The sequence below is a fragment of the Leucobacter chromiiresistens genome (assembly GCF_001477055.1).
GTDB lineage: Bacteria > Actinomycetota > Actinomycetes > Actinomycetales > Microbacteriaceae > Leucobacter > Leucobacter chromiiresistens_A.
Genome location: NZ_LDRK01000013.1, coordinates 1 through 57,671, shown reverse-complemented (window position 1 = coordinate 57,671; position 57,671 = coordinate 1). Strand labels below are relative to the sequence as shown.

General features: G+C 71.1%; 47 protein-coding genes (1 of these 47 running past the window's edge). 38 read left to right on the top strand and 9 right to left on the bottom strand.

The window, feature by feature from the left end; genetic code table 11:
- Positions 1-810: the end of a thiol reductant ABC exporter subunit CydC gene (cydC, locus tag NS354_RS02715; protein ID WP_058593080.1), read on the top strand. 912 nt of this gene lie to the left of the window's left edge; 810 of the gene's 1,722 nt are visible here — the last part of the coding sequence; its start codon lies beyond the left edge, outside the window; its stop codon occupies positions 808-810.
- On the opposite strand, the gene NS354_RS02710 is transcribed toward cydC, so the two are convergent.
- Complete coding sequence (locus NS354_RS02710) at positions 785-1,654, bottom strand: aminotransferase class IV (protein WP_058593079.1); 870 nt, start codon at positions 1,652-1,654, stop codon at positions 785-787. The two genes, cydC and NS354_RS02710, sit on opposite strands and share 26 nt — an antisense overlap.
- Positions 1,655-1,688: 34 nt before the next feature.
- On the opposite strand from NS354_RS02710, the gene NS354_RS02705 reads away from it, so the two are divergent.
- From NS354_RS02705 to holA, 5 genes are all read left to right on the top strand, one after another.
- Positions 1,689-3,164: an anthranilate synthase component I family protein gene (locus NS354_RS02705; protein WP_241490310.1), complete on the top strand. Its 1,476-nt coding sequence runs from the start codon at positions 1,689-1,691 to the stop codon at positions 3,162-3,164.
- A gap of 58 nt (positions 3,165-3,222) precedes the next feature.
- Complete coding sequence (gene leuS / locus NS354_RS02700) at positions 3,223-5,796, top strand: leucine--tRNA ligase (protein ID WP_058593077.1); 2,574 nt, start codon at positions 3,223-3,225, stop codon at positions 5,794-5,796.
- 300 nt (positions 5,797-6,096) lie between these two features.
- Positions 6,097-7,101 (top strand): ComEA family DNA-binding protein, encoded by a 1,005-nt coding sequence (locus tag NS354_RS02695; protein WP_058593076.1) that lies wholly within the window; start codon positions 6,097-6,099, stop codon positions 7,099-7,101.
- Positions 7,098-9,713, top strand: coding sequence for a ComEC/Rec2 family competence protein (locus NS354_RS02690; protein WP_241490309.1), 2,616 nt, complete (start codon positions 7,098-7,100; stop codon positions 9,711-9,713). Before NS354_RS02695 ends, NS354_RS02690 begins: the two co-directional genes overlap by 4 nt.
- A gap of 16 nt (positions 9,714-9,729) precedes the next feature.
- The gene (gene holA / locus NS354_RS02685) at positions 9,730-10,764 is read left to right on the top strand and encodes a DNA polymerase III subunit delta (protein ID WP_058593075.1); all 1,035 of its coding nucleotides are present in this window, start codon (positions 9,730-9,732) and stop codon (positions 10,762-10,764) included.
- Positions 10,765-10,895: 131 nt separating this feature from the next.
- Here holA and rpsT read toward each other — a convergent pair whose 3' ends face one another.
- The gene (rpsT, locus tag NS354_RS02680; RefSeq protein WP_010156921.1) at positions 10,896-11,156 is read right to left on the bottom strand and encodes a 30S ribosomal protein S20; all 261 of its coding nucleotides are present in this window, start codon (positions 11,154-11,156) and stop codon (positions 10,896-10,898) included.
- A gap of 175 nt (positions 11,157-11,331) precedes the next feature.
- Positions 11,332-12,255, bottom strand: coding sequence for an MOSC domain-containing protein (locus tag NS354_RS02675; protein ID WP_058593074.1), 924 nt, complete (start codon positions 12,253-12,255; stop codon positions 11,332-11,334).
- 93 nt (positions 12,256-12,348) lie between these two features.
- Between NS354_RS02675 and lepA the strand changes: the two genes are divergently transcribed.
- The 6 genes from lepA (at position 12,349) to NS354_RS02645 (ending at position 19,522) form a co-directional block, all read left to right on the top strand.
- Positions 12,349-14,202, top strand: a complete 1,854-nt coding sequence (gene lepA, locus NS354_RS02670; RefSeq protein WP_058593073.1) for a translation elongation factor 4 — start codon at positions 12,349-12,351, stop codon at positions 14,200-14,202.
- On the top strand, positions 14,199-15,140 hold the full coding sequence (locus NS354_RS02665) for a DUF1990 family protein (protein WP_082677864.1): 942 nt from the start codon (positions 14,199-14,201) through the stop codon (positions 15,138-15,140). Before lepA ends, NS354_RS02665 begins: the two co-directional genes overlap by 4 nt.
- Before the next feature lie 48 nt (positions 15,141-15,188).
- Positions 15,189-16,415 (top strand): radical SAM family heme chaperone HemW, encoded by a 1,227-nt coding sequence (gene hemW, locus NS354_RS02660; RefSeq protein ID WP_058593072.1) that lies wholly within the window; start codon positions 15,189-15,191, stop codon positions 16,413-16,415.
- A gap of 135 nt (positions 16,416-16,550) precedes the next feature.
- The gene (gene hrcA, locus NS354_RS02655) at positions 16,551-17,588 is read left to right on the top strand and encodes a heat-inducible transcriptional repressor HrcA (RefSeq protein ID WP_058593071.1); all 1,038 of its coding nucleotides are present in this window, start codon (positions 16,551-16,553) and stop codon (positions 17,586-17,588) included.
- 54 nt (positions 17,589-17,642) lie between these two features.
- Entirely contained in the window at positions 17,643-18,746 is a 1,104-nt protein-coding gene (gene dnaJ / locus NS354_RS02650) for a molecular chaperone DnaJ (protein WP_058593070.1), read from the top strand.
- Positions 18,747-18,748: 2 nt separating this feature from the next.
- Positions 18,749-19,522 (top strand): 16S rRNA (uracil(1498)-N(3))-methyltransferase, encoded by a 774-nt coding sequence (locus NS354_RS02645; protein ID WP_058593069.1) that lies wholly within the window; start codon positions 18,749-18,751, stop codon positions 19,520-19,522.
- Here the strand turns inward: NS354_RS02645 and NS354_RS02640 are convergent.
- Positions 19,497-20,864 (bottom strand): cation:dicarboxylate symporter family transporter, encoded by a 1,368-nt coding sequence (locus NS354_RS02640; protein WP_058593068.1) that lies wholly within the window; start codon positions 20,862-20,864, stop codon positions 19,497-19,499. The genes NS354_RS02645 and NS354_RS02640 overlap by 26 nt on opposite strands.
- A 181-nt stretch (positions 20,865-21,045) precedes the next feature.
- Between NS354_RS02640 and NS354_RS02635 the strand changes: the two genes are divergently transcribed.
- From NS354_RS02635 to era, 7 genes are read left to right on the top strand one after another with little or no spacing between them, the layout of a single operon-like run.
- A complete protein-coding gene (locus NS354_RS02635; protein WP_058593067.1) occupies positions 21,046-22,404 on the top strand; it encodes a sensor histidine kinase in 1,359 nt (452 codons plus the stop codon).
- On the top strand, positions 22,401-23,123 hold the full coding sequence (locus NS354_RS02630) for a response regulator (protein WP_153002090.1): 723 nt from the start codon (positions 22,401-22,403) through the stop codon (positions 23,121-23,123). The genes NS354_RS02635 and NS354_RS02630 overlap by 4 nt, the downstream gene beginning before the upstream one ends.
- A gap of 32 nt (positions 23,124-23,155) precedes the next feature.
- Positions 23,156-23,506, top strand: a complete 351-nt coding sequence (locus NS354_RS02625; RefSeq protein WP_058593066.1) for an HIT domain-containing protein — start codon at positions 23,156-23,158, stop codon at positions 23,504-23,506.
- Positions 23,496-24,500, top strand: coding sequence for a PhoH family protein (locus tag NS354_RS02620; protein WP_058593065.1), 1,005 nt, complete (start codon positions 23,496-23,498; stop codon positions 24,498-24,500). The genes NS354_RS02625 and NS354_RS02620 overlap by 11 nt, the downstream gene beginning before the upstream one ends.
- Positions 24,497-24,958 (top strand): rRNA maturation RNase YbeY, encoded by a 462-nt coding sequence (ybeY, locus tag NS354_RS02615; protein WP_058593064.1) that lies wholly within the window; start codon positions 24,497-24,499, stop codon positions 24,956-24,958. The genes NS354_RS02620 and ybeY overlap by 4 nt, the downstream gene beginning before the upstream one ends.
- The gene (locus tag NS354_RS02610) at positions 24,955-26,244 is read left to right on the top strand and encodes a hemolysin family protein (RefSeq protein ID WP_058593063.1); all 1,290 of its coding nucleotides are present in this window, start codon (positions 24,955-24,957) and stop codon (positions 26,242-26,244) included. The genes ybeY and NS354_RS02610 overlap by 4 nt, the downstream gene beginning before the upstream one ends.
- Positions 26,241-27,179, top strand: coding sequence for a GTPase Era (gene era / locus NS354_RS02605; RefSeq protein ID WP_058593062.1), 939 nt, complete (start codon positions 26,241-26,243; stop codon positions 27,177-27,179). Before NS354_RS02610 ends, era begins: the two co-directional genes overlap by 4 nt.
- Before the next feature lie 22 nt (positions 27,180-27,201).
- Here the strand turns inward: era and NS354_RS02600 are convergent, their stop codons facing one another.
- Positions 27,202-29,022 carry a DUF2207 domain-containing protein gene (locus tag NS354_RS02600; RefSeq protein WP_058593061.1) on the bottom strand — a complete coding sequence of 607 codons (1,821 nt, stop codon included), beginning with the start codon at positions 29,020-29,022 and terminating at the stop codon, positions 27,202-27,204.
- A 209-nt stretch (positions 29,023-29,231) separates the two neighbouring features.
- Between NS354_RS02600 and leuA the strand changes: the two genes are divergently transcribed.
- The 7 genes from leuA to NS354_RS02565 all read left to right on the top strand — a co-directional run bounded on the left by leuA (position 29,232) and on the right by NS354_RS02565 (position 38,650).
- Positions 29,232-31,001, top strand: coding sequence for a 2-isopropylmalate synthase (gene leuA, locus NS354_RS02595; protein WP_058593060.1), 1,770 nt, complete (start codon positions 29,232-29,234; stop codon positions 30,999-31,001).
- Between the two features lie 117 nt (positions 31,002-31,118).
- Positions 31,119-31,751: a Holliday junction branch migration protein RuvA gene (ruvA, locus tag NS354_RS02590; protein ID WP_058593059.1), complete on the top strand. Its 633-nt coding sequence runs from the start codon at positions 31,119-31,121 to the stop codon at positions 31,749-31,751.
- The gene (gene ruvB, locus NS354_RS02585) at positions 31,748-32,746 is read left to right on the top strand and encodes a Holliday junction branch migration DNA helicase RuvB (RefSeq protein ID WP_058593058.1); all 999 of its coding nucleotides are present in this window, start codon (positions 31,748-31,750) and stop codon (positions 32,744-32,746) included. The genes ruvA and ruvB overlap by 4 nt, the downstream gene beginning before the upstream one ends.
- A 91-nt stretch (positions 32,747-32,837) precedes the next feature.
- The gene (gene yajC / locus NS354_RS02580) at positions 32,838-33,311 is read left to right on the top strand and encodes a preprotein translocase subunit YajC (protein WP_058593057.1); all 474 of its coding nucleotides are present in this window, start codon (positions 32,838-32,840) and stop codon (positions 33,309-33,311) included.
- A gap of 60 nt (positions 33,312-33,371) precedes the next feature.
- Entirely contained in the window at positions 33,372-35,186 is a 1,815-nt protein-coding gene (gene secD, locus NS354_RS02575) for a protein translocase subunit SecD (protein ID WP_058593056.1), read from the top strand.
- Between the two features lie 2 nt (positions 35,187-35,188).
- A complete protein-coding gene (gene secF, locus NS354_RS02570; RefSeq protein ID WP_058593055.1) occupies positions 35,189-36,244 on the top strand; it encodes a protein translocase subunit SecF in 1,056 nt (351 codons plus the stop codon).
- A 159-nt stretch (positions 36,245-36,403) separates the two neighbouring features.
- Complete coding sequence (locus tag NS354_RS02565; RefSeq protein ID WP_058593054.1) at positions 36,404-38,650, top strand: RelA/SpoT family protein; 2,247 nt, start codon at positions 36,404-36,406, stop codon at positions 38,648-38,650.
- Between the two features lie 44 nt (positions 38,651-38,694).
- On the opposite strand, the gene NS354_RS02560 is transcribed toward NS354_RS02565, so the two are convergent.
- Together NS354_RS02560 and NS354_RS02555 are read right to left on the bottom strand one after the other, a co-directional pair.
- The gene (locus tag NS354_RS02560) at positions 38,695-39,351 is read right to left on the bottom strand and encodes a hypothetical protein (protein WP_153002089.1); all 657 of its coding nucleotides are present in this window, start codon (positions 39,349-39,351) and stop codon (positions 38,695-38,697) included.
- Between the two features lie 100 nt (positions 39,352-39,451).
- A complete protein-coding gene (locus NS354_RS02555; protein ID WP_430735989.1) occupies positions 39,452-40,699 on the bottom strand; it encodes a DUF349 domain-containing protein in 1,248 nt (415 codons plus the stop codon).
- A gap of 152 nt (positions 40,700-40,851) precedes the next feature.
- Between NS354_RS02555 and NS354_RS02550 the strand changes: the two genes are divergently transcribed.
- The 10 genes from NS354_RS02550 to aroB all read left to right on the top strand — a co-directional run bounded on the left by NS354_RS02550 (position 40,852) and on the right by aroB (position 51,631).
- A complete protein-coding gene (locus tag NS354_RS02550) occupies positions 40,852-42,147 on the top strand; it encodes a replication-associated recombination protein A (RefSeq protein ID WP_058593130.1) in 1,296 nt (431 codons plus the stop codon).
- Between the two features lie 262 nt (positions 42,148-42,409).
- A complete protein-coding gene (gene rpsD, locus NS354_RS02545) occupies positions 42,410-43,039 on the top strand; it encodes a 30S ribosomal protein S4 (protein ID WP_058593051.1) in 630 nt (209 codons plus the stop codon).
- Between the two features lie 163 nt (positions 43,040-43,202).
- A complete protein-coding gene (locus NS354_RS02540) occupies positions 43,203-43,421 on the top strand; it encodes a hypothetical protein (RefSeq protein WP_058593050.1) in 219 nt (72 codons plus the stop codon).
- Between the two features lie 53 nt (positions 43,422-43,474).
- Positions 43,475-46,129 (top strand): alanine--tRNA ligase, encoded by a 2,655-nt coding sequence (alaS, locus tag NS354_RS02535; RefSeq protein WP_058593049.1) that lies wholly within the window; start codon positions 43,475-43,477, stop codon positions 46,127-46,129.
- A 2-nt stretch (positions 46,130-46,131) separates the two neighbouring features.
- Positions 46,132-46,635: a Holliday junction resolvase RuvX gene (gene ruvX, locus NS354_RS02530; protein WP_058593048.1), complete on the top strand. Its 504-nt coding sequence runs from the start codon at positions 46,132-46,134 to the stop codon at positions 46,633-46,635.
- Complete coding sequence (mltG, locus tag NS354_RS02525; RefSeq protein ID WP_058593047.1) at positions 46,632-47,729, top strand: endolytic transglycosylase MltG; 1,098 nt, start codon at positions 46,632-46,634, stop codon at positions 47,727-47,729. Before ruvX ends, mltG begins: the two co-directional genes overlap by 4 nt.
- The gene (locus tag NS354_RS02520) at positions 47,730-48,575 is read left to right on the top strand and encodes a shikimate dehydrogenase family protein (protein WP_058593046.1); all 846 of its coding nucleotides are present in this window, start codon (positions 47,730-47,732) and stop codon (positions 48,573-48,575) included. It abuts the gene before it with no gap.
- A gap of 32 nt (positions 48,576-48,607) precedes the next feature.
- Positions 48,608-49,804 (top strand): chorismate synthase, encoded by a 1,197-nt coding sequence (aroC, locus tag NS354_RS02515; RefSeq protein WP_058593045.1) that lies wholly within the window; start codon positions 48,608-48,610, stop codon positions 49,802-49,804.
- 13 nt (positions 49,805-49,817) lie between these two features.
- Positions 49,818-50,552 carry a shikimate kinase gene (locus NS354_RS02510; RefSeq protein WP_058593044.1) on the top strand — a complete coding sequence of 245 codons (735 nt, stop codon included), beginning with the start codon at positions 49,818-49,820 and terminating at the stop codon, positions 50,550-50,552.
- Positions 50,549-51,631 carry a 3-dehydroquinate synthase gene (aroB, locus tag NS354_RS02505; protein WP_058593043.1) on the top strand — a complete coding sequence of 361 codons (1,083 nt, stop codon included), beginning with the start codon at positions 50,549-50,551 and terminating at the stop codon, positions 51,629-51,631. Before NS354_RS02510 ends, aroB begins: the two co-directional genes overlap by 4 nt.
- A 105-nt stretch (positions 51,632-51,736) precedes the next feature.
- Here the strand turns inward: aroB and NS354_RS02500 are convergent, their stop codons facing one another.
- Positions 51,737-53,200, bottom strand: a complete 1,464-nt coding sequence (locus NS354_RS02500; RefSeq protein ID WP_058593042.1) for an AAA family ATPase — start codon at positions 53,198-53,200, stop codon at positions 51,737-51,739.
- 78 nt (positions 53,201-53,278) lie between these two features.
- Between NS354_RS02500 and NS354_RS02495 the strand changes: the two genes are divergently transcribed.
- Both NS354_RS02495 and NS354_RS02490 read left to right on the top strand, forming a co-directional pair.
- Entirely contained in the window at positions 53,279-55,255 is a 1,977-nt protein-coding gene (locus NS354_RS02495; protein WP_058593041.1) for a vWA domain-containing protein, read from the top strand.
- A 204-nt stretch (positions 55,256-55,459) separates the two neighbouring features.
- A complete protein-coding gene (locus NS354_RS02490) occupies positions 55,460-56,275 on the top strand; it encodes a hypothetical protein (RefSeq protein WP_241490308.1) in 816 nt (271 codons plus the stop codon).
- A 50-nt stretch (positions 56,276-56,325) separates the two neighbouring features.
- Here NS354_RS02490 and NS354_RS02485 read toward each other — a convergent pair whose 3' ends face one another.
- A complete protein-coding gene (locus NS354_RS02485; RefSeq protein ID WP_058593039.1) occupies positions 56,326-57,516 on the bottom strand; it encodes a glycerophosphoryl diester phosphodiesterase membrane domain-containing protein in 1,191 nt (396 codons plus the stop codon).
- Positions 57,517-57,671: the final 155 nt, after the last annotated feature.

Below are 57,671 nucleotides of genomic sequence, written 5' to 3'. Positions count from 1 at the left end.
GTGCCCGCCGCGCTCGCCGCGAGGCGGGGCGTGGAGGCGAGTGCCGATCGCGTCGCAGAGCTGACCGAGGGCGAGCTGCCCGCCGAGCTCGTCGGCGATGCGGGCCGCGAGGGTGCGTCGCCGTCCGCTCTCGCCTTCGCATCCGCCCCGTCGCCGGGAGCTCCGCTACTCGAGGTGCGCGGCCTCGCCGCCCGCTATCCGGGTGCGGAGCGCGACGCCATCAGCGGCGTCGACTTCGCCCTGGCTCCTGGTGACACCCTCGTCGTGCGCGGCGCGAGCGGCGCCGGGAAGAGCACCCTCGCCCTCGCCCTCGTCCGCTTCCTCGAATCGCGCGGCGAATACCGGCTGCGCGGCGTCGATGCGCGCGCGATGCACCCGGATGCCGTGCGCGAGGTCGTGGGGCTCTGCGAGCAGCGGCCGTACCTCTTCGACTCCGATCTGCGCCAGAACCTGAAGTTCGCCCGAGACAGCGACGCGCGCGGCACGGCGAGCGACGACGACCTCTGGGAGGTGCTCGACCGCGTCGGACTCGCCGACTGGGCGCTCGAACGCGGCGGGCTCGACGCTCGTCTCGGGGCGGACGGCGCCTGGATCTCGGGCGGCCAGGCGCAGCGCATCGCGCTCGCGCGGGCGATCCTCGCCGACTTCCCGGTCGTCGTGCTCGACGAGCCGACCGCGGGAGTCGACCGCGAGCTCGCGGATCGCCTCGTGCTCGACCTGCTCGGGGCGGTGCCCGACGACCGGGCCGTCGTGCTCATCACGCACACCGAGCTGCCCGAGGGGATCAGCACACGGCTCGTGGAGCTGTGACCGCCTCCCAGCGGCGGTCGAGCATCTCGCGGAACCGGGTGAGCCGCTGAACGTCGGGCGGCGCGCAGCGCACGTCGTCGATGCGGCTGACCCATCGGATGCCGTGCAGCGCGTTCACCGCCCACACCTCGCATTCGGCCAGCTGCTCGGCGGTCGCGATTCGAGGTGCGAACCGGGCGGCCTCGCGCAGCAGCGCCTCCGTGACCGACGGCACGCGGCGGCTCAGCGCCGATACCGCGCCGAGGTGGGAGACGGGATCCCACCAGATCAGGCTCGTGGTCGCCCCTTCGAGTACCCGGCCCCCGGCGTCGAGCAGCAGCGGCTCTGCTCCGAGTTCCCGGTTCAGGGCGCGATACGCCTCGATGTTCGGCCCCTTCCGGTGCGCCAGCGGCCGGGCGCCGCGAGGCGCCGACCGCAGCGCGATCGAGTCGCCGATGGACGGAAGCGGACGGAGGGCGAGCTCCAGCTCCGGAGCCTCCCCGCGGCTCTCGGGGCTCGGCGCCCAGAGCTCGAGGCGGGGGAAGCCCTCGCCGCCGGAGGCGAGGCGATCGGCCGCCTCAGAGAGGAACGCCGAAATGTGCTGCTCCGGGCTCGCGGCGTTCGCGCCGGTCCCGGCCTCCTGCGGCTCGAAGCACTCGCGCCAAGCCTCTCCGGCGGCTCGGGAGAAGCGTTCGAGGTGGAGCGAGAAGCCCCGCACGGCGACGCCGCCGGCCCGAGCGCGCACCCGGAACGAGTCGGCCGCGAGCAGCCTGCGCGTCCCACCGCGCGCGACCGCCTCAGGCATCGCCTCCGCCGCCTCGCGCTCCGCGGGGCGCGCCGCTCGTGCCGCGTCCGCCTGATGCATGCCGCGAGCGTATCACCGGCAGTACGCTGAGACGATGTCCGAACCGATGCCTCCGCTCGTGACGCGCCCCCTGCCGTCGCCCGGCCTCGGCGCGGAGATCGACGCTGCCGGACTCGCCCGACGGCTCTCCGCCGAGGGCGCCCCCTGGTTCTGGTGGGACGGCCGCGGCGCCGAGGCGGGGGAGGCGCGCGTCTCGATCCTCGGGATCGCGAGCGAGGTGCGACGCGCCGCCCCCGGCGAGGAGCACGCGTTCCTGGAGCGGATGCGCGGCGAGACGGGCGCCGTCGCCGCGGACGACACGCTCCGAGCTGCAGGGGGCGCCTCCCTGTCGCGGCGCGGCTTCGGCGGAGGGTGGGTGATCGCGCTCGCCTACGAGTTCGGATCGGCCCTCCTCGGCGTCCCGCCCGCTCCCGCGCGCGCGGCCGTCCCGCCCGATGTCGTCGCGCCCGTCGCCGTCGCGCTGCGGTGCGAGGTGGTGGTAGCCGTCGATCACGACGCGAGCACGGTCGAGCTGCGCGGGCCGAACGGGAGAGCGATCGACGAGTGGCTCGATCGGCACGGTCGGCTGCTGCGGCCCGTCGCGGCCGGAGGAGCCGCGGAGACCGTGCCGGCTGCATCGCGTTCCGGGGGCGCCGCCGAGACCGTATCGGGCCCGTCGCGCCATGACGACGGCGACGCGCCCCGCTGGCGCCGCAGCGACGCGGAGTACGCCGAGGCGGTCGAGCAGTGCCGGGCGGCGATCCGCGCGGGCGAGGCGTACGTGCTGTGCCTCACCGACTCCGCCGAGGTGCCGGGTGCCTACGACCCGGTCGAGGTCTACGAGCGGCTGCGGGCGGCCGGGCCGCCGATGCGGGGCGGCATCGTCGATGTCGGCTCTCACGTGCTCGTGAGTGCGAGCCCCGAGCGCTTCCTCTCCGTGCGGGGTCGTCGCGTCGCGACGCATCCGATCAAGGGCACCCGCAGGCGGGGCGGCTCCGACCGGGCCGACCGGGAGCTCGCCGCGCAGCTCGCCGCCGATCCGAAGGAGCGTGCCGAGAATCTCATGATCGTCGATCTGATGCGCAACGATCTCAGCCGGGTGTGCGAGCCGGGGTCCGTGCGCGTGGATCGGTTCCTCGAGGTGGAGGCGCACCCGCACGTGCTGCAGCTCGTCAGCTCCGTATCGGGCGCGCTCGTGCCCGGCTCGGGGGTCTGGGACGCGATCGCGGCCGCGTTCCCCGGCGGGTCCATGACCGGCGCTCCGAAGCGCCGAGCCGTGGAGCTGCTGCAGCGCATCGAGGGCGGGCCGCGCGGGTTCTACTCGGGGTGCTTCGGATGGATCGATCGCGGGGGTGACGCCGAGCTGGCGATGACCATCCGCACGGTGGAGCTGCACCGCGGTCGTCGCCCGGCCGCCCTGGCCGCGGCCGGTGGCGGCATCACGATCGATTCGATCGCGGCGTCCGAGGTCTCGGAGAAGCACGTGAAGGCCGCGGCGCTGCTCGAGGCGCTGCGCTCCGCAGCGCGCTGAGTCGTCGGCATCCGCCGCCCGCGAACCCGGTATTCTGGTCGGAAGTGTGCGCTCGCGAATGCGGGCGATTCGAATCGAGATCGAGGTATGTGTGACCGAGCAGCAGGGGCGCGACGCCGAGGGCTACGACTTCCAGGCGATTCAGGATCGCTGGCTCCCCGTCTGGGATGAGCTGAAGCCGTTCGAGGTCGACACCGCGGGGGCGGCGGCGCAGTCGGGCGAGCGTCCCAAGAAGTACGTGCTCGACATGTTCCCCTACCCCTCCGGCGACCTGCACATGGGCCACGCGGAGGCGTTCTGCTTCGGCGACGTGCTCGCGCGGTACTGGCGCGGCCAGGGGTACGACGTGCTGCACCCGATCGGGTGGGACTCGTTCGGGCTGCCGGCGGAGAACGCCGCGATCAAGCGCGGCGTCGACCCGCGCGAGTGGACGTACGCGAACATCGCGCAGCAGAAGGCGTCGTTCCGCATCTACGCGCCCTCGTTCGACTGGAGCCGTGTGCTCCACACGAGCGACCCCGAGTACTACCGGTGGAACCAATGGCTGTTCCTCAAGATGTACGAGAAGGGCCTCGCCTACCGCAAGGCCAGCTGGGTCAACTGGGATCCGGTGGATCAGACGGTGCTCGCCAACGAGCAGGTGCTCGCCGACGGCACGTCGGAGCGCTCGGGCGCCGTGGTCGTCAAGAAGAAGCTGACGCAGTGGTACTTCCGCATCACCGACTACGCGGATCGCCTGCTCGACGACCTCGACGCCCTCGAAGGGCAGTGGCCCGCCAAGGTGCTCAACATGCAGCGCAACTGGATCGGCCGATCCCGCGGCGCCGAGGTCGAGTTCGAGATCGAGGGCCGCGAGCAGAAGGTGCCGGTCTTCACCACGCGACCCGACACGCTGCACGGCGCGACCTTCATGGTCGTCGCCCCCGATTCCGACCTCGCGGCGGAGCTCGCGGAGGGCGCCTCCGAGGAGGCGCGCGCGGCGTTCCGCGACTACCTCGCCGCCACGCAGAAGCAGACCGAGATCGAGCGCCAGAGTGCCGATCGCGAGAAGACCGGCGTCTTCCTCGACCACTTCGCGGTGAACCCGGTGAACGGCGAGCGGATTCCGGTGTGGGCCTCCGACTACGTGCTCGCCGACTACGGCCACGGTGCGATCATGGCCGTTCCGGCGCACGATCAGCGCGACCTCGACTTCGCGCTGAAGTTCGAACTGCCGGTGCGCGTCGTCGTCGACGTGCGCGACGCCGACGGCGCCCCCCTGCCCGACCCCGCGGAGAGCGGCGTCGCGACGGCGGGCGAGGGCGTGCTCGTCAACTCGGGCGAGCTCGACGGATTGCCGAAGACCGAGGCGATCGCCCGCGCCGTCGAAGTGCTCGAGGAGCGGGGCACCGGCCGGGCCGCCACCACCTACCGGCTGCGCGACTGGCTGATCTCGCGGCAGCGCTACTGGGGTACGCCGATCCCGATCCTGCACCACGAGAACGGGGAGATGCGTCCGGTCGACGCCGACGCGCTGCCCGTCGAGCTGCCGGCCTCCGAGGGCCTCGATCTCAAGCCGAAGGGCGCCTCGCCGCTCGGCGCGGCGACGGAGTGGGCGACCGTGGTCGACCCCGAGACGGGCGACACCTGGACGCGCGATCCCGACACGATGGACACGTTCGTCGACAGCTCGTGGTACTACCTGCGATTCCTGTCGTCGAACGATGCGACGCAGGCGTTCGACCCGGCCGCCGTCAACGCGTGGGGCCCGATCGACCAGTACGCGGGCGGCGTCGAGCACGCCATTCTGCACCTCCTCTACTCGCGGTTCATCACGAAGGTGCTGCACGATCTCGGGTACCTCGAGTTCGACGAGCCGTTCACCGCGCTCCTCAACCAGGGCATGGTGCTGCAGGACGGCGCGAAGATGTCGAAGTCGAAGGGCAACCTCGTCGAGTTCGCGAGCGAGCTCAAGGCCCACGGCGCCGATGCGCTGCGCGTGACCCTCGCCTTCGCCGGACCGCCCGAGGACGACATCGACTGGGCCGATGTGTCGGTGCAGGGCTCCGCGAAGTTCCTCGCGCGGGCGTGGCGGATCGCCGACGACGTGCAGGGGGCGGGCGCGCCCCGCGGCGCGTCGTTCGCCGAGGGCGACGCCGGGCTGCGCCGGGCCACCCACCGCCTCCTGGCAGACGCGCCGGGGCTCGTCGAGGCGTACAAGTTCAATGTCGTCGTCGCGCGGCTCATGGAGCAGGTGAACGTGACCCGCAAGGCGATCGACTCGGGCGCCGGTGTCGCCGACGCCGCCGTGCGCGAGTCGGCGGAGGCGATCGCGGTCATCCTGTCGCTGTTCGCCCCGTACGCCGCTGAGGACATGTGGGCGAAGCTCGGGTACGAGCCCAGCGTCGCCCTCGTGGAGTGGCCGAAGGCCGATGAGTCGCTGCTCGTCGAGGACGAGGTGACGATGGTCGTGCAGGTCGACGGCAAGGTGCGGGATCGCCTCACCCTTCCGGCGTCCGTCTCGGAGGCGGATGCCGAGGCGGCCGCCCGCGCGTCTGCCGCGGTGCAGCGGGCGATCGGCGATCGGCAGATCGTGAACGTGATCGTGCGCGTGCCGAAGATCGTCAGCATCGCCACGAAGCCCGCCGCCTAGCCCGCCCGGCGGCTCCGCCGCCGGGCGTCGGCTGCGCCGCCGGGCGTCGGCTGCGCGGCCGTGAGCGGCACCGCCGCCGGGCGTCGGCTGCGCCGCCTCCTGCGCGAGCGGGGTCACTTGCGGAGCGTGTCGCATGCCCGACACGCTCCGAAAACGACCCCGCTCGCTCGAGCGGCGGCGCGCGCCTCCGTGGTCTGCGCTCGCCGCTCACATCGGAGCAGCGAGCGCCGGAGATCGCCGGTTCTCCACAGTCGGCACGAGACCGGTCGCGCGCGCCGATCAGGGCTCTACCGTGGGCGCATGCGCAAGCACGAAGCACCAGAGAGCGTCGCCGCGGGAGCCGTGAGCCCCGCGGGCGTCGAGACCCGCGCGGGCGCCGAGAGCCGCGCGGGCGAGGGCGACGGCGCGATCCGCACGCGGCCCATCCTCACCAGCGAGTCCGTTCTATCGAGTGGGCACTGGCGCACGAGCGACCCTCCGGGTGGGCGCGGCGCCCCGTCGCTGGAGTGGGCGCCGCGCACCGGCATCAGGGAATGGCTTCGCCGCGGCATCGCGGCACCCGCGATGGCGGGGCTGCTCGTGTTCGCCGTGGCCGTTGCGATCGCGATCGGCATCACCCTGGCGCGCGGGCACGGCGTCGACGCAGCGGCAGCAGCCGACCCGGCGTCGGCGGCAGGGTCGGCTGTCGAACCCGGAGCAGACGCCGGCGCGGCGGGGGAGACTGCTGCGACCGGCGCCGGGGCGACCGGCGGAGGGGCCTCGGCGGCTGCGGACCAGTCGGGCGCCGTATCCGGCGACACCGGAGCTCTGGGCTCGACGGTGCAGGTGCACGTCGTCGGGGAGGTGAGCGCCCCGGGCGTCGTGGAGCTCGAAGCGGGGGCGCGGGTCGCCGATGCGATCGAGGCCGCGGGAGGCGCGACCGATGCCGCGGTGCTCGACGCCGTGAACCTGGCGCGAACGGCGACGGACGGCGAACAGGTGGTCGTGCCCGACGCGGCGCTCGCCGAAGCCTGGCACGCCGATCCCTCGCTCGCCGCGGGCGGGCAGCAGGCGGGGAGCCGGGAGGATGCGGCGGATGCCAGCGGTGCCGGGGGCGGAGGCGCGTACGCAGGGGGGAAGGTCGCGCTGAACGTCGCGACGGTCGACGAACTCGACACGCTGCCGCGCATCGGGCCGGCACTCGCGCAGCGGATCATCGACTGGCGCGACGCGAACGGTGGGATCACCTCGGTGGATGAGCTGCTCGAGGTGCCCGGCATCGGCGCCAAGACGCTCGACGGACTCAGAGACCTCGTGACTCCGTGACCCGCGCATCGGCATCTGCGCCCGGCAGCGGACGTCTGCTCGCACCCGCGCTCCTCGCCTGGGGCCTGGTGGCTGCGGCCGTCACGAACCCGGGGGCCGGGCGCTGGCTCGGGATCGCGGCCTTGGTGCTGGGAGTCGTCGCCGTCGTCGTGCGGCGCTTTCGCGGCGGCGCGGTACTGCTGCCGTATACGGCGATCGCGTGCGCGATGATCGTGGTGCTCGGGGCGCGGATCGACGCGCTCGAGGCGGTGCGAGCCGACGCGGGCTTCGCGGAGGTCGCGGCGAGCGGTCAGCAGACGGCGCTCGATATCGAGCTGCGCGGCTTCCCGAAGGCGGCAGCGGCGAGCTCCGATGGCGGACCGTCGGCGTGGGTGCCCGCCGCGGCGCGCTCGGCACGCGGGCCCCTGCCCGTCGTGCTCTGGTTCGACGATGACGCGGTGCCCGGAGCCGGGGCAGCACCCGACCATCACGCGGGCCCGCCGGAGACCTGGGGCCCCGGTACTGCGCTGCGCGTGGAGGGCGCGCTCGTCGTGCTCGACCCCGGATCATCGGCGCAGTACGGCGTTCGAGTCGCCTCTTTCGCGGCGGGCGAGGAGCCGGAGCCGGGAGGGCCGTGGCGCGTCTTTCGGGCGGCTGTGACCGGAGCCGCGGCGGAGATGCGCTCAGATCTGCGTGCCGCCGCGATGCAGGTGCCGGGCGCAGAGCTCGTGCCCGGCCTCGCCGTCGGGGACACGTCGTTGCTGTCCGAGCGCCTCGAGCAGCAGATGCAGGTCAGCTCCTTGACTCATCTCACCGCCGTCTCCGGAGCGAACTGCGCACTCGTGATCGCCGCGATCACGACGCTCGCCGCATGGCTGCGGACGCCTCGCAGAGTTCGGCTGAGCGCGGCAGCGCTCGGCCTCACCGGCTTCGTGATCGTCGTGGGGCCCGATCCGAGCCTGCAGCGCGCTGCCGTCATGGCCGCGGTCGTGCTCGCGTCGTCGTTCGGCGGGAAGCGCGCGGTCGCCCTTCCCGGGCTCGGCATCGCGACCTTCGCGCTGCTGATGAACGATCCCTGGCAGGCGCTGCAGCCCGGGTTCGCGCTCTCCGTCGCGGCCACCGCAGGCATACTGCTCTGGACACCCGGCATCGCCGTCGCACTGGGGCGGATCGCGCCGAGCCCGGCCTGGCTGCGCACCCCGATCGCGGTCGCCGTCGCAGCGCAATTCGCCTGCGGACCGTTGCTGCTGCTCGTGCAGCCCGGGTTTCCCGCCGCTGGGCTCATCGCGAACGTGCTCGCGGCGCCGGCCGCGCCCTGGGGGACGGGGCTGGGGCTGCTCGCCATGCTCGCGGCGCAGCTGGTTCCGTCGGCGGGCACGGCTCTCATCCAGCTGGCCGGTCTTCCCGCGCGGTGGATCGCCGCCACCGCGGACGTCACCTCGGCGCTGCCCGGCGCGCGCTGGCAGTGGCCCGGCGGTTGGGGCGGCGCACTGCTGCTCGCGCTCGTGGAGGGAGCAGTGCTCGTCGCCTGGGGACTGCTCGCCCGGCGCTTCGCGGAGCGCCATGTTCGAGCCCCGGTGGAACGCCGGGGGCAGGTCGCGGCAGAGCACGACCGGATCCCCTCCATCACGAGCGGACGTGTGCCGTGGGGGCGCACGCGCCCCCGTCCGCGGCACGTGACCGTATGGGTGGCAGCACTGCTGTGCGGGGCAGTCGGGGTCTTTCTCGGCCCCACCTTGGTCGTGCCGGCCGCCATCCGCCTCACCGCTCCACGCGACTGGAACGTCGTCGCGTGCGACGTCGGCCAGGGGGACGCGCTGCTGCTGCGCGATGCGAACGCCCCCGAGCGGGTCATGCTCGTCGACACGGGAGACGACCCCGAGCGGCTGACGTCGTGCCTCGATCGCTTCGGCGTGCAACGCATCGCGATCCTCGTGCTCACCCACGATGATCGGGACCACGTGGGCGCGCTGGGGGCGATCGCGGACCGGACGGAGCGCGCACTCGTGGCGCCGAACAACCGTGAGGACGGCGAGGCGCGACCGGTGCTCGAGCAGCTGAGCGCGGCGGGCGTGCCCGCGCGCGTCGGCCAGCGGGGAATGCGCGAAGCGCTCGGCGGGTTGGCCTGGGAGGTGCTCGCCCCTGATGCCGACGCCGTGCCGCCCGATACCAATAGCGCGAGCCTCGTACTGCGCGTGCAGGCCGGTGAGACATCGGTGCTCATGCTGGCCGACACGGGCGAGGACGAGCAGCGGGCGCTGCAGCGATCCGGCGCAGCCCTCGACGTCGATGTGCTCAAGGTGGCGCATCACGGATCCGCAGACCACGATCCGCTCCTGCTCGCCCGCGCAACGGCAGAGGTCGCCCTGATCTCGGTCGGCGCTGAGAACTCGTACGGGCACCCCGCGCGCGCCGTGACCGACGAGCTGACGCGCCTCCGGACGACCGTGCTCCGCACCGACCGCATGGGGTCGATCGCGATCGGCGGGGCACCAGGCGCACTCGACCTGTGGGTCGAACGTGGTGCGACCGCTGCGGCCGGTGCGGCGCGTGGGAGCCGGCCCCGCACACCCCGCACACCCCGCGCACCCGCATCATTTCGCGCCACGCGCGTCGAGTGTCGCGGCGCATGACGGGTAGGCTGGAGAGGTGGCACAGGCACGGAAGGCAGCTCCCCGGGCGCCGTCTGCGAAGACGAAGATCCCTCAGGTCGAGTGGAGCGAAGCGCGCCCCGCTCCGGTCGTGCTCGTCTCCGGCCCCGAGAGCTTCCTCGCCGACCGCGCGGGCCAGGCGATCCGCACCGCGCTCAGTGAGGCGAACGCCGACCTCGAAGTCCACGATGTCGATGCCGCCGCCTACACGGCGGGCGAGCTGTTCACCATCGCGAGCCCGTCGCTGTTCGCCGAACCTCGGCTGATCCGCGTCGAAGGCGTCGAGAAGTGCTCCGACGCCTTCCTCGAAGACACGAAGCGCTATGTCGCCGAGCCCGCCGACGGCACGACGCTGGTGCTGCGACACGCCGGCGGGCAGCGCGGCAAGGCGCTGCTCGACCTCGTCCGCGGCGGCGCCGGCGGCGGCATCGAGGTCGTCTGCGCCGAAGTGAAGAAAGACCAGGATCGACTCGCATTCGTGCAGGCCGAGTTCCGGCGCCTGGGCGCCCAAGTCACGCCCGGCGCGGCGCGGCAGCTCGCCGCGGCCTACTCGGGCGGCATCGGCGAGCTCGCCGGGGCGATCGGTCAGCTGGTGTCGGATGCGGGCACGCGAATCTCCGAGGATCAGGTGTCGCGCGCGACCGAGGGCCGGGTCGAGACGAACGCGTTCAGGGTCGCCGACGCCGCGACGGCGGGCCGCGCGGCCGATGCGCTCGTGCTGCTGCGCCAGGCCTTCGCGACGGGCACCGACCCGATTCCGATGCTCGCAGCGCTCAACATGAAGGTGCGCGCGATGGCGCGCGTCTACGGTGCCGGCGGATCGGGCGGTCAGCTCGCGAAAGAGCTCGGCATGGCCCCCTGGCAGGTCGATCGGGCACTGCGAGAGGTGCGAGGGTGGCGGGAGGAGGATCTCGCGCGCGCCATCGATCTCGCAGCGGACACCGAGTGGATGCTGAAGGGCGGCAGCCGCGACCCCGAGTACGCGCTCGAGAAGTACCTGCTGTTCGTCGCCAAGCGCGGCCGCGTCGCCTAGCCGCGCGCGGATCCGGCGACCGCGCGAAGCCGGGCTCGCGATCTGCAGCGAGGGCTCCAGGCGCGCACGCCGACCCGGGGAAACGAAAGAGGCCCCGCCGAAGCGGGGCCTCTTTCGTACGCGAGCGCGAGTTAGAGCGCTGCCGCCTGTGCGGCAAGCTTCGACTTGCGGTTCGCAGCCTGGTTCTTGTGGATGACGCCCTTCGAGGCGGCCTTGTCGAGCTTGCGGCCGGCGACCTTCAGCTTCGCCTCGGCGGCCGACTTGTCGCCCGAAGCGATCGCCTCGCGGGCGGCGCGCACCACGGTGCGGAGCTCGCTCTTGTACGCCTTGTTGCGCTCGGTCGCCTTGCGGTTGGTCTTGATGCGCTTGATCTGCGACTTGATGTTTGCCACGTTGAGATGTGTCCTTTAGATCCGGTTGACGGTTTGTTTCCGCACGGTGAGAGAGGGCACCTTACGGGTGGTGTGGTGAAAACCACACGCAAGCCAAGAACCGAGTCTAGCAGAACCGACGTGCGGTTCCCAGTGCCCCCGTCCTGCGTGTGCGCCGCGGGAGGGGGAGCGGCGCTCACGTCGCCGCGTCCAGCAGCTCGACCGTGTCGCCGACGACGATGTCGCCCCACGGCGCGCTTCCCTGCTCCGTGCCCGCGCGCACCGGCGCCGGAAGCGCGGCAGGCAGCAGCAGGGTGCCGAGCGTCGGCTCCTCCTGCCCGACGCGCTGGGTGAGGGTGGTGAGCACCCGGGCATCGCGTTCGCCCGTCTCCGGGTTCGCGTGCGTGGCGAGGCAGCGCACGATCGGCTCGGCGACGCGGAACTCGAGCTCGCCGATGCGCACGCGTCCGCTCCAGCCGAGCTCCTCCCAGGCGTCGACGCCGTCGATCACGATGTTCGAGCGGAAGCGGCGGTCGTCGAGCGGGGCCCTCGGGGCGATGCCGCGGGTGGAGTCGGACGCGGACGCGTCGACGCCGGCGGGCCGCTCGACGCCGGCGGGCCGCTCGATGACCGCGCTGAGCGCGAGGACGCTCGCGCGGCCGTGCAGCGAGACGTACCCCTGTTCACGATCCTGGAAGCGCGCGTGCTCGCCGTCCCCGACGAGCTCGAGGGGGAGCCGCCCCGGGCGCTGCAGCCGCTTGCCCTCGGGGGTGCCGAGCACGAACTCGGCGACGGCATCGGCGAGGCGTCTGCGGCCCGCATCGTCGAGCATCTCCGACGCCCAAAGGGCGCCGTCGCGGAGGATCGTGACGCGATGCTCGGCCGCATCGAACACCAGGCGCAGCGAGGCCAGCGCCGGAAAGTCCTGGAGCGCGAGGCCGCGCGCCTTCGGCCAGTAGTCGAGGCCGCCGCGCTGCTCGGGGAGCGACGCCTCGGCGAACCGGAACGCGAGCACGCGGTCGCCGACGATGCGGCCGTCCTGCTGCACCGTGATCCGCTCGCAGGGTTCCGGGGTGAATCCCTTGACGGGGTAGCGGTAGAGAGCGACGATGCGAGGCATCTGCTCATTCTCGCAGGCGCGCGGGCGCGCGGGAACGGGTGCGCGTCATCGCGCGGCTCGCAGTGGCGCGGCGGCGTGCGATAATTGCGGACAATGTCTCCACGCAGCCTGAACCCTCCAGTCCCGGCGTCGACCGACCCCGCGAAGATCCGCAACTTCTGCATCATCGCGCACATCGACCACGGCAAGTCGACCCTCGCCGACCGCATGCTGCAGGTGACGGGCACCGTGCCCGACCGCGAGATGCGCGCCCAGTACCTCGATCGCATGGACATCGAGCGCGAGCGCGGCATCACGATCAAGTCGCAGGCGGTGCGCATGCACTGGCAGACCGAGGCGGGCGACTTCGCCCTCAACATGATCGACACCCCGGGGCACGTGGACTTCAGCTACGAGGTCTCGCGCTCCCTCGCGGCGTGCGAGGGAGCGATCCTGCTCGTCGACGCGGCGCAGGGCATCGAGGCGCAGACGCTCGCGAACCTCTACCTCGCCATGGAGAACGATCTCGAGATCATCCCGGTGCTCAACAAGATCGACCTGCCCGCGGCCGACCCCGAGCGCGTCTCGCGGGAGATCGCCGACCTGATCGGCGGCGACCCGGACGACATCCTGAAGGTGTCGGGCAAGACGGGCGCCGGGGTCGAGGAGCTGCTCGATCGCGTCGTCGAGCGCATTCCGGCGCCGGTCGGCCTCGCCGACGCGCCGCCGCGGGCGATGATCTTCGACTCGGTCTACGATCCGTACCGCGGCGTGGTCACCTACGTGCGCATGATCGACGGCAGGCTGTCGCCGCGCGAGAAGATCCAGATGATGTCGACCGGATCCGATCACGAGGCGCTCGAGGTGGGCGTTTCGGCGCCGGAGCCGAAGCCGACGCAGGGGCTCGCCGTGGGCGAGGTGGGCTACCTCATCACGGGTGTGAAGGACGTGCGCCTGTCGAAGGTCGGCGATACGGTCACCGCGAAGCGCAATCCGGCGACGGAGGCGCTGCCGGGCTACACCGATCCGAAGCCGATGGTGTTCTCCGGCCTGTACCCGCTCGACGGCTCCGACTACCCGGTGCTGCGCGAGGCGCTCGACAAGCTCAAGCTCGAGGACGCGGCGCTGCAGTACGAGCCCGAGACGTCGGTCGCGCTCGGATTCGGCTTCCGCTGCGGGTTCCTCGGGCTGCTGCACCTCGAGATCATCTCGGAGCGACTGCGCCGCGAGTTCGACCTCGACCTCATCGCCACCGCGCCGAGCGTCGTCTACCAGGTCACCGCCGAGGACGGCCGCGAGATCACGGTCACGAACCCGTCGGAGTACCCCGACGGCAAGATCGCCTCGGTGCGCGAGCCGGTCGTCAAGACCGCGATCCTCGCGCCGAAGGACTACGTCGGCGCGATCATGGAGCTCTGCCAGAGCCGTCGCGGCAGGCTGCTGGGCATGGAGTACCTCGGCGAGCGCGTCGAGCTGCGGTACAGCATCCCGCTCGGCGAGATCGTCTTCGACTTCTTCGACCACCTGAAGAGCCGCACCCAGGGCTACGCGAGCCTCGACTACGAGCCGATGGGGGAGCAGGAGGCAGACCTCGTGAAGGTCGACATCCTGCTGCAGGGCGAGGCGGTCGACGCGTTCAGCGCGATCGTGCACCGCGACAACGCCTACTCGTACGGCACGATGATGACGGAGCGCCTGCGCAAGCTCATCCCGCGCCAGCAGTTCGAGGTGCCGATCCAGGCGGCCATCGGCGCCCGGGTGATCGCCCGGGAGAACATCCGCGCGATCCGCAAGGACGTGCTCGCGAAGTGCTACGGCGGCGACATCAGCCGCAAGCGCAAACTGCTCGAGAAGCAGAAAGAGGGCAAGAAGCGCATGAAGATGGTCGGCCGCGTCGAAGTGCCGCAGGAGGCGTTCATCGCCGCGCTCTCGGGTGATGTGGAGGGCAAGGAGGGCGGCAAGCGATGAGCCAGGATCAGCCGCCCCGTCGCAGCAGCCACGTCGAGATGCCCGTCGCATACGCAGCGGTCGGCGCCTCGAAGGATCCCGATGTCGTGAAGTACCCGCCTGAGGGCACGACGCCCTACGAGGAGGAGCTGCGCCTCGGCAGCGGCCAGGATCGGTTCCTGATCGCGTCGAGCCTGCTCATGACCTGGGGCGCGCAGCGCGGGTCGGGCGTGCGCGTCACCGACATCGTACGCGGCACGGGTTCCGAGTACGTGGGCCCGAGCTTCACCGGCGACGGGGCGCCGGAGGCGGCGGGCGACGTCGAGGAGCAGTTCGGGCCCGACGGCGAGCCGTACATCGTCGCCGGAACCACCGCGGTGCTGCATGCGGAGGGCCAGGAGCCCCGGAGCGTGCTCGTCGTCTACACGGTGGATGAGGAGCGGCGCGTGGGGTTCGCCTGGGGCACCGGCGACGAGGCGGGCGCCGTGGGGGAGCAGCTCTTCGTCATCGAGCACCGCGCCGACGACACCGTCTGGGCGGTCGCGCGCGGCTTCGTCGCCGCCCCGAAGAACGGCCTGCTCGGACTGCGCGGCCGGGCCGATGTGCGCACGGCACTCGATGCGGTGAAGCGCGGGATCGCGGCACTCGCACCGGGGGCGCAGCCCGCCCCCGACCTCGGGCCGAGCGCCGGTGAGGGGGCGGTCGCGGTCGAGGCCGCGGCGGAGCCCGCAGCGGCGCCGGAGCCCGCGACGGAGCCTGCAGCCGAGCCCGCGACGGAGCCTGCGGCGACCGCCGCGGCGGCGCCGGAGCCCGCTGCGGCGCCGGAGCCCGAGCCCGCAGCGGCGCATGAGCCGGAGCCCGCAGCGGAGCCCGCCCGCGAGGCAGCGCCCGCAGGCGACGAGCCCGCCGACACGACGACCGGCCCCACCCACCAGCGGCGGCCGAGCAAGCGCGCGTGAGCGTGCGACGATTCGCGACCCGCCGCGCCGCATCAGAGGGAGGGCTCCGTGCCGAGCGCGCTGCCTGACGGCGATCCCGCGCCCGAGGACGGCTCGCTGCCGAGCGGGGTCGAGATCGGTGCCGACGAGCGCCGATTCGGAGTGTACGTGCACGTCCCCTACTGCCGCGTGCGCTGCGGGTACTGCGACTTCAACACCTACACCGCGAGCGAGCTCGGCGGCACCTCGCGCGGCGACTACGCGGCGCAGGTCGCACGGGAGCTCGCGCTCGGCGGCCGCGTGCTGCGAGATGCGGGGCTCCCTGAGCGCCCGGCATCGACGGTGTTCTTCGGCGGCGGAACGCCGACGCTGCTCCCGGCGTCCGACCTCGCCGCGATGCTCGGCCGCATCCGCGACGAGTGGGGGCTCGCGGGGGGCGCCGAAGTGACGACGGAGGCGAATCCCGACTCCGTCGACGCCGCGTACCTGCAGACGCTCGCCGACGCGGGCTTCACGCGGGTGAGCTTCGGCATGCAGTCGGCGGTGCCGCACGTGCTCGCGACGCTCGACCGCACGCATTCGCCCGAGCGCGTGCCGCTCGTCACGCGGTGGGCGCGCGAGGCCGGCCTGCAGGTGAGCGTCGATCTCATCTATGGAACGCCGGGGGAGAGTCTGGGCGACTGGGAGCGGTCGATCGACGCCGCCCTGGCGTGCGAGCCCGACCACATCTCCGCGTACGCGCTGATCATCGAGCGCGGCACGAAGCTCGCCGCGCAGATCCGGCGCGGCGAGGTCGCGGGGCCCGACGAGGATCTGCACGCGGAGATGTACGAGCTCGCCGATGCCCGCTTCGCGGAGGCGGGGTTCTCCTGGTACGAGATCAGCAACTGGTCGCGTTCGCCGGAGACGCGCTCACGGCACAACCTGGCCTACTGGACGGGCGAGGACTGGTGGGCGGCGGGCCCCGGCGCGCACAGCCACGTGGGCGGGGTTCGCTGGTGGAACGTGAAGCATCCGGGGGCGTACGCGCAGCGCATCGAGCGGGGCGTCTCGCCGGCGCACTCGCGGGAGTCGCTGAGCGACGAGTCGCGGCGCGAGGAGCGCATTCTGCTGGAGACGAGGATCGCCGACGGTCTGCCCGCCGATGTGCTGAGCGCCGATGAGCGTCGCGCGATCCCGCAGCTGATCGCGGACGGGCTGATCGAGGGGCGGGCGGCGATCGCGGGCCGCGTCGTGCCGACGCTGCGGGGGCGCCTGCTGGCCGATACCGTCGTGCATCGGCTGCTCGGCGCCTGATGCGGGCGGGCGTCCGCGCCCTGCGGGCACGAGATGTCCGCGGCGTGTTCGCTGCGAGCGGGAACGGCCGGAGAGCGCCCGCCCTGCGCTAGACTTGGCACTCGGAGCAAGTGAGTGCCAGGGTCAGGAGGGGCGATGGTTTCGGAGCGCAGCCTCGCGGTGCTGCACGCGATCGTCGGCGACTACGTGTCGTCGAACGAACCCGTCGGGTCGAAGGCGATCGTCGAGCGCCACAGCTTCGGCGTCTCCGCTGCGACGATCCGCAACGACATGGCGCTGCTCGAGGAGGACGAGCTGATCGCCCAGCCGCACACCTCCTCGGGTCGGGTGCCGACCGACAAGGGGTATCGCCTGTACGTCGACACGCTCGCGCGCATCCGCCCGCTGAGCTCGGCGCAGCGCTCCGCGATCGAGCGGTTCCTGGGCGAGTCCTCCGACCTCGATGACGTCATGGCGCGCACCGTGCGCCTGCTCTCGCAGCTCACCAACCAGGTCGCGGTCGCGCAGTACCCGTCGCTGCGGCGCACCGTCGTGCGTCATATCGATCTCGTGGCGCTCGGCGAGGATCGGGTGCTCAGCGTGCTCATCCTCGGCAGCGGCGTCGTCGAGCAGCAGGTGGCCCTGCTGCCGGCGTCGCGCGTGACGGAGGCGTGGGTGCACGGGCTGCGCCAGCGGATCGCCGAGGCGGCGGTCGGCAGCGACGTCGAGACGGCGGCGCATGCGGTCGCGCGGCTCGACGAGGACCTGCCGAATTGGTCGCAGCCCGACGAGGCCGATCTCGTGAAGCGCGTGCTCGCGGTGGTGCTCGGGCAGTTGCAGGCCAACCGCAACGACCGGATCGCGGTGGCGGGTGCGGCGAACCTGTCGCGGCCCGGCGGCGAGTTCGCCGGCTCGCTCCCCGTCGTGCTCGAGGCGATCGAGGAGCAGGTGACGCTGCTCCGGCTCTTCGGAGAGCTGGCCCACGACGACCGCGAGGTCTCGGCGTCGATCGGGCGCGAGAACGAGGCGTACGGCCTCTCCGAAACCTCGATCATCGCGTCGAAGTACGAGGACGGCATCGCGATCTCGAAGCTCGGCGTGCTCGGCCCGCTGCGCATGGACTACGCGGGCAACATCGCCACGGTGCGCGCCGTTGCGCGCTATCTCAACAGATTCCTGGGGGAGGAGCGGTAGCGTCCGCCCTTCCCGCCCATCACTTCCATCCCCGACCCTGAGGAGCAGAACAGCGTGGCCGATCATTACGAGACTCTCGGTGTCTCCCGCGAAGCGAGCCCCGAAGAGATCAAGAAGGCCTACCGGCGTCTCGCCCGGCAGCTGCACCCGGACGTGAATCCGAGCGAGGAGGCGGCCGATCAGTTCAAGAACGTGACGCACGCCTACGACGTGCTCAGCGATCCGGAGCAGCGTCAGCGCTACGACATGGGCGGCTCGCAGGGCGGCGCCGCCGGGTTCGGCGACATCTTCGAGACGTTCTTCGGCGGTGGGGGGTTCGGTGGCGCCGGCCAGCGGGGCCCGCGATCCCGTTCGGAGCGCGGCGACGACGCGATGATCCGCGTCGACGTCTCGCTCGAGGACGTCATCTTCGGCACGCAGCGGGAGATCTCGGTGAACACGGCGGTGCTGTGCGAGGTGTGCCAGGGGAGCTGCACGCAGCCCGGCACGCATCCCGTCACGTGCGACGTGTGCGGCGGCCAGGGCCAGGTGCAGCGCCAGGTGCGCTCGCTGTTCGGCAACGTCGTCACGATGCACCCGTGCGGCAGCTGCCAGGGGTACGGCACGATCATCGAGCACCCCTGCGTCGAGTGCGCGGGCAAGGGCCGCGTGCGCGAGCGCCGCACCTTCCCGATCGAGGTGCCCTCGGGCATCGATACGGGCACGCGCCTGCAGATGCGCGGGGGCGGCGAGGTCGGGCCGGGCGGTGGGCCGAACGGCGACCTGTTCATCGAGTTCCGGGTGATGCATCACGATACGTTCAGCCGCGACGGCAACGATCTGCTCTGCACGATGCAGCTCTCCATGACCGACGCGATCCTCGGCGCGCAGGCGAAGCTCGCCGGTCTCGACGGCGAGGTGGAGGTGGCGGTCGAGCCCGGAGTGCAGTCGGGTGACATGCTCACGATCCGCGGCCGCGGCATCCAGGGGCTGCGCAGCACGACGCGCGGCGATCTGAAGATCGCGGTGCAGGTCACGACGCCCACGAAGCTGTCGAACCGCGAGAAGGACCTGGTGCGGCAATTCGCCTCGCTGCGGAAGGATGACGCCCCGCATCTCGGCGAGTTCCATCAGGGGTTCTTCGGCAAGATCCGCGACCGCTTCTTCCGCCAGGGCTGAGCGTGGCGAACCTCTACTACCGCGAGGATCTCGACGACGCGGATCTCGCTCCGGGATCGCTCGTGGAGGTCGGCGGCGAGGAGGGGCGCCACGCGGTGCGCGTGAGCCGGTTGCGCACGGGCGAGCGCATCCTGGTCGGCAATGGCGCGGGAGCGCTCGGCGAGGGCGTCGTCGACGCGGTCGCGAAGGATCGTTTCGCCGTGCGCATCGATCGGGAGGTCTCCCGGCCGACGCCCCGCGGCCCGCGACTCGTGCTCGTGCAGGCCCTCGCGAAGGGCGATCGCGACGAGCGCGCCGTCGAGCAGGCCACGGAGTTCGGTGTCGACGCGATCGTGCCGTGGCAGGCCGCCCGCTCGGTCTCCCGGTGGGATGGCGCGGGAGGCGAGGAGAAGGCGGCGAAGGGGCTCGCGAAGTGGCGGCGCATCGCCCGCGAGGCGTCGAAGCAGTCGCTCCGAGCCTCCATTCCCGAGATTCGCGAGCCGGAGACGCTCGACGGGCTGTGCGGTCTTGCGGCGCGCGAGGACCGCGCGGTGGTCGTGCTGCACCCGCGGGGCTCCGACCGGCTCTCCGAGTGGGCGGGCACCGCGGCGGCGTCGGATGAGCTGCGGGAGACCGTGCTCGTCGTGGGGCCGGAGGGCGGGTTCGCGGACGCGGAGCTCGATGCCCTGGAGGCTGCGGGCGCGGAGGTGCTGCTGCTCGGCGACACGGTGCTCCGCACCTCCTCCGCGGGCCCTGCGGCGATCGCGGTGCTCAATGCGGCGTTCGCCCGGTGGTGAGCTCGTCTGGCGTGTGTCCGTGAGCATCACCGCTCAGCGTCGATTCGTCGAAGGGCTCGTCGCCGCGCAGCACCCTTCGCACGCGTGCGATGTCGATCTGGTGCGTCCATGACCCGAGGAGGAGTGTGGCGACGGCATTGCCGGTGAAGTTGGTGAGCGCGCGCCCCTCCGACATGAACCGGTCGATCCCGACGATCACGCCGACCCCGTCGACGAGCTCGGGGCGATAGGCCTGCAGGCCGCCTGCGAGCGTTGCGAGTCCGGCGCCCGTGACTCCGGCGGCCCCCTTCGAGGCGATGATCATGAAGACGAGCAGCCCGATCTGCTCGCCGATGCTCATCGGGTCGCCCATGCCCGCGGCGATGAAGAGCGAGGCCATGGTGAGGTAGATGGCGGTGCCGTCGAGGTTGAACGAGTACCCCGTGGGCACGGTGATGCCGACGACGGGTGTCGAGACGCCCGCGTGCTCCATCTTGGCGATGAGCCGCGGCAGTGCCGATTCCGAGGAGGAGGTGCCGACGATCAGCAGGTACTCCCGCCCGAGGTACTTCATCAGCGCGAAGATGTTGAGGCGGGTGACCGCGTAGAGCAGCGTGCCGAGCACGCCGACGATGAAGACGACGCAGGTGACGTAGAACCCGACCATGAGCACCCCGAGGCTCCAGATGGCGGAGGCCCCGGTCTTGCCGACGACCGCGGCGATCGCTCCGAACGCGCCGACGGGAGCGAGCCAGAGGATCATGCCGAGCACCCGGAAGACGAGCGACTGCAGGTGCCGCACCGCGTGCATGACGGGAGCCGCCCGATCGCCGAGGCCCTGGAGGGCGAATCCCGTGAGCAGCGCGATGAAGAGCACCTGGAGCACGCTCTCGCCGGTGAAGGCGGAGAAGAACGTCGCCGGGATGATGCCGAGCACGAACTCCTGCGTGCTGCTGCTCTCACCCTCGACCGCGTATTCAGCGCCCTGCATGTCGAGCCCGGCTCCCGGGTGGAGCAGGTTTCCCACCACCAGGCCGATTGCGAGGGCGAACGTCGACATGAGCATGAAGTACGCGAGGGCGAGTCCGCCGATCCTGCCGACGGTTGCGGCCTTGGCGACGGAGCCGACCCCGATCACGATGGTGCAGAAGATGATGGGCGCGATCATCATCTTGATGAGCGCGACGAACGCCTTGCCGAGCGGTTCGAGCCCGACGGCGATGTCGGGCAGCACGAGACCGATGATCGCGCCGAGCGCGACGGCGGCGATGACCGCGACGTAGAGCCAGGTGTGCTTGTCCCAGGTCGTGCGTCGCGGTCTCCGCGTCGACGATCCGGGTTCGTGGGTGGTTGCCGTCGCCATGCTGCTCCTCCTGAGAACGCCGTCGTCGATGCGAGATGGTGCGCGGGCGCTGCGAGGCGGAGCCGCGGTGCGCTGATCACGCTAGAGCGCCGACGGCCTCTCGGCGCTTTTCGGGCTTATCGGACTCTGGTGGATCGCAGGCCGGCGATGCGCTGCGACGCGCCATGGCAGAATGTGACTCATGCGTCACTTCGGATCGCGGAGCGCGACCTCGCGCGTGTTCCTCGTGCTCATGTGCGCGGTGCTGGCCGTCATCGTGATCGTGACCGCGCTGCTCATGTGGGACAGTCGGCGAGCCGAGTACCGGCACGCTGAACGCACGACGCGCGCCCTCGCGATCGCTCTGGCCTCGGCTCCGTACACCGCTCGTGCGCTCGCCGAGCCGTCCAGTTCGGCAGACGTGATCGACGTGCGGGAGCGGGTGTCCCGACTCAGACAGGACATCGGCGTCAGCTACATCACCGTGATGGATGCCTCCGGAACGCGGCTCACCCACCCCGACCCGGAGCAGATCGGCGGACGCTACCGCGGCACGATCCCCGACGAAGCGGTGCCCCTCACGGAGCGGTGGACCGGCACGCTCGGCCCCTCCGTCCGCACGATCGCGCCCGTCGCAGACGACTCCGGCCGCACCGTCGGGTGGGTCTCGGTCGGCATCACGGTCGGCTCCATCGCCCAGGAGATCTCCCGCGAGGTGCCGCTCGTGCTCGTGGTGAGCGGGGCGTTCGCGGCGGTCGGAGCGGTCGCCGCGCTCGCGGGGCGTCGCATCACGAGGCGGATCACCGGCGACCTCTCGGCCGACGCCGTGCGGGAGGCGCTGGTCTCCCACGACTCGTTGCGCACGCTCAGCGAGTCGCTCCGGGCGCAGACCCACGAGCACGGCAACCGTTTGCACGCGGCGATCGCGCTCCTCGAGCTCGGCAGGCGGGACGAGGCGATCGAGATGCTGGCGGCCACCGCCTCCCGGAGCCAGGCGCTCGCCGATCTGGTCGACGCCCCTGACGCGCTCGACCCCGCCGTGCGCGCCGTGATCATGGGGAAGACCGCGCAGGCGTCAGAGCGCGGCGTCTCCGTCGCGGTCGACCTCGCTGCGACGCTCCCGGAGCTTCCGCTCGGCACGATGGAGCTCGTCTCCGTCATCGGCAATCTCATGGACAACGCGATCTACGCCGCCGCATCGAGCAGCACGCGCCCCCGCACGGTCGACCTGCGGTTGGGGGTCGAGGCTCCGGGCCGGGTGCTCATCGAAGTGTCGGATTCCGGCGACGGATTCGGTGCCGAGGCCGGGAGCGCGATATTCGACTGGGGCGTCTCGACGAAGCAAGTCGCCCCGCAGCGGGCGGCGGAGGGGCGGGGAGTCGGCCTCGCACTCGTCGACCGCATCGTGCGCGAGGGCGGCGGATCGATTGCAGTCGCCGAAGGGCCGACCACGTTCTCGGTGCGGCTGCCGCTCCGCCGTCCCGAAGCACGCGTGCCGCACGGGCCGACGCTCGTCGCGGCTGCACCGCCTTCGGTGCGCGCGAACCCGGGGCCGCTGTGAACGGGATCGCGCGCGCGGCGAACGACCCGATCCGCGTGATCACCGTGGATGACGACGCGCTCGCGCTCGAACTGCATCGCGCCCATCTCGCACGCGCCGGCGGGTTCCGCGTGGTGGCCGAGTGCACCGGCGCCCGGGCCGCTGTCGCCGCGCTCGCGCATCCCGCTCACCGGGCCGACCTGGTGCTGCTCGACGTGACGATGCCGGACGGGACCGGCATCGACGTGCTGCGTCACGTGCGCGCTCGCGGGGTGTGCACCGGCGTCATCGCGGTCAGCGGCGTGCGCGACGTCGAAGTGGTGCGCGAGATGGTGGCGCTCGGCGCCGTGCAGTATCTGATCAAGCCCTACACCTTCGCGACGTTCCGGGACCGCATCGAGGCGTTCAGGGAGTATCACGTCCGGTCGGTCGCGGCTGCCGGAGTCGCGACGCAGCACGACGTCGATCAGATGTTCGCGTCGTTGCGCGCCGTGCGCACCGCGTCACTGCCGAAAGGGCTCGCCGCGATCACTCTGGAGCGCGTCGCGGCGGTCCTGCGAGAGCGCGGGCCGAGTACCGCGCGCGAGATCGCTCCGCGTCTGGGGATATCGCGCGAGGTCGGTCGCCGCTATCTGGAGTACCTCGCCGACATCCGCCGTGCAGATCGACGAGCCAGGTACGGCGCGCGCGGTCGGCCGCAGACCGAGTACGCCTGGAACCCGCGCACCGGTCCGCTCTGAACCGCTCCCGCGCCACCGTCTAGACTGGACGCATGGCAGCAGACACCGTATTCGCGAAGATCGTGTCCGGCGAGATCCCCGTCGAGATCCTCGCGGAGACCGATCGGGTGCTCGCATTCCCCGACATCAGCCCGCAGGCCCCGGTGCACATCCTCGTCATCCCGAAGTCGACGGCGTACGAGAACGTCGCGGAGCTCGCCGCCGCGGAGCCGGAGACCCTCGCCGAGATGATCGCCGTGGCGAAGCGTCTCGCGGAGACGCACGCGAACGGCGAGTACCGCCTGATCTTCAACAGCGGGGCCACGGCGGGGCAGACCGTGTTCCATGTGCACGCCCACGTGCTCGCCGGAGACCTCGAGGAGCGGTCGCTCGGTGGCTCCTGAAGATACGGCGAACGACCCCCAGCTGCAGCGGACGATTCTGCTCTCGGGCGTCGATCTCGCCTCGTTCCTCGGGCATCGCGACCAGCTGCTCGCCGACCTCGAGGTGCAGCACCCCCGCGTAGCCTTCCACGCGCGCGACCAGGTGCTGACTCTCCGCGGGCCTGCGACGAGCGTTCGCGCGGCGGAGGAAGTGGTCACCGAGATCCTCGAACTCGCGAGGCGCAGCGGTGCGGTGTCGCGACGAGACGTCCAGGAGGTGACGCGCATGGTGCACGACGGACAGGGGCCGACAGCGGCGCAGATGCTGAGCGAACCGATCGTGAGCGTGCGCGGCCACGCGGTGCGCGCGCAGACGAGAGGGCAGCGCGCGTACGTCGACGCGATCGACGCGCACACCATCGTGTTCGGCATCGGCCCAGCCGGTACGGGCAAGACGTATCTTGCGATGGCCAAGGCGGTGCAGGCGCTGCAGCGACGCGAGGTGGCGAAGATCATCCTCACCCGCCCCGCCGTGGAAGCGGGCGAGCGTCTCGGCTACCTGCCGGGCACGCTCGAAGACAAGATCGACCCGTACCTCCGCCCGCTCTTCGACGCCATCGGCTCCATGATGGACGCCGACGTCGTGCCGAAGCTGCTCGCGAGCGGCACGATCGAGGTGGCGCCGCTCGCCTACATGCGCGGACGCACGCTCAACGAGTCGTTCGTGGTGCTCGACGAGGCTCAGAACACCACGCCCGAGCAGATGAAGATGTTCCTCACCCGTCTGGGCTACGGGTCGAAGATGGTGGTGACCGGAGACATCACGCAGGTCGACCTCCCGATCGCGACCAGCGGGCTTCGCGTCGTCAACCGGATCCTGCGCGACGTCGAGGACATCCACTTCGCCGAGCTCGGATCCGATGACATCGTGCGGCACAACCTGGTGAGCCGCATCGTCGACGCCTACAGCGCCTTCGACCAGGCCGCGCAGCGGCAGAGGGGAGACGCATCGTGAGCGTCGAGATCAACAACGAGTCCGGCATCGACGTCGAGGTCGGCCGCGTGCAGCGTCTCGCGGCCTTCGTGCTCGAATCGCTCTACGTGCACCCCGACACCGAGGTCGGCGTGATGTTCGTCGACGAGACCACCATCGAACGGCTCCACGTCCAGTGGATGGACGAGCCGGGTCCGACCGATGTGCTGAGCTTCCCCATGGACGAGCTGCGCCCGGGCCGCGTCGACGCGCAGACGCCCGCCGGACTGCTCGGCGACATCGTGATCTGCCCGCAGGTCGCGGAGGTGCAGGCGGAGGCCGCCGGCCACGACCTGCAGCAGGAGATCTCAGTGCTGCTGACGCACGGCATGCTGCACGTGCTCGGCTACGACCACGCGACGCCGGAGGAGGAGGCCGAGATGTTCGGCCTGCAGCGCGACCTGCTGCTCTCCTTCGCCATGCGCGAGCGCTCTCGATGAGCCTGGCCCTCGCACTGCTCTTCCTCGCCGCAGCAGCGGTGCTGCTCGCCGTGGGCGGGCTGCTCGCCGCGGCTGACGCGGCGCTCGGCGTCCGATCCCGAGCGGAGCTCATGGCGCTCGCCGATGAGTCGCCGCGTTCGGGCCGCGCGATTCGTGCGATCGCCGAAGACGAGGGGCGGCACGCGAACGCGCTCGGATTCGCCCGCGTGTTCGCCGAGACGCTCTCCGCCGTACTCATCACGCTGGTGCTCGCCTACTCGCTCGAGACCCTCTGGCTCGAACTGGTGCTCGCGACGCTCGTGATGACGGCCGTGACGTTCGTGCTCGTCGGGTCGAGCCCGCGCACCGTCGGCTCGCACCACCCCGACGCCGTGATCCGGTTCGCCGCGCCGCTGCTGCGCGGGCTGCGCCTGCTGCTCGGGCCGCTGGCGTCGGGCCTGATGCGCTTCGGGGATCGGGTGACTCCGGGGCGCGGTGCGAACCGCCGCATCCGAGACGAGCAGCAGCTCCTCTCGATGGTCGATCAGGCCGCCGAGCAGGCGGTGCTCGAGAGCGACGACCGCGACTACATCCACTCGCTCGTGGAGTTCGGCGAGACGCTCGTGCGGGAGATCATGGTTCCGCGCATCGACATGGTCACGGTCGATGCCGAGCACAGCGTGCGCGAGGCGCTCGAGCAGCTGCTCGCGTCGCGCCACTCGCGAGTCCCTGTCGTGGGCGGCGACGTGGACGACGTCGTCGGCATCGCCTACCTGCGCGACGCGAGCGGCTTCGCGCTGCGCCGGCCCGAGGAATCGGAGCAGGCTCCCGTCACGCGCATCGCGAAGCCCGCGATGTTCGTGCCCGAGGTGCAGCGCGCCGACGATCTGCTGCGGCAGATGCAGCGGGAGTCGAACCATCTCGCGCTCGTGGTCGACGAGTACGGCGGCATCTCGGGCCTCGTGACCCTCGAGGATCTGATCGAGGAGCTGCTCGGAGACATCTCCGACGAGCACGATCGCGACGTGCCCGAGATGACCCTGCGCGAGGACGGCTCGTTCGTCATCGGTGCTCGGCTCTCCGTGGGCGAGCTCGGCGAGCTCTTCGGCTTGGAGCTCGAGGACGAGGACGTGGACACGGTAGGAGGGCTCGTGGCGAAGTCGCTCGGGCGCCTGCCGGAGCCGGGCGACGCGGTGGTCGTGGCCGGCATCGAATTGACCGCGATCGACACGGAGCGCCGGCGTCAGCGCCTGCTCACGGTGGAGGCGCGCTGGATCGGCGAGACCGAGGGAGAGGACGGCGCATGAGCCAGGAGCAGCAGCGAGGGCCGGAGACGGGCGACGGGGGAGCGGAGCGCGAGTATCGCGCGGGATTCGTCTCGTTCGTCGGGCGGCCGAACGTGGGCAAGTCGACGCTCACGAACGCGCTCGTGGGCGAGAAGATCGCCATCACCAGCCCGAAGCCGCAGACCACGCGCCGGGCGATTCGCGGCATCGCCCATCGCGAGAGCGGCCAGCTGATCATCGTCGACACGCCGGGGCTCCACCGCCCGCGCACGCTGCTCGGCGAGCGGCTCAACGCGCTCGTGGAGGCGACCCTCGGCGACGTCGACGTGATCGGCTTCTGCATTCCCGCGAACGAGAAGCTGGGGCCGGGCGACCGCTTCATCAACGAGCGGCTGAACGACTTCCCGCGCGCCAAGAAGGTGGCGGTGCTCACGAAGGTCGACGAGGCCTCGAAGAGCGAGATCATCGATCAGTTGACGCGCCTCGGCGAGCTGCGGGAGTGGGACGCGGTGGTGCCGATCTCGTCCGTCACCCGCGAGCAGCTCGACGTGCTCGCCGACGTGCTGCTGGAGCTCATGCCGGTGTCGCCTCCGCTCTACGAGGCCGAGCAGACGACCGACGAGGGCGAGGACGACCGCATCGCCGAGCTCATCCGCGAGGCGGCCCTCGACGGCGTGCGCGACGAGCTGCCGCACTCGCTCGCGGCGACGGTCGAGGATCGCGAGGAGCGCGAAGACGGCCTGCTCGAGATCTACGCGAATTTGTACGTGGAGCGCGACAGCCAGAAGGGCATCGTCATCGGGCACCGCGGCTCGCGCCTCCGCGACGTGGGGGAGCGGGCCCGCAAGGAGATCGAGGTGCTCCTCGGGCGGCGCGTCTACCTCTCCCTGCGCGTCAAGGTGCTGAAGGAGTGGCAGCGCGACCCGAAGGCGCTCGGCAAGCTCGGCTTCAACTGACGCGGGCGCTCGACGCGGGCGCTCACCTGCCGCCCGAGAATCCGCCGCCCCCGCCGCCCCCGGCGAAGCCGCCGCCGGTCGATCCGCCCGAGCTGCTGGACGTGTAGCTCACCGACGAGCTCAGGGAATCGGTGAACTGCGAGATGGTGTCGCCGAACGACGACATGCTCGACGCCCCGAGGCCGGCGTACCAGAGCGGTATGTACCCGCCGTGCTGCTCGTAGGCGACCTGCAGCACGCGGGTCCACTCCTTCTCGAGCCCGAAGATCATCGCGTACGGCAGCAGGCGCTCGTACAGGTGCACGACGTCGACGCCGCCCGCGTCGCGGCGCTCGGCGCCGCTGTGCGACTGCAGCACGCGCAGGCGATCCGCCTCGGCGACCTCGATGAACTCGCGCACGCCGAGGAGGTACTCGCGCGTCTCGGCGCCGAGCGGCGTGTACACCCGCTGCTTCACCACCGACGCGAACGCGGCGACCAGGGCCACGATGCCCATCACGAGGAAGATCGCGGGGAGCGCGTTCGCGCGCTGCGCGAGCGCCAGCCCGGTGAGCACCCCGAGCACCACGACGAGTCCGATCGCGATCCAGCCCCACATGCGGGCGCGCGGGCTGTGCACTCGTTCGAGGTAGCCCCGTTCGGTCGCTGCAGCGGTGCCCACCGCCTCGAGCTTCTGCATCCGCTCGGCGAACTCCTCGTCGCTCTCGGGAAGCTCGACGGCCGTGCCGGGCTCCGCGCCTGCGAACAGCGCGTGCAGGGCGCGCTCGTCGAGCGGGTCCGCGGCGCGGGTCGGATCGACGAGGCGCAGCATCGGTCGGGCGCTCTTCGGTCCGAACCAACCCTGCTCCGGCTCGCCGTCCTCGATGCGGATCGCACCGCGCACCGCGAGATGCACGAGCTGGGCGGGCACCGTCTTCGCGGAGACCCCGGCGACCGGGCCCGCCACGAGCGGCGGAAGCGTATCGGGCACGTCGTACTGGGCTACCACCGTGCCGCGGGCCGTCTTGCGCCGGCTGCGGAGCCGGATCGCCGATCCGGCCGCGATACCGGCCGCCCCGAGAGCGCCACTGCCGACGATGAGCGGGAGCGTGTCGAGCGCGAAGTTCGGCAGCCGGCTGGGCGGCTGCACCGCCGATCCGGCGTCCAGCCCGATGGCGACGGTCACGCCCTGCTGCGGTCCGAGCGGGATCCCGGCGACCGAGAACGCCGCGCCGTTCTCCGCCGCCGAGATCTCGCACTCGTCGGTCGAACCGGCGCCGCCGACGTAGCAGCGCGCGTTGCCGTTCAGGCGATCCTCCAGGCCGGGGCCGAACGACACGGTGGCGCCGAATCGGTCGATCGGCTGCTCGTGCTCGAAGTCGACGAGATCCCAGTTGAACTCGTCGGCCGAGCCGTCGTCCCGTGCGAGCACGACGTCGCGCAGCGTGTACGAGATCACGTAGGTCTGCACGCCACGCACGTACCGGTCGTCGCCCGTGAGCACCGCCACGAAGCCATCCTCCTCCTCGACCTCGAACGGGACGGCCGCCCCGGAGGCGTCCGTCACCGAGAAGTTCGACGGCTCGGTGGAGCTCCCCTCGTAGTCCTTCGGCAGACCGCGCACGATGCCGCGGTTCTGATCGAAGTCGGGGAACTCGGCGACGAGCGTCTCGGTCACCTCGGCGACCGCCCGGCCGTCGGCATCGGTGTCGATCTCGTAGGCCACGTCCCAGCTGCGATACGAGAAATCGGAGACGTCCGCGGCCGCGGGCGCCGGCGCCTGCAGGCCGTCCCATGCGGTCGCCGCGGCGACGATCGACAGTGCGACGGCGACGCCGCGGGTGCTGCGCATGCGTGTGGTCATATTCTCCAGGCTATGGCACGCGGCGGAGGAACGCCCGGAATCGGCGCGGGCCGACCGGAGCGGATGGTAGAGTGAGCGACATGCTGTTCGGCTCGCTTCTCCTTAGCCGCCGCGACGAGTCCTCGACTTCGAACTGAATCAGTCTCTGGCCTCCCTCGTCGCGGTGTTCGTGTTTGGCTGAGCAAGACCACGACGAGAAAGACGAGTCCATGCAGAACCTGCAGCAGCCCTCCGGGATGCCGACCCACCGGTACCGCCCCTTCCACGAGATCATCGACGTCGACCTCCCCGATCGCACGTGGCCCTCCCGCCGCATCACCGAGGCGCCGCGCTGGTGCGCGGTCGACCTGCGCGACGGCAACCAGGCCCTCATCGATCCGATGAGCCCCGAGCGCAAGCGGATCATGTTCGACCTGCTCGTCAAGATGGGGTACAAGGAGATCGAGGTCGGCTTCCCGTCCGCCAGCCAGACCGACTTCGACTTCGTGCGGCACCTCATCGAGGACGACGCGATTCCCGACGACGTGACGATCCAGGTGCTGACGCAGGCTCGCGAGCACCTCATCACCCGCACCTACGAGTCGCTCATCGGCGCGAAGCGCGCGATCGTGCACCTGTACAACTCGACCAGCATTCTGCAGCGGGATGTGGTGTTCCGGTCGGATCGCGACGGCATCAAGCAGATCGCCGTCTCGGGTGCGAAGCTCTGCCGGGCGAGCGAGCACATCTGCCCCGACACCGAGATCTTCTACGAGTACTCGCCGGAGTCCTACACCGGCACCGAGCTAGAGTACGCCGTCGAGGTGTGCAACGACGTGCTCGAGGTGCTCGAGCCGACTCCCGAGCGCAAGGTGATCATCAACCTGCCGGCCACGGTCGAGATGGCGACGCCCAACGTGTACGCCGATTCGATCGAGTGGATGAGCCGTCATCTCAACCACCGCGAGAACGTGATCCTGTCGCTCCACCCGCACAACGACCGCGGAACCGCGGTGGCGGCCGCCGAGCTCGGCTACCAGGCGGGAGCGGACCGCATCGAGGGATGCCTCTTCGGCAACGGGGAGCGCACCGGCAACGTCGACCTCGTCGCGCTCGGCATCAACCTCTTCACTCAGGGCATCGACCCGCAGATCGACTTCTCGCGCCTCGACGAGGTGCGCCGCACGGCCGAGTACTGCAATCAGCTGCGCGTGCCCGAGCGCAGCCCGTGGGCGGGCGACCTGGTGTACACCGCATTCTCGGGGTCGCATCAGGACGCCATCAAGAAGGGCTTCGAGCGGATGGCGCAGGACGCCGAGGCCGCGGGCGCGAGCGTCGACGACATCGAGTGGGCCGTGCCGTACCTGCCGGTCGACCCGAAGGATCTCGGCCGCTCCTACGAGGCCGTGATCCGCGTCAACTCGCAGTCGGGCAAGGGAGGCGTCGCCTACCTGCTGAAGACGGACCACCACCTCGATCTGCCCCGTCGTCTGCAGATCGAGTTCAGCTCGGTCGTGCAGGGCGTCACCGACACGGAGGGCGGCGAGATGTCGAGCGACGAGATCTGGCGCATCTTCCAGGACGAGTACCTGCCCGCGCAGGCGGAGGATGCCGACACGTGGGGACGCTACAAGCTCTTCCGCACGTCGGCGACGAGCGCCGGCGACGGGATCACCGAGCTGGTGGTCGACTGCCGTGTCGGCTCCGAGGATCAGCGGCTCACCGCGCGCGGCAACGGCCCGGTCGACGCCTTCCTCAACGCCCTCAACGAGACCGGCCATTCGGTGACGCTGTTCGACTACGTCGAGCACGCCATGAGCTCGGGCGGCGACGCCGTGGCGGCCGCGTACGTCGATCTCGAGGTCGACGGGCAGCGGCTCTGGGGTGTGGGCATCGACGCCGACACGAGCCGTGCCACGCTCGAGGCGATCGTGAGCTCCGTGAATCGGGCGGTGCGCAATCGCAGTCGCGCCGGCGTCGCGGAGGCGGCCAACGCCTGACGCGTCGGCTGCGCCCCTGCGCGTCAGCTGCGCCGGCGCCCGAGTGCTTTCGTAGATATGTTCGAGAACTCGGTGTGGCGGAGGGCGGGATCGCGCCGCTTCTTCTAGGGTGAACGTGTGATTGCTTCGATTCGCGGGCCCGTGCTCGCCGCCGGCGCCGGTTGGGTCGTCATCGAACTCGGCGGGCTCGGCATGCGCGTCGAGGTGCCGAGCGGGCGCGTCTCCGCCGCGCATCCGGGGGATGAGCTGCGCCTGCACACCTCGCTCGTCGTGCGCGAGGACTCGCTGACGCTGTTCGGCTTCGCCTCGGAGGCGGAGCTCGACGTCTTCGGGCATCTCATCGCCGTCTCGGGAGTCGGGCCGCGGAGCGCGCTGGGCGTGCTCTCGGCGTTGACGCCGGGGGAGATCGCCGCGGCCGTGGCGCTGGACGACGAGAAGCCGTTTCGCAAGGTGTCGGGGATCGGCCCGAAGACGGCGAAGCTCATCACCCTCTCGCTCGCCGGGAAGCTCGCGCATCTGTCGCTCGACGGCGCCGACCGCGTCGCGTCCGCCGCTCCGCAGGATGCGGTGGCCGCGGGCGTCCGCGAGGGGCTCGTCGGGCTGGGGTGGAGCGAGGCCGAGGCCGGCCAGGCCGTGCAGGACGCGCGCGACGCCGGCGCCCCCGACGAGAGCGCCGGGCTGCTGCGCGCCGCGCTGGCGCTGCTGCAGGCGGGCCGCGGGGGAGCACGCGGTTCGCGAGGCGCCCGGTGAGCGGTGAGCTCTCGGCCCAGGCCTCGGCTTCGGAGCAGGGCTACGAGGGAGCGCTCCGGCCGACCAGCCTCGCCGAGTTCGTGGGCCAGTCGAAGGTGCGGCGGCAGCTCGGGCTGCTGCTCGACGCGGCCACCATGCGCCGTCACACGCCGGACCACATCCTGCTCGCCGGCCCTCCGGGGCTCGGCAAGACGACGCTGTCGATGATCGTCGCATCCGAACTCGACAAGCCGCTCCACCAGACGTCGGGGCCCGCCATCCAGCACGCGGGCGACCTCGCCGCCGTGCTGTCGGCGCTCACGCCGGGCGAGGTGCTCTTCATCGACGAGATCCACCGCATGGCGCGCAGCGCCGAGGAGATGCTGTACCTCGCGATGGAGGACTTCAAGGTCGACATCATGGTGGGCAAGGGCGCCGGCGCGACTTCGGTGCCGCTCGAGCTCTCGCCGTTCACACTCGTGGGCGCGACCACACGCGCGGGTCTGCTGCCCAACCCGCTGCGCGACCGCTTCGGCTTCACGGCGCACCTGGAGTTCTACTCCGACGACGAGCTCTCCCAGGTGGTGAGCCGCGCTTCGGGTCTCATCGAGTTCTCACTCTCGGAGAGCGGGGTCGACGAGATCGCGCGTCGCTCGCGGGGCACGCCCCGAATCGCCAACCGGTTGCTGCGGCGGGTGCGGGACTACGGTCTGGTGCACGACCTCCCGGGCGACGCGTCGACCGTGCAGGCGGCACTCGCGCTGTACGACGTCGACGACCACGGGCTGGATCGGCTCGACCGCGAGGTGCTGCGCGCCGTGGTCGAGCGCTTCAACGGCGGCCCGGTCGGGCTCTCGACGCTCGCGGTGTCGGTGGGCGAGGAATCGGAGACGATCGAAGCGGTCGTGGAGCCGTTCCTCGTGCGCACCGGGCTGCTCTCGCGCACGCCGCGCGGTCGCGTGGCGACTCGTCTCGGGTGGGAGCACGTGGGCGTGGAGCCGCCGACCGCTCCGTGAGAAGAGTAGGGGCGTTCACAGCGGCGACCGGCTAAACTGATGCAATCTGTGCCTCAGGAGAGGCATGTGTTCGTCTGCCGAAAGGACCGCTGTGCCTCTGGATCCGATCACCCTGGTGATGTTCGCGCTGATCGCGCTGTTGATCTTCTTCATGTTCCGGAACGGGAAGAAGCGCCAGGCCGCGCAGCTCGAACTGCAGAACAACCTTCGTCCCGGCGCGGAGGTCATGCTCCAGTCCGGCATCTTCGGCACGATCGACGCCGTGGATGAGGAGGAGAACAAGGTGACGCTGCGCAGCGGCACCTCGACCTTCGTCGTGCACCGCAATGCGGTCGCGCAGGTCGTCGCGCCGGTCGACGCGGTCGTGGAGGAGGAGGGCTCCGCGCTCGCCCCCGACGACGATCCGGCGTTCGGCGAGCGGTTCGGCGCTGCCGATCCGACGTCCGCAGGCGCGGCTCCCGTCGCCGACGACGCGCCGATCGCCCCCGAGACCGAGCCGCGGCGCGACCGCGACAACGACACCGACGTCGATGAGCAGGGGAACGGTTCGGCGCCGAAGGCCTGAACCGGTGGCCGCGGGTTCTCCGCGGCCACCCCTGTCCACGTTTAGAGAAAGCAGTCTGCCTTGGCGTCATCACCCGCCGTTCGGAGGGCGCGTCGCTCCCTCGTCCTCCTCCTGGTATTCATCGTCGGCCTCACCGGCTTGATCGCGTACGGCGTGTTCAACAGCAACGCCACCTGGACGCCGAAGCTCGCGCTCGACCTGCAGGGCGGCACCCAGGTGCTGCTCGCCGCGGAGCAGACGGGCGGAGAGGCGGTCGCCGGCGACCAGCTGCAGCAGGCCGTCTCGATCATCCGGCAGCGCGTCGACGCCGCGGGCGTCTCTGAGGCGGAGATCACGACTCAGGGCAACCAGCACATCTCCGTGTCCATCCCCGGCAAAGCGGACGAGGCGACGATGCAGCGCATCGAGGCGTCGGCGAATCTCGACTTCCGACCGGTGCTGACGTACGGCATCGGCGCGGGCTCCGAGCAGGCCGGAGCAGAGGAGAGCGCCGAGGCGGGCGCTGCGACGGATGAGGCGGAGGCTGCCGATCCCGCTGCCGATGACGGCGCTGGCGAAGACGCCGCGACGGAGGACGGTTCCGCCGAGGGCACCGAGAGCGACGGCGCTGAGCCCTACGACGAGACCCTCGACCCGGAGACGATTCCCGAGAGCGCCGGCGACATCGCCTGGATCACCCCGGCCCTGCAGGAGAAGTTCGACGCCTTCACCTGCGACTCGGACGCCGCGCTCGATGCGGGCAACGCTCCGGCAGACCGCCCGCTCATCACGTGCGACGACACGGGCGCCGTCAAATACATCCTGGGGCCGGTCGAGCTCGACGGCTCGGTCATCACCGACGCGGTCGCCCAGGTCGGCACGACGTCCACCGGCGCCTCCACGGGCGAGTGGGTCGTGCAGATCACGATGGACAAGCAGGGCACCGAGACCTTCGGCAAGATCAGCACGCGACTCTTCGGCGCTGCAGAGCCGCAGAACCAGTTCGCGTTCGTGCTCGACGGGCGCGTGCTCTCGGCGCCGACGATGCAGGCGCAGATCCTCGACGGACGCCCCTCCATCAGCGGGCAGTTCACCCAGGAGTCCGCCGCCGCTCTGGCAGACCAGCTGAAGTTCGGCGCGCTCCCGATCGACTTCTCCGTGCAGAGCCAGGAGGACATCTCGGCGACGCTCGGCACGAGCCAGCTCGCCGCGGGTCTGCTCGCCGGCCTCATCGGTCTGCTGCTCGTCGTCGTCTACTCCGCGTTCCAATATCGAGCGCTCGGATCGCTCACCATCGCGTCGCTCGTGGTCGCCGGTATTCTGACCTACCTCCTGCTCACGTTCTTCTCGTGGCGGCAGGGCTACCGGTTGTCGCTCGCCGGCGTCGCCGGCATCATCGTCGCGGTCGGCTTCACCGCCGACTCCTTCATCGTGTACTTCGAACGCATCCGCGACGCACTGCGCGACGGGTTCTCGATCGAGAGCGCCGTGGAGCACGGGTGGAAGCGGGCGTTCCGCACGGTCCTCGCGTCAGACGGCGTGAACTTCCTCGCCGCGGTCATCCTGTTCATCCTCGCCGTCGGCAACGTGAAGGGCTTCGCGTTCACGCTCGGCCTCACCACGCTCGTCGACGTGATCGTGATCGCGTTCTTCACGCACCCGATCATGACGCTGCTCGCGCGCACGCGGTTCTACCAGGGCGGGCACCCGTTCTCGGGCCTCGATCCGCAGAAGCTGGGCGCGGTCTACCGGGGGCGCATGCAGTTCCGCGAACCCGTGGCCGCCTCGCAGGGCCGGAAGAAGAACGCCCGCAGTCAGGCGGAGGCCGCTCGACGCCAGACCATCGCCGAACGCAAGGCCCTCATGGCCGACGCGTCAGCCGGAAAGGAGAGCTGACCATGGCTCGCTCATTCGCCGAGTTCGGCAACGCGCTCTACACGGGCGAGAAGTCGATCGACTTCGTCGGTCGTCGCAAGACGTGGTATGTGATCTCCATCGTGCTGATCATCATCTCCATCGCCGGTCCGCTGCTGCGTGGCGGCTTCACCTTCGGCATCGAGTTCACGGGAGGCAGCCAGTTCCAGGTCCACCTCTCGGAGTCGCAGGATCGCGATCCCGCGATCGCCGAGTCGGCGGTGCAGGAGGCGCTCCCGGGGAGCGCTCCCCGCGTGTCGCAGGTCGGCCCGACCGATATCCGCGTGCAGACCGAGGCGCTCTCCGACGCCGAGAACCGGGACGTCGCGGAAGCGATCGCCGAGAGCTACGGCGTGCCCGTCGCCGAGGTGACGACGTCGTACATCGGTCCGGCATGGGGGCAGGACATCACGCGTCAGGCGATCATCGCACTGATCGTGTTCATCCTGTTCGCCGCGCTCGTGATGGCGATCTACTTCAGAACCTGGAAGATGTCGCTGGCGGCGATCATCGCGCTGCTGCACGACCTCGTGATCACCGCGGGCATCTACGGCATCTCGGGCTTCGAGATCACTCCGGCGGCCATGATCGGCTTCCTGACCATCCTCGGCTACTCGCTCTACGACACCGTCGTGGTGTTCGACAAGATCCGCGAGAATACGGCACCCGGTGAGCTGAACGACCGGCGCACCTTCGCGGAGTCCGTGAACCTGGGCGTCAACCAGACGCTGGTGCGGTCGATCAACACCTCGGTCGTGGCGCTGCTGCCGGTCGCGTCGATCCTCTTCATCGGAGCGTTCGTGCTCGGCGCCGGAACGCTGCGGGACATCTCGCTGGCGCTCTTCATCGGCATCTTCGTCGGCGCGTACTCGACGATCTTCATCGCATCGCCCGCTTACGCGCACCTGCGCGAGCGCGAGCCCGGCATCCGCAAGCACGAGGCCAAGGTGCTCCGCACGCGGGAGCGCGACGGCGCTGAGGCGGCGGGTTCGGAGGACGACGCAGCGGTCGCCGAGACCGACCCGGCGCGCACCCGTTAGGGAACGAGAGCACTGGTGAGCGGGCCGGGGATCGTCGTGGGCTGCGCAATGCGCGTGCCCGGGCGGCCTCCGGCCCGCTCCGTCGTTCCCGCCGCTGCCGCTCGCTTTGCTCAGAGCATCGCCGCGGGTGTAGCGTTCAATCATTCGAGGAGGTGATCCGTGGCAAGTCAAGATACGACGACCGGCGGAACGACCGCGCTCCGGCGCCTGGTGCCGCGTATCTTCTCCCGCGGAAGCGCCCCCGGCGCTGTCGATCAGCTGATCCGCACGGTGCGCGGCAACCACCCTCGCGCCGATCTCACCGTCATCGAGCGCGCGTACGCGGTGGCGGAGCGCGCGCACCGCGGCCAGAAGCGCCGCAGCGGTGAACCGTACATCACTCACCCCATCGCGGTGGCGCAGATCCTCGCCGACCTCGGCATCGCTCCGGGCGTCATCGCGGCGGCGCTGCTGCACGACACGGTGGAGGACACGGAGTACACCCTCGATCAGCTGACGCAGGAGTTCGGCGAAGAGATCGCGATGCTCGTCGACGGGGTCACGAAGCTCGACAAGGTCAAGTACGGCGATTCGGCGCAGGCGGAGACCGTGCGCAAGATGGTCGTCGCGATGGCGAAAGACATCAGGGTGCTGGTGATCAAGCTCGCCGACCGGCTGCACAATGCGCGCACGTGGGGGTTCGTCTCGGGCGACTCGGCGAAGCGCAAGGCGCAGGAGACGATCGAGATCTACGCCCCCCTCGCGCATCGCCTGGGCATCCAGTCGATGAAGACGGAGCTCGAGGATCTCTCGTTCGCGGTGCTCAAGCCGAAGCTCTACGCCGAGATTCAGAACCTCGTGGAGCAGCGCAACCCGCAACGCGATGAGCTCGTCGGCAGGGTCATCGGGGCGATCGAGGGCGACCTCCGGGAGTCGAAGATCCGCGGCGAGGTGACGGGCCGCCCGAAGGAGCTCTACTCGATCTATCAGAAGATGATCGTGCGCGGCCGGGAGTTCGACGACATCTACGATCTCGTGGGCATCCGCGTGCTCGTGAACTCGATCCGCGACTGCTACGCGGTGCTCGGCGCGGTGCACGCGCGCTGGACGCCGATTCCGGGCCGCTTCAAGGACTACATCGCGACGCCGAAGTTCAACCTGTACCAGTCGCTCCACACCACGGTGATCGGGCCCGACGGCCGCGCCGTCGAGATCCAGATCCGAACGGTCGAGATGCACCAGCGCGCGGAGTACGGCGTCGCGGCGCACTGGAAGTACAAGCAGCGACAGCAGAATCAGAGCCAGGCGTCGAACGACATGGCCTGGCTCGCGCACATCTCGGACTGGCAGGCGGAGACCGAGGACCCGAGCGAGTTCCTCGACGCGCTCCGATACGAGATCGGTGCGAAGGAGGTGTACGTCTTCACGCCGAAGGGCCGGGTGATCGGCCTGCCCGACGGCGGCACCACGGTCGACTTCGCGTACGCCGTGCACACCGAGGTCGGCCACCGCACGATGGGCGCCCGCGTCAACGGCCGCTTGGTGCCGCTCGAGACCGCCCTGCAGAACGGCGACGTCGTCGAGGTGTTCACCTCGAAGGATCCGAACGCCGGCCCGAATCAGGACTGGCTCGGCTTCGTGCAGAGCAAGCGCGCGCAGAACAAGATCAAGCAGTGGTTCACGAAGGAGCGGCGCGAAGAGGCCGCCGAGACCGGCAAGACCGAGATCACGAAGGCGCTGCGCAAGCAGGGGCTCCCGCTGCATCGCGTCATGAACTCCTCGGCGCTGCAGCAGATCGCCCTGCAGCTCAGATACCTGGATGTCACCGCGCTCTACGCGGCGGTCGGCGAAGGGCACGTCTCCGCGCAGTCGGTCGTGGAGAAGGTGACGGCGCTCGTGTTCGACGAGCAGACCTCCACCGAGCCGGCGCTGGCGACGCTCCCCATCATCGAGGCGCCGCGCGCGCCGAAGACCACCGATTCGAGCGGCGTGGTGGTCGCCGGCGCCTCCGACGTGCTCGCCAAGCTCGCGAAGTGCTGCACTCCGGTTCCCGGCGACGAGATCCTCGGATACGTGACGAAGGGGCAGGGTGTGTCCGTGCACCGCGTCGACTGCCACAACTTCATGACGCTGCGCGCTCAGGAGGACCGCGTCGTGGGCGTCGAGTGGGCGCCCACGTCGAAGAGCGTCTTCCTCGTGCAGATCCAGGTGGAGGCGCTGGACCGCTCCGGCCTGCTGTCGGATGTGACGCGCACGCTCTCGGAGCACCACGTGAACATCCTCTCCGCCTCGGTGAATACGTCGAGCTCTCGTCTCGCGATCAGCAAGTTCGTGTTCGAGATGGCGAACGCCACGCACCTCGAGCATGTGCTGAACGCCGTGCGCCGCATCGACGGCGTGTACGACGTGTACCGCATCACCAACTAGCAGTCCGTGCCGCCCCGCCGCATCGGCGACGCGACCGGCAGCGGTCAGAGCGAAGCCAGGCGTGCCGTAGCGATGCGCCGGTGGCGCGACGAGCCGGCGTCGAGCGCGGTCTGCACTGCCGACCTGCCACCCGGATGACGCGCGAGGAGCACCCGGCACGCGACGCGCGGTTCGACGTCGAACGGGCCCGGTGACCGCAGCAGGTCGCAGAGGGTGCGCGTCGGCGTGGTGGCGGCCTCCCTGCCGATGAGCACGAAGTCCGCCGCTGCGAGCGCGTGCTCGTGCACGTCTACGCCGGGCGCGCGGCGCGCGGGCGGGCGCTTCCGACCGATGGTCGAGCACTGCAGGGGGTCGCCCGGGCTCCGCGCCGCGCCCCAGACCCACGCGGCGGTGAGGCCGATCGCGACGTATCGCTCCTGCAGCCATGGCGCGAGCGCCGACAGGCGCACCCGCGGCGTCTCGGGCCACGCGACCGGGCGCATTCCAGGTCCGCACGGGACGAGCGTGCCGCGCAGCCGCTCGGCCGAGCGCACGGCCGGCGGCCACTCGTGGATGCGCGGCACCTCGAGTCTCGGCCGGAGCTGCGATGCCATCGGCAGCCACTCGTGGACCGCGAAACAGTGCGCGGCTGGCGTGCTCGCGTCGCCAGCCGGAGCGACGGCATCGGTCGAATGGGGGTCGTGCACCTGGGGAAGCGTCATCCCCTCATGGTGCAGCACCGGAAGGCCCGCATGCGGGCACCGACCCGGATGCTGTGGAGAACTCGCGCGATCCGCTCCGAGATGGAGGGGTGTGCGGGGCTCAGTCGCCGATCGCGGCGAGCCACGACTGCTGCGTCGCGAGCTTCTCCTCGGCGTCCTTCTCCTTCTGGACGTCACCCGCTGCGCGAGCGGCTTCGAGCTCTGCGGTGAGGTCGGCGATCGACGCCTCGAGCTGGCCGCGGAGGCCCTCGCTGCGCGCCTTCGTCTCGGGGTTCGTCTTGCTCCAGTGCTCGTCTTCGAGCTGCTTGACGTGATCCTCGATCTTCCGCAGGCGGCCCTCGATGTCGCGCAGCGCTTCACGCGGCACCCGGCCGAGCTCGTCCCAGCGCAGCTGGATCGCGGTGAGCTGCTTGCGCGCGGCGGCATGATCGCGCACGTCGAGGATCGGCGCCGCCTCGTCGAGGAGCGCCTGCTTCGCCGTCAGGTTCTCGGCGTACTCCTCGTTCGTCTGAGCGGCTTCCGCGGCCTTCGCCTCGTACAGCACGTCGCCTGCCGCCTTGAACCGCGCCCAGAGCTGGTCGTCGAGCTTCCGGCTCGCCCGTCCGGCGGCCTTCCAGTCGTCGAGGAGTGCCCGGTACGCGGGAATGCCGTCGACGCCGCGGGGCGCGAGGGCCTCCGCTGCGGCGATGATGCGCTCCTTGCGCTGCTTCACGTCCTTGTTGGTCGCATCCATCTGCGCGAAGTGCGCGCGACGCGCGGAGTCGAACGACTGCCGGGCCGAGCGGAACCGCTTCCAGAGCGCATCCGCCTGCGACTTCGGGATCTGCGGGCCGCTGCGCTGAGCGGACTGCCAGTCGGTGAAGAGCTGCTCGAACGCCTGGCTCGTGTCCTTCCAGCGGATCGACGCCGCGGGCTGACCGGCGAGGCGCTCGGCCTCGGCGGCGATGGCCTCGCGCTTCGCGACGGCCTCAGCACGCGCGGCCTCGCGCTCGGCGTTCTGCTTCTCGCTCAGCTCGGCCGTCTTCGACGCGAGCTTCTCGACGCGCTCGCGCAGGCCGGCGATGTCGCCGACGGCGGCGGGCTCGACGAGCTGCTCGCGGAGCTTGGCGACGGTATCCGCGGCCGAGGCGTCGGCGGTGCCGCGGGCGATGCGCGCCTCGAGCAGGGTCACCTGCCCCTCGAGGTCCGCGAACTTGCGGGTGAAGTACGCGAGCGCCTCCTCCGGGGTGCCGTCGGGGAATGAGCCGACGACTCGTTCGGCGTCGCCCTCGCGCACGTAGACGGTACGGTCTTCGTCGACTCGTCCCCAGGACGTCTCGTTGCTCGCTTCGCTCACGATTGTGCTCACCTGTCGTGTGTGGGGCCGGGCTACCGACCGGACGGAATAGTCACCACCACTATGCCACAGTGGCGGTCTGAGGTCGCGGGGTGCGCGGTCGATACGATGGAGGCGTGGATTCGAGACCAGTGCCCGCGCAGACGGCGCCGCTCGCGGTGCGGATGCGCCCGCGTTCGCTCGACGAGGTCGTCGGCCAGCAGCACCTGCTGAAGCCGGGCTCGCCGCTGCGCACGCTCGCGTCGGATTCGGCGGGCGGCGGGGGAGCGGTCTCCGTGATCCTCTGGGGCCCGCCGGGCACGGGGAAGACGACGCTCGCGCAGGCGATCGCGCATTCGAGCGGCCGGCGCTTCGTCGAACTCTCGGCGGTGACCGCGGGGATCAAGGATGTGCGCACCGTGATGGAGCGGGCGCTGAACGATCGCGATCTCTACGACATCGCCACCGTGCTCTTCCTCGACGAGATCCACCGGTTCACGAAGGCGCAGCAGGACGCACTCCTCCCGGGGGTGGAGAACGGCTGGGTGACGCTCGTGGCCGCGACGACCGAGAATCCTTCGTTCTCGGTGATCAGCCCGCTGCTCTCGCGCTCGCTGCTCCTCACGCTGGAGCCGCTGGCCGATCCCGACCTCAGAAGCCTGCTGGAGCGCGCGGTCGCCGACCCGCGCGGGTGGGCCGGCGCGGTCGAGGTGACCGACGAAGCGCTCGAGGCGCTGGTGCAGGTCGCCTCGGGGGATGCCCGACGCGCGCTCACGGGCCTCGAGGCGGCCGGAGCATCGGCAATCGCGAGCGCTGAGAGCGATGCGACTCCGGTGGTCACTGCCGAGACGGTCGCCGTCTCGATCGATCGCGCCCTGCTGCGCTACGACAAGAACGGCGATCAGCACTACGACGTCATCAGCGCCTTCATCAAGTCGCTGCGCGGATCGGATCCCGACGCGGCGATCCACTATCTCGCGCGCATGATCGAGGCGGGGGAGGATCCGCGGTTCATCGCCCGCAGACTCATGGTGCACGCCGCCGAGGATGTCGGCCTGGCCGATCCGCAGGCGCTCCCGATCGCCGTCGCCGCCGCGGAGGCGACGCAGCTGATCGGGCTCCCGGAGGCGCGCATCCCGCTCGCCGAGGCGACGATCTACATCGCGACGGCGCCCAAGTCGAATGCGGTCATCACCGCGATCGACGCCGCGATCGCCGACGTCAAAGCCGGTCGTTTCGGCCTGGTGCCGAAGCATCTGCGCGACGCCCACTATCCGGGAGCGAAGCGGATGGGGCACGGCAAGGGCTACCGCTACCCTCACAGCGACCCGCGCGGCGTGTCGCAGCAGCAGTATCTGCCCGACGAGCTGCGGGACCGCGTGTACTACGAGCCGACGCAGCACGGCAACGAGCGCGGAGTGGGGGAGCGGCTCGAGAAGATCCGTCGGATCACCCGGGGATCGAGCGACTCCTCCCCGTGACGCGCGGGCGCCCGCGACCGGCGTTCGCGGCGAGAAGGTGATAAGCTGGTCGACGGCCAACACCGCTCCCGTTGCAGGCTGCACTCGGGAAGCGGTCGGCAGTCGCCCTGTAGCCGGGTTTCTGCACTGGTCGTTCCCTCACCGAACAACGGTTCGCTGCGTCGCGTGCATCACCTGCTGATGCGGGCGCAGCCTGGCCGAGAGAACCTGAGCGATCCGCACCCGGATCGCCTGCATTCATCAGAAACCCGAAAGGATCCACGTGTCGACTACGTCGCGTACCCGTTCCCAGACCCGCCTGTCGCGCTCACTCGGCATCGCGCTGACCCCGAAGGCCGCGCGCTACCTCGAGAAGCGCCCCTACGGTCCCGGCCAGCACGGCCGCACCAAGCGCAAGAGCGACAGCGACTACGCCGTCCGTCTGCGCGAGAAGCAGCGTCTCCGCGCCCAGTACGGCATCCGCGAGAAGCAGCTCACCATCGCCTTCAAGGAGGCGCGTCGCCAGGACGGCCTGACCGGTGAGAACCTCGTCGAGCTGCTCGAGATGCGTCTCGACGCCCTCGTGCTGCGCGCGGGCTTCGCACGCACCACGGCGCAGGCCCGCCAGATGGTCGTGCACCGCCACATCCTCGTCGACGGCAAGATCGTCGACCGCCCCTCGTTCCGCGTGAAGCCGGGTCAGCTCATCCACGTGAAGGCCCGCTCCGAGGCGATGGAGCCCTTCCAGGTCGCGGCTGCCGGCGGCCACGCCGAGGTGCTCCCGAACGTTCCGGGCTACCTCGAGGTCGAGCTCGACAAGCTTCAGGCCCGCCTGGTGCGCCGCCCGAAGCGCGCCGAGGTCCCCGTGACCTGCGAAGTGCAGCTCGTCGTCGAGTACTACTCGGGCCGCTAAGCACTCGCACCCGCGAATGGAACGGGGCGCCGGATCGAATCCGGCGCCCCGTTCGTCGTATCCGCCCCGCTCCTCCCGCTCGGGGCCACCCGCTAAGCTTGTCGAGTGCTCGAGCACGCGCGACCGCGCGGTCGCGCACCGACGCCGACGGGAGGACCGAAACATGGGCAAGCTGTTCTGGCTGATCACCGGAGTCGCGGTGGGATTCGTGGGAGCGCACTTCGTGAACCAGACGGCCGAGGGGCGGAGATTCTTCGCCCGCGTCAACCGCGGCATGGACGAGCTGGGTCGTGCGTTCGCGTCGGGCTACCGCGAGGGCGACGCCGACGACGAGGATGCGGATGCCGAGGCGCTGAGCGCCGCCATCCGCGAGCGCGGCTGATCCGCAGCCCCGCTTCGCACGCAACCGACCGACTTCCACAGAAAGACCCCCCGATGCAGACCGCCGAAATCCATCGCCGCTGGCTCGACTTCTTCGAGAAGAAGGGGCACACCGTGGTCCCGTCCGCGTCGCTCGTCAGCGACGACCCGAGCCTCATGTTCACGGTCGCCGGCATGGTGCCCTTCGTGCCCTACCTGAGCGGTCTCGTGCCGGCACCCTTCGACCGCGCCACGAGCGTGCAGAAGTGCATCCGCACGAACGACATCGAGGAGGTCGGCAAGACCCCGCGGCACGGCACCTTCTTCCAGATGTGCGGCAACTTCTCGTTCGGCGACTACTTCAAAGAGGGTGCGATCCGCTTCGCCTGGGAACTGCTGACGACGAGCGAGGCCGACGGCGGCCTCGGTTTCGCGCCGGAGGACCTCTGGGTGACGGTGTACGAGGAGGACGAGGAGGCGATCGCGCTGTGGCGCGAGCACTCGACCCTCCCCGACGAGCGCATCCAGCGACTGGGCAAGGACACGAACTACTGGTCGACGGGCCAGCCGGGGCCCGCAGGCCCCTGCTCCGAGATCTTCTACGACCTCGGCCCCGAGTACGGCGTCGACGGCGGCCCGGCGACCGATGACGACCGCTACGTCGAGATCTGGAACCTGGTGTTCATGCAGTACGAGGTCGCCGATGTGCGGTCGAAGACCGACTTCACGATCCTGGGCGAGCTGCCGCGCAAGAACATCGATACGGGCATGGGCCTGGAACGCGTCGCGTTCATCAAGCAGGGCGTGCAGAACATGTACGAGATCGATCAGGTGCGCCCGGTGCTCGATCGCGCGGCCGAGATCGCGGGCAAGACGTACGGGGAGGATCACGCCGACGATGTGCGCCTGAGGGTCATCGCGGACCACGTGCGCAGCGGGCTCATGCTCATCGCCGACGGCGTCACCCCGTCGAACGAGGGACGCGGCTACATTCTGCGGCGCCTGCTGCGCCGCGTGATCCTGTCGATGCGCCTTCTGGGCGTCGAGGGGCCCTGCTTCGCCGAGCTCTTCCCCGTCTCCCGCGATGCGATGCAGGCGGCCTACCCGGCCGTCGCCGAGGATTTCGCCTTCATCGAGCGCGCCGCGTACGCGGAGGAGAAGACCTTCCTGCGCACGCTCGCCTCCGGCATCCAGATTCTCGATTCGGCGGTAGACGCCGCGAAGTCGGCGAATGCTGCGGTGCCGGGCGACACGGCGTTCCTGCTGCACGACACCCACGGATTCCCGATCGAGCTCACGCTCGAGATCGCCGAGGAGGCCGGCGTGCCGGTGGACGCCGAGGTCTTCACGTCGCTGATGCAGGAGCAGCGCGACCGTGCGAAGGCCGACGCGAAGGCGAAGAAGGGCCAGCGCGCCGATCTCTCGATCTACAAGGAGCTGCGCGGGCTGGGCGAGACCCTCTTCACCGGGTACGGCGAACTCGTGCACGAGGGCAGAGTGCTCGGAATCGTGGTGGACGGCGCCCCGGTGCGCGAGGCGCACGAGGGTGATATCGCCGAACTCGTGCTCTCCGAGACTTCGCTGTTCGCCGAATCCGGCGGTCAGGACGCCGACCAGGGGCTGATCATCGGCGACGGCTTCGAAGCCGAGGTGCTCGACGTGCAGAAGCCCGTCGCCGGTCTCATCGTGCACACCGTGCGCGTGGTCATCGGGACGATCGGCATCGATGCGCGGGCGGAGACCCGGGTCGACGCGGACTACCGGCGCGGCGCGACGCAGGCGCACTCGGGCACGCACATCGTGCACGCGGCGCTGCGCGACGTCATCGGGCAGAGCGCGCACCAGACCGGGTCCTATAACAAAGCCGGGTATCTGCGCCTCGACTTCGCGCACACCGAAGCCTTGTCGTCCGAGACGAAGAGCGAGATCGAGGAGATCTCGAACCTCGCGATCCGCTCGGACTACGACGTGGTGACCCGCGAAATGCCCCTCGACGAGGCCAAGGCGCTGGGCGCGATGGCGCTCTTCGGTGAGAAGTACGGCGATCGCGTGCGCGTGGTCGACATCGGCGGCCCCTGGTCGCGCGAGCTCTGCGCCGGAACGCACGTGTCGAGTTCGGCGGAGATCGGCATGATCAATCTCATCTCCGAGAGCTCGGTGGGTTCCACCAACCGACGCGTGGAGTCGCTCGTCGGCATCGAGGCGTTCCGCAACTTCGCGGCGGAGCGCGCGATCGTGCAGCAGCTCACCGGGGGCCTCAAGGTGCCCCGCGGCGAGCTGGTGACCAAGGTGCAGGATCTGGGCGCGCAGTTGCGCGCCGCCGAGAAGAAGATCGCGGCGCTCGAGGCGGAGAAGCTGCGCGAGCGCGTGCCGCAGCTGCTCGCGAGCGCGGAGCAGCTCGGCGGTGTGCGCGCGGTGCTCGCGTCGCTCGGTGCGGTCGGCTCGGCGGACGACATCCGCTCCCTCGCGCTGACCATTCGCGAGCAGCTCGGCGCGCAGCCCGGCGTCGTGGTACTCGCAGGTGAGGCGGGCGGCAAGCCCGTGGTCATCGCTGCGACGACGGCCGCGGGCCGCGAGGCCGGAGTGCGGGCCGGCGCGCTCGTGCGCACGGGCGCGCAGATCCTCGGGGGAGGCGGTGGCGGCAAGGACGACCTCGCGCAGGGCGGCGGAACCGATGCCGCGCAGATCGACGCGGCGCTCGCCGAGATCCGCCGTTCGCTGGGCGGCTGAGCGTGCGCACCGGTGTACGCATCGGCGTCGACGTGGGCAAGGCCCGCATCGGTGTGGCGCGCAGCGACCCGCACGGCATGCTCGCGACCCCCGTGGAGACGGTTCCGCGCGCCGCGGGCGGCGATGCCGACCTGGTGCGGATCGCCGCGATCGCAGCTGAGCTCGAAGCCTTCGAAGCGGTGGTGGGGCTTCCGCTCAACCTGCGCGGTGAGCGCACCCCGTCCACGGACGATGCGGAACGGTTCGCGCACGCGCTCGCCGCGCACCCGGCTGCAGCCGACCTCGCGGTGCGGCTCGTCGACGAGCGGCTCTCGACCGTGTCGGCGCAGGGTCAGCTGCGCGCTGCGGGCAAGCGCGCGAAGCAGAGCCGATCCATCATCGACCAGGCTGCGGCGGTCGTGATCCTGCAGCACGCCCTCGATATCGAGCGTTCGACCGGTGCGGCGCCGGGTCACGCGGCAGAGGCGACTACGACGACCACAGTGACCGAGGAGGCCACGGAATGAATGCACGCACGCGCGAGGATCGGCGACGGACGGGCAGACGGATCCTCATCTCCCTGCTCGTCGCGGTGCTGCTCCTCGGAGGGCTCGCCGGCGCCGGCGCCTATCTCTGGTCGCACTACGGAGACGGCATCTCGCAGGCGCTCGGCTGGACGTCGAACGACTACGAGGGAGAGGGCACCGGCGAGGTCGTCGTGGTGATCACCGAGGGCGAGATCGGCGAGGACGTCGCCGCGTCGCTCGAAGAGGCAGGCGTCGTGAAGACCGCCGAGGCGTTCTACAGCCTCCTCCTGGAGCAGCCCGAGGAGGTCGCGTTCCTGCCCGGCTCCTACCGCGTCAAGTCGCAGATGAGCGCCCAGGCGGCGCTCGACGCACTGGAGAACCCGGAGAACCGCATGGCGTTCACGGCGATCATCCCGGAGGGCAACACGGTCGAGAAGACGCTCGAACTCGTCTCCGCCGGCGCGAGCATTCCCCTGGAGGAGCTCCAGGCGGCCGCAGCGGACGTGAGCGCCTACGGCCTGCCCGCCGGAGTCGACACCCTGGAGGGGTGGCTGTTCCCCGCCACCTACGAATTCGAGGAGGATACGACGGGGGCCGAGGCGATCGCCAAGATGGTCGACACGCAGATCCAGGTGCTCGACGAGATGGGCGTCGCACCGGAGTCGCGCGAGGAGGTGCTCACGAAGGCGTCCATCGTGCAGCGCGAGGGCGGCCGCATCGAGGACTTCCCGAAGGTCGCGCGCGTGATCGAGAACCGGCTCGAGCAGGGCATGCTGCTGCAGATGGACTCGACGGCGCAGTACGGCTACGGGCAGCACGCCGACGGCAGCGTGTGGTCGACGGACGAGGCCCTCGCCGATGACAACCCCTGGAACACGTACGTCAACACGGGGCTGCCGAAGGGGCCGATCGCGAACCCGGGCCGGGACGCCATCTCGGCGGTGCTCAACCCGCCGGCGGGCGACTGGGTCTACTTCGTCGCCGTGAACCTCGAGACGGGGGAGTCGGTCTTCTCGACGACGCAGGAGGAGCACGAGGCCGCCATCGGGCAGTTCCGCGAGTGGTGCGCCGCGAATCCCGATCAGGGCTGCTGAGTGACCGCGAGACTCGCGGTGCTCGGGTCTCCGATCGCCCACTCACGATCGCCGCGCATCCACGCGGCGGCCTACCGCGAGCTCGGGCTCGACTGGCGCTACTCCGCGGTGCGCTGCGGCGAGCAGGGTCTCGCCCCGTTCCTGCGGGGCCGCGGCGCCGAGTGGCGCGGCTTCTCGGTTACGATGCCGCTCAAGGTCGAAGCGCACCGGATCGCCGGCGAGCTCGACGCGGTCGCCGCTGAGAGCGGCGTCGTGAACACGCTGCTGCGCCGCGAGAACGGGGACTGGTTCGGGGCGAACACCGATGTGCCCGGCCTGTCCGCGGCGATGGCACACGCCCGTCTCGACCCGCGAAGCACGGTGGTGCTCGGCTCCGGCGCCACGGCGGTGTCGGCGATCCTCGCGGCGCGCGGGCTCGGCGCGGAGCGCATCACCCTGCTCGCGCGCAACGCGGATGCCGGGCGGGCGCTCGTGGATCGCTTCACGGGGACGCGCGCCGCGCCCGACGCCGCGCCGATGGAGGTCGTGTATGGCGGCGACGGGACGGAGCCGTCGAGCGTGCCCGAGGCGCGCACGCTGGTGGTCTCCGCCCTGCCCGGTCCCGCGGCCGCCCGCGTCCTCCTCCCGCAGGGCCTCACGGGCACCCCGCTCTTCGACGTCGCCTACGATCCGTGGCCCTCGCCCCTCGCTGCGCGGTGGTGCGAGGCCGGCGGCGAGGCGCACCCGGGCACGGAGATGCTCGTGGAGCAGGCCCTCGTGCAGGTGCGCATCTTCGTGCACGGCGATCCGACCCGACCGCTCGACGACGAGGCGGCGGTGCGCAGCGCAATGCGTCGCGCTGTCTGACGCAGGCGGCCGGGTGTGGGAGGATAGCGGGTATGCTGCGTTGGCTGACCGCCGGAGAATCTCACGGCCCCGAACTGATCGCTGTTCTCGAGGGGCTGCCTGCCGGCGTCCCGGTATCGCTCGACGGGATCCGCGCGGATCTCGCGCGCCGCAAGCTGGGGTACGGCCGCGGCTCGCGCATGAAGTTCGAGCAGGATGAGCTGAACCTCTCGGGGGGAGTGGTGCAGGGCGTGTCCATCGGCGGCCCCGTCGCGATCCGCATCGGCAACACGGAGTGGCCGAAGTGGACCGAGGTGATGTCGGCCGAGGCGACCGAGCTGTCGGAGAAGTCTCGCGGACGCGGGGCGCCGCTCACCCGCCCGCGGCCCGGGCACGCCGACCTCGCCGGAATGCAGAAGTACGGCTTCGACGAGGCGCGCCCCGTGCTCGAACGTGCCAGCGCTCGCGAGACCGCCGCGCGCGTCGCGCTCGGAGCAGTCGCCCGCGCCTTCCTCGCAGAACTCGGCATCAGGCTCGTCAGCCACACCATCTCGATGGGCGACGTGCAGGTTCCGGCCGGGTACGCGCTGCCCAGGCCCGACGACGTCGATGCGCTCGACGCGGACCCGCTGCGCTGCTTCGACGCCGAGACCAGCGCGCGCATGGTCGCCGAGGTCGACGACACGAAGAAGTCGGGCGACACGCTCGGCGGCATCGTCGAGGTGCTCGCCTACGGCCTGCCGCCGGGGCTCGGATCCTACGTGCACTGGGACCGGCGACTGGACTCGCGGCTCGCCGGAGCGCTCATGGGCATTCAGGCGATCAAGGGGGTCGAGGTCGGAGACGGATTCGAGACGACGCGGCGCCGTGGATCGGCGGCGCACGACGAACTGCATCTCGACTCGGGCCGGATCGCGCGCGAGACATCTCGCGCGGGGGGCATCGAGGGCGGGATGACGACCGGCCAGGTGCTCCGGGTACGCGCCGGCATGAAGCCGATCGCGACCGTGCCGCACGCGCTGCCGACCGTCGACATCGCGACCGGCGAGGAGTCGAAGGCGCACCACCAGCGGAGCGACGTCTCCGCGGTACCCGCTGCCGGCGTCGTCGCTGAGGCGATGACGGCCCTCGTGCTTGCGGACGCCGTCGCCGAGAAGTTCGGCGGCGACAGCGTCGCCGAGACCCGTCGCAACCTCGAGGCGTACATCGCGGCGATTCCGGAGCGCCTGTCGACCGTCATCGAGTCGTGAGGCGGCGCAGACGATGAGCGGTCACCGCAGGGTGGCCCGGGATGCGGGGCCGCCGGAGCACAAGCCGAAGCCGTCGCCCCCGACCAGCCCGCTGCAGGTGATCCCGACCGTCGCGGACGAGACCCACGAGGCCCCCGCGAAGGGTGCGAAGCCCGCGCGGTCGAAGCGCAGGCGACGACGCCGCCGGCCGGGCGCGCAGCTCCCCAACCGCGCCATCGTCTTCGTGGGGCCCATGGCCGCCGGGAAGACGAGTCTCGGCAAGCGCGTCGCGCGGGAGCTCGGCGTGCCGTTCGTCGACACCGACGCCGTCATCGTGCGCCGGCACGGACCGATCACCGACTTCTTCGCAGCGCACGGCGAAGCCGAGTTCCGCCGGATCGAGGCCGAGGTCATCGCCGATGAGCTCGGCGCCGAGGGGTGCCGTATCGTCGCACTCGGCGGCGGCGCCGTGCTCACGGAGTCGACCCGCGCGCTCCTGGCCCGGCATCCGGTCGTTCTGCTCATGACGACGCAGGAGGCGGTGCTGCGCACGGCGAACCTCGCGCGTCGACCGTTGCTGCGCGACGACCCCCAGGCATGGGGCCGCATTCTGCAGGAGCGCAGGCCCCTCTACGAGGCCGTCGCAGACGTCACGTACCGCACCGACCGTGCGACCCAAGAACAGCTCGTCCGTCGCGTCGCCCAGTGGGCCCGCAACGGCGGACGCCACCAGCGCACCGCCCGTCGGGGCGAGAAGGAGCAGTCATGACCGATGCAGTGACGGAGATCGCGATCACGGGGGAGACCTCGTACACGGTGACCATCGGCCGCGGCGTGGTCGATCGCGTGCCGGAGGCGCTCGGCGATCGCGTGGCGAAGGTGCTGATCGTCCACACGCCCACTGTCGGCAAGTTCGCGAACGACCTGCGCGAGCAGTTGCAGGAGCGGTACACCCAGGTGCTGCTCGCCGAGGTGCCCGACGCCGAGTCCGCGAAGCGCGTCGAGGTCGCGGCATTCTGCTGGCAGATCCTCGGCCAGTCGGATTTCACGCGCACCGACGCCGTGATCGGCCTCGGCGGCGGGGCGGTCACCGACCTCGCCGGGTTCGTCGCAGCGACCTGGCTCCGCGGCGTGCGACTCGTGCAGATCCCCACGACGGTGCTCGGCATGGTCGACGCTTCGGTCGGCGGCAAGACGGGAATCAACACGAGCGAGGGCAAGAACCTCGTCGGCAGCTTCTACGCCCCCGCTGCGGTCATCTGCGACCTCGACCTGCTCCAGACGCTGCCGCGCAACGAGATCCTCGCGGGCTTCGCCGAGGTCGCGAAGTGCGGGTTCATCGCGGAGCCCGAGATCCTCGACATCCTCGAACGCGATGTGGATCGCGCCACCGATCCGACGACCCCCGAGTTCCAGCGCGTGGTCGAGCTGGCGGTCGGCGTGAAGGCGCGGGTCGTTTCCGAGGACTTCCGGGAGGGCGGGCTGCGCGAGATCCTGAACTACGGGCACACCCTGGGCCACGCCATCGAGCACGCCGAGCGCTACCAGTGGCGGCACGGCGTCGCGATCTCGATCGGCATGATGTATGCGGCCGAGCTCGGCCGGCTCGCCGGCGCACTCTCGGATGAGGCCGTGGACCGGCACCGCCGGATCCTCACGTCGCTGACGCTGCCGCTCGCGTACCCGGCAGGGCGGTGGCCGGGGCTCCTCGCGACGATGCAGCGCGACAAGAAGGCGCGCGCCGGCATGCTGCGCTTCATCGTGCTCGACGAGATCGGCAAGCCCCGCGTGCTCGCGGGCGTCGACGAATCGATGCTGCAGTTCGCCTATCAGGAGATCGCGAGCTAGGGCCCGCCGGCCGGCGGATCGCGCGTGCGGAGGCACGCGCGTGCGGCAGTACGCCCGTGCGGCGCACCAGTAGCCGGCCCGGCTCGGGGTGCGCGACGGCCCGCGTCAGCGGATCCGGAACCCCTGACCCTCGAGAATGAGCGCGAGCACGCGCCGATCTTCGCGATGCATCACGCCCTCGACGAAGCGGGAGAACGCGCGATCGAGCCCGATCTCGCCGGCGCTCCCCGCAACCTTCTGCAGGATCGCGACGAGCGTGCGCGGTGCGATGACGGACTCCTCGAGCCCGGGCCGCCCGTCGATCTCCCGCTCCGCACTCACATAGTCCGAGAAGCCGGCCCCGTGCTCGCCCGCGAACACCTGCTGGCTGACGAACGCGGCGCGCGCCGCGCGGATCAGCGCGTCGGGCGGCAGGTGCTCGGGGAGCGCGCCGTGATGATCGGCCACCGCCGCGACCGCGAGCAGGCCGTTCTCCGCAGGGAACGTCGCGTAGTCGCAGCCGGTGTCGGGGTAGTGCACCCGGTACGCGTTCGCCCCGAAGCGGTTCACCAGCTCGGCGCTCAGGCGATCGAGCCCCCGGTAGCGGTGAGGCGTCTGCTCGTTGGCGGTGGCGAGGATCGCGAATCCGGCCGCGATGGAGACGGGCCGCCCCGCATCCTCCTGCACGTTCAGGGTGTCTCCCGGCCGCAACTGCAGAATGCGATTGAGGCGCTTCAAGAACTCGGGCGGCATCGCGTTCACCTCGTCGAGGATCACCGGACGGCCCTCGCGCATGGCGCGCAGCAGCGGCCCCGGCGTGAACACGCTCACCGTGGCGCCATTCTCGGCGCGCAGCTCGTGCGTGCCGACGACCTGCGCGCTCGTGATGTCGCCGTACCCGGAGATCAGTTCGGGCTCCCGCCCGAGCACCACGCGGCCGAGGTGCTCGGCCAGCGCGGTCTTCGCCCCGCCGGTCTCGCCGACGAGCAGCACCGGGTCGCCCCGGCGCAGCGCCGGGCCCGCCTCCGAGATGATGCCCCGCATTTGCTCGGTCTGCAGCAGCCCCTCCCGCAACTCGCGTCGCGCGTCTCGGATGCGCAGCGTGCCCAGCGCCTCGAGCACGGCGTCTCGGCGCTCGACGCTGTCGATCGCCGACTGCCAGGAGTCGTCGGGCCGTCGAGCCCGCAGCTCGCGCACCCGCTCCGATTCCGCTCCCGTCAGCTCGCGCCCGCCGCGCACCGCGCGCGCCACGACCGCATCCGCGCCGGCGCGGTCGCGACGTGATTCGGCCTCCGCGCGTCGCGCGGCGACGGCGATGCGCAGGGACCCGGCGCGGGACTGCAGCGCCGCATCGATCACTCGGCGGTGCGCCGGGTCATCGATCAACGCGCTGAGGCGCTGCGAGACGAGAGCGAGGTCTCGAGCGTGCGATCGGGCGGTGCCGTCTGCGACGTCGGTGCCCGCATCAGCGTGGGCTTCGGCGCGGGTCTCCGCGCGGGCGTCGATCGCCATGGCGTGGCGGATGCGATGCGTCTCCGCGCGCAGCGCGGCGGCCTCTCCGAGCACGGGGTCTGAGTCGACGGGCAGCATGGCGTCACGCTATCACGCGGCACGAAGGGGCGCCGAGCGGCACGAAGGGGCGGCGAGCGGCCCGGATAGGGTGAGGGCATGACGGAGACGGCCGATGCGCGGCGGGCGCAGCTGCGCGCACGCGTCGAGGCGACCGGCGCGATCCTCGGCATCCCGGTGCGCGTGACCGATGACGACGCATGGGAGCTCACGGAAGCCGGACTGCGCGTGGGGCTCGGGTGGTACGGGGTGCGCGGGCACCCGGAGCCCGAGGCGATCGCGCTCGCGCTGCTGCACCTCTGGGAGGGGCCGCGCAACGCCCGCGTCGAGCGCGCACGTGCGCGTCGACGCGAGTCGTTCGCGCGGGTGCGCCCCGAGGCGGCGCCCCTCTTCGACGCCGTGTATCGCGTGCAGTCGACGCTCGAGCTGCTCAGCGCCATGCCCGGCCTCCGCCCGGCGCTCCGCGCCGCGCAGCAGCGCAGCATCCCGAGCGACGTGTCGGCCTGGCCGCGGCACCTGCAGTGGGTGGCCGTGATCGTGCACGCGGGCCTCGCCGGGGCCGCTGACGCCGATTCGCCGCTCGTCGGCACCATTCCCGAGGTGCACTCGGAGTGGCGCGGACTGCTCGATCCGGTCTCGGACGAGGGAGCGGGCGGGCCCGATGCGGAGGCCGACGGATCGCTCGGCGTGTTCCGACGCGTGCTGGGCCCCGATCCGACTCGCGCGGCGGTGCGCCGTTACGAGCGCGCGGTCGCCTGGCTGCTTCCCGGCTACGACCGGCTGGCGGCGCGCGACGCACTCGACCGCGGGCTCGACGCTGGCGGGCGCGGCTCAGACCCGGCGGGCGACGACGCCGATGCACTCGGCGAGCTGGCGTCGAGTCGGGGCGCTTCGGGCGACTCCGATGCCGCCGGGGACGACGACTCGGGCGGCGAGGCCGAGACCTCCGATGGGGGCGACGCGAACGTGGAGTCGGATGATGAGCGCGCGCGGGCCGGAGACGGCCGCGAGACGGCCGAGGGCGCCGACCTCTTCGCCGCGCAGCAGGCGGGATTCATGGACCGCGTGCTCGCGACCCCGATGCCCGGCGGCGGACGCACCGATTCGAGCGCCCCGCTGTCCGAAGACGTCTCGGCGGGGTCCGAGGGGAACCCCCCGGACCCCGCCGAGGGAGCGGGCGGCGGTGCCGGCGGCGGCGTCGCCCGCACCGATCTCGCCGACTACCTGAGACGCGCCGCGGAGCTCGCCGACGCGATCGAGCGCATGCGCGCGGTCTGGGCGCGCGTGATCGTCGAGCGCGCCGCACCGCGCCGGGTGGCGAGCGCGCGCCCGAGCGCTGCCGGCGACGACCTCGCCGCCGAATCGCTCGCGCAGGCCGTCGCGGAATCGCTGGCCGGCGTTCCGCGCCCGCGCGCCTTCCGCGACCGCGCCCTGCGCATGCGGCGCACCCGAAGATCGGGAAGCACCGACTACGTGCTGCTCGTCGACCGATCCGCCTCGATGCAGGGCGCGGCCGCCGAGGCGGCGGCCGATGCGATGCTCATCATGACCGAGGCGCTCGCCGGAGTGGCCCGCGACGTGGAGGCCGCCGAGCGAACGAGCGGAGCGCCGCTCGAACTCGACATCCGCACCGCGCTCATCGTCTTCGACTCGGCGGTCGACGTGGTGAAGCCGCTCTCCGCGGGCCTCGACGACCAGGTGCGGCGTGCGGTGCACGGCGCGATCCGCTCCCCGCGGGGGTCGACGAACGACGGCGCGGCGCTCCGGGCGGCAGCGCTCGAGCTCGGCGTGATCGCCGCCGACGGAGCGTCGACCGTGCCACGGGCGGAGGGCGGGCTCGCGCGCAGACGGGTGGTGATCCTCGTCAGCGACGGCGGCTCGAACGACCCCGTGGCCGCAGAGCATGCGCTGCGGCGACTGCGGCGCAGCGGCGTGGAGGTGCACGGCATCGGGATCGGAACGGCCGACCTCGCCGACCGATACGCGCCGCAGGGGCGCACCCTGCGCGACGCCCGCGCGCTGCCCGAGATGCTCCACGCGCTGCTGCTCGACGACGTCGAGCGGACGATCCGATAGCGTGAAGGGGGACGGTCGCAGGCGGCTCGGGCCGGCCGTCCCAGCGGTCGGCGGCGGTCGGCGGCGATGACGAGGGCGGGGGATGCGGTGTCGGGAGATCGGAGGTCGAGAGATGCAGTATCGAGAGATGCGGCTGCGAGAGATGCGGTGGCGTGGGGCGGCGAAGCGTCGAGCCACGGGGCGTGGCGCGGCGATCGGGGGCGTGTGAGCGCACGGCTCGAACTCATCCGCGCGCTGTTCCCCGATCTCGCGAGTGATCTTGACGCAGCGGCTGCGCGCCATGCGACGCCCGGAGCTGCGGCGTCGCTGGACGACCGTCTCGACGCCGCGGCGACGCGCCTCCTGCCGCAGGCCGCCTTCGCCGACATCGACGACCGGGGTGCCAGGAGCCGGGTGGAGCGCAGCTTCGCCGCTGCCCGCGCGGCATGCGCCTGGATGTCCGTGGACCCGCCCGAGCCCGAGGCGTTCGCCGCCGCCGGCGTCGATTTCGCACGGCTCGGTGCGGAGCTGGCGGCAGACCCGTCGCTGACTGCAGTGCCGGCGCCCTTCGGATGCGGCGCCGACGTCTGGCGAGCGGCCTTCGCCGCAGCGACCGATGGATCACCGGATGCCGTGGGGGAGACGCACCGCTCACATGCTCTCGTGCTCGCATCCGAGGCCGAGCACGAATTCGGCGTGCTCGATGCGGCTCCGGCCGGGGCGCCCGTCGCGACCTCGTCGGGGGTCCCGTGGACCCTGCGGCTGATTCCCGCCGGAGTGCGCCCGCCGGTGCTGGGCCTCGGGTTCGCGCACGGGCCGCACGTCACGCTGCCCGAGATGCTCATGCTGCAGCTGATGCTGCTCGCGGAGGGGGAGCAGCCCGTCGACTCGGCGAGCTTCACCTGGCTCGCGGGTGCACTCGCCGACGGGCGTCTCGCGGCGCGCCACGTGTACGACGAGAGCGAGCGGACGATCCGCATCACCTGCCGAGAGATCGGCAACCAGGGCCCGCACCTCGGCGCGCGCACCCCGCGGGGGTGAGTCATCGCGGCTGAGTTGTCGCGGGTGAGCAGTTTCGGTGACGGATCGCGTCAACTCGACGTGGTCGTGTGGGAGCCGGGATCCGGGCGTGCAGCAGTCGACAAGGCTCCCGGCGGAGCGAAGGACTCGGGCGGCGACACGAAGGGATCGGGCAGGGCATACGACGCGAAGCCCGCGTCGCGCGCGGCCGCGTAGCCGTTCAGCGATCCCGCGAGCCACCCGTCTCGCATGCGCGCATCGACGGTGAGCAGGCCGGCCGCGTTGGCCGTGACGGCGACGGAGATCGCCGCGAGGAGTGCCTGGACCACGGGGAACATGAGCACGAGCGTCCAATGCTCGAAGGGTCCGAACATCTCGAAGTAGACGGCCCCCATGACGGCAGCGGCGGCGAAGATGCACACGATGAGCGCGAGCAGCGAGACGATCATGTGCGCAGAGCCGAGCGCGAAGAACACGCCGAAGACGCGCCAGCCCCTCCCTCGGGTCAACCTCCAAGACTCGCGAATCGCCGCTCCGAGGCGCATGCGGTCGAGCACGATGACTGCGGGGGTGAGGGCCACTCGGATCGACAGCCAGACCACGGGGATGCAGATCAGCGCCAGCAGGATCACGAGGCCGGGCCACACCGCTGAGGGCGCGGAGGAGCTGGACGCGTCTCCGGAGAAGACCACCGTTGCGAGGAGGAACAGGAACACGAGCACAACGGCCACGATGGCGACCGCCGCGCCCGCGCCGGCGAGGATGAGCACCCAGAGGATCAGGCCGCCCCACACTTCGCGCAGCCCGGAGAAGATGGTGGCGTTCGACGCGCGATTGCCGAGCACGGCCTCTCGGAAGCTCATGAGGACGTAGGCCTGAGCGGCCGTGGGGACGACCAGCGAGAGCACCAGCTCGACCATGGTCACGACGAACGAGAGGAGCAGGAGCGACAGGTGCTCGGGCCTGTACTCCGCGTGCTCTGCAGCGACCAGCGCGAGCTGCGAGGCGAGGGCAGCCGTCCCGCTGATGAGGAATGGGATCAGCACGCCTGCGATCAGCACCCGTCGAGGATTGGAGGCGAGGAGGCCGAACGATCGGCCGATGATCTGCCACGCGCCCATCGGCACGAAGCGAGCCGGCGCGGGAGGCACGGGGTCCGCGATGGCCGGCGGCGTGGAGGAGGAGCTCGATCTCGCGCCCTCCGACGTCGGGGGAGCGGAGTCGCCGTTTCGCTGCGCAGCGTGGAAGTCGGGGTCGGCCATCTCGTACACCTTCTCGTTCGGCCACCCCCGCGCTTACCATACACCAACTCGTACGTCCGTTTTATTCCTGCGGTCTCGACGTTCCGTTCCGGGGGAGCAGTCTCTGCGATCGGACGGGCGCCGCTCAGTAAATACTGCTCACTCGGGGGGGGGGG

What these genes read in the sequence shown, in the direction of transcription:
- lepA (WP_058593073.1), top strand. Translation starts at nt 12,349, where the DNA reads ATGTCTCCACGCAGCCTGAACCCTCCAGTCCCGGCGTCGACCGACCCC.
- NS354_RS02705 (WP_241490310.1), top strand. Translation starts at nt 1,689, where the DNA reads ATGTCCGAACCGATGCCTCCGCTCGTGACGCGCCCCCTGCCGTCGCCC.
- NS354_RS02485 (WP_058593039.1), bottom strand. Translation starts at nt 57,516, where the DNA reads ATGGCCGACCCCGACTTCCACGCTGCGCAGCGAAACGGCGACTCCGCT.
- NS354_RS02710 (WP_058593079.1), bottom strand. Translation starts at nt 1,654, where the DNA reads ATGCATCAGGCGGACGCGGCACGAGCGGCGCGCCCCGCGGAGCGCGAG.
- NS354_RS02640 (WP_058593068.1), bottom strand. Translation starts at nt 20,864, where the DNA reads ATGGCGACGGCAACCACCCACGAACCCGGATCGTCGACGCGGAGACCG.
- aroC (WP_058593045.1), top strand. Translation starts at nt 48,608, where the DNA reads ATGCTGCGTTGGCTGACCGCCGGAGAATCTCACGGCCCCGAACTGATC.
- NS354_RS02540 (WP_058593050.1), top strand. Translation starts at nt 43,203, where the DNA reads ATGGGCAAGCTGTTCTGGCTGATCACCGGAGTCGCGGTGGGATTCGTG.
- NS354_RS02665 (WP_082677864.1), top strand. Translation starts at nt 14,199, where the DNA reads ATGAGCCAGGATCAGCCGCCCCGTCGCAGCAGCCACGTCGAGATGCCC.
- NS354_RS02675 (WP_058593074.1), bottom strand. Translation starts at nt 12,255, where the DNA reads ATGCCTCGCATCGTCGCTCTCTACCGCTACCCCGTCAAGGGATTCACC.
- mltG (WP_058593047.1), top strand. Translation starts at nt 46,632, where the DNA reads ATGAATGCACGCACGCGCGAGGATCGGCGACGGACGGGCAGACGGATC.
- NS354_RS02695 (WP_058593076.1), top strand. Translation starts at nt 6,097, where the DNA reads ATGCGCAAGCACGAAGCACCAGAGAGCGTCGCCGCGGGAGCCGTGAGC.
- leuS (WP_058593077.1), top strand. Translation starts at nt 3,223, where the DNA reads ATGCGGGCGATTCGAATCGAGATCGAGGTATGTGTGACCGAGCAGCAG.
- NS354_RS02510 (WP_058593044.1), top strand. Translation starts at nt 49,818, where the DNA reads ATGAGCGGTCACCGCAGGGTGGCCCGGGATGCGGGGCCGCCGGAGCAC.
- era (WP_058593062.1), top strand. Translation starts at nt 26,241, where the DNA reads ATGAGCCAGGAGCAGCAGCGAGGGCCGGAGACGGGCGACGGGGGAGCG.
- NS354_RS02560 (WP_153002089.1), bottom strand. Translation starts at nt 39,351, where the DNA reads ATGACGCTTCCCCAGGTGCACGACCCCCATTCGACCGATGCCGTCGCT.
- NS354_RS02600 (WP_058593061.1), bottom strand. Translation starts at nt 29,022, where the DNA reads ATGACCACACGCATGCGCAGCACCCGCGGCGTCGCCGTCGCACTGTCG.
- aroB (WP_058593043.1), top strand. Translation starts at nt 50,549, where the DNA reads ATGACCGATGCAGTGACGGAGATCGCGATCACGGGGGAGACCTCGTAC.
- hrcA (WP_058593071.1), top strand. Translation starts at nt 16,551, where the DNA reads ATGGTTTCGGAGCGCAGCCTCGCGGTGCTGCACGCGATCGTCGGCGAC.
- leuA (WP_058593060.1), top strand. Translation starts at nt 29,232, where the DNA reads ATGCAGAACCTGCAGCAGCCCTCCGGGATGCCGACCCACCGGTACCGC.
- NS354_RS02625 (WP_058593066.1), top strand. Translation starts at nt 23,156, where the DNA reads ATGGCAGCAGACACCGTATTCGCGAAGATCGTGTCCGGCGAGATCCCC.
- NS354_RS02635 (WP_058593067.1), top strand. Translation starts at nt 21,046, where the DNA reads ATGCGTCACTTCGGATCGCGGAGCGCGACCTCGCGCGTGTTCCTCGTG.
- NS354_RS02610 (WP_058593063.1), top strand. Translation starts at nt 24,955, where the DNA reads ATGAGCCTGGCCCTCGCACTGCTCTTCCTCGCCGCAGCAGCGGTGCTG.
- NS354_RS02550 (WP_058593130.1), top strand. Translation starts at nt 40,852, where the DNA reads ATGCGCCCGCGTTCGCTCGACGAGGTCGTCGGCCAGCAGCACCTGCTG.
- NS354_RS02495 (WP_058593041.1), top strand. Translation starts at nt 53,279, where the DNA reads ATGACGGAGACGGCCGATGCGCGGCGGGCGCAGCTGCGCGCACGCGTC.
- alaS (WP_058593049.1), top strand. Translation starts at nt 43,475, where the DNA reads ATGCAGACCGCCGAAATCCATCGCCGCTGGCTCGACTTCTTCGAGAAG.
- secF (WP_058593055.1), top strand. Translation starts at nt 35,189, where the DNA reads ATGGCTCGCTCATTCGCCGAGTTCGGCAACGCGCTCTACACGGGCGAG.
- NS354_RS02500 (WP_058593042.1), bottom strand. Translation starts at nt 53,200, where the DNA reads ATGCTGCCCGTCGACTCAGACCCCGTGCTCGGAGAGGCCGCCGCGCTG.